General features: G+C 62.7%; 59 protein-coding genes and 1 tRNA gene (1 of these 60 only partly in view). 20 read left to right on the top strand and 40 right to left on the bottom strand.

Translation table 11 applies throughout. From position 1 onward, the window contains the following. Positions 1-158 precede the first annotated feature (158 nt). Positions 159-1268, bottom strand: a complete 1110-nt coding sequence (locus NKJ77_RS13790; RefSeq protein WP_023724378.1) for an aldo/keto reductase — start codon at positions 1266-1268, stop codon at positions 159-161. A 34-nt stretch (positions 1269-1302) separates the two neighbouring features. After that, positions 1303-1830: a nuclear transport factor 2 family protein gene (locus NKJ77_RS13795; RefSeq protein WP_023671025.1), complete on the bottom strand. Its 528-nt coding sequence runs from the start codon at positions 1828-1830 to the stop codon at positions 1303-1305. A gap of 99 nt (positions 1831-1929) precedes the next feature. On the opposite strand from NKJ77_RS13795, the gene NKJ77_RS13800 reads away from it, so the two are divergent. Then, positions 1930-2856 (top strand): LysR family transcriptional regulator, encoded by a 927-nt coding sequence (locus NKJ77_RS13800; RefSeq protein ID WP_023832082.1) that lies wholly within the window; start codon positions 1930-1932, stop codon positions 2854-2856. A 34-nt stretch (positions 2857-2890) separates the two neighbouring features. On the opposite strand, the gene tsf is transcribed toward NKJ77_RS13800, so the two are convergent. The 5 genes from tsf to NKJ77_RS13825 form a co-directional block, all read right to left on the bottom strand. Next, positions 2891-3811, bottom strand: coding sequence for a translation elongation factor Ts (gene tsf, locus NKJ77_RS13805; protein WP_023724376.1), 921 nt, complete (start codon positions 3809-3811; stop codon positions 2891-2893). Between the two features lie 108 nt (positions 3812-3919). Beyond that, complete coding sequence (gene rpsB / locus NKJ77_RS13810) at positions 3920-4708, bottom strand: 30S ribosomal protein S2 (RefSeq protein ID WP_023671022.1); 789 nt, start codon at positions 4706-4708, stop codon at positions 3920-3922. Positions 4709-4885: 177 nt separating this feature from the next. Then, positions 4886-5497 carry a LysE family translocator gene (locus tag NKJ77_RS13815; RefSeq protein ID WP_023832081.1) on the bottom strand — a complete coding sequence of 204 codons (612 nt, stop codon included), beginning with the start codon at positions 5495-5497 and terminating at the stop codon, positions 4886-4888. Further along, positions 5494-5772 (bottom strand): DUF4031 domain-containing protein, encoded by a 279-nt coding sequence (locus tag NKJ77_RS13820; RefSeq protein ID WP_023671020.1) that lies wholly within the window; start codon positions 5770-5772, stop codon positions 5494-5496. The genes NKJ77_RS13815 and NKJ77_RS13820 overlap by 4 nt, the downstream gene beginning before the upstream one ends. Before the next feature lie 44 nt (positions 5773-5816). Then, positions 5817-6647, bottom strand: a complete 831-nt coding sequence (locus NKJ77_RS13825; RefSeq protein WP_023671019.1) for a cell envelope integrity EipB family protein — start codon at positions 6645-6647, stop codon at positions 5817-5819. Positions 6648-6785: 138 nt separating this feature from the next. Here NKJ77_RS13825 and NKJ77_RS13830 point away from each other — a divergent pair, with 138 nt between their 5' ends. The 5 genes from NKJ77_RS13830 to NKJ77_RS13850 all read left to right on the top strand — a co-directional run bounded on the left by NKJ77_RS13830 (position 6786) and on the right by NKJ77_RS13850 (position 11030). After that, positions 6786-7250, top strand: coding sequence for a RidA family protein (locus NKJ77_RS13830; protein WP_023832080.1), 465 nt, complete (start codon positions 6786-6788; stop codon positions 7248-7250). Between the two features lie 14 nt (positions 7251-7264). Further along, positions 7265-7993, top strand: a complete 729-nt coding sequence (locus NKJ77_RS13835; RefSeq protein WP_352535345.1) for a glycerophosphodiester phosphodiesterase — start codon at positions 7265-7267, stop codon at positions 7991-7993. Positions 7994-8048: 55 nt separating this feature from the next. After that, positions 8049-9263, top strand: coding sequence for a GNAT family N-acetyltransferase (locus NKJ77_RS13840; RefSeq protein WP_023693439.1), 1215 nt, complete (start codon positions 8049-8051; stop codon positions 9261-9263). Between the two features lie 122 nt (positions 9264-9385). After that, positions 9386-9814 carry an HIT family protein gene (locus NKJ77_RS13845; RefSeq protein ID WP_023684683.1) on the top strand — a complete coding sequence of 143 codons (429 nt, stop codon included), beginning with the start codon at positions 9386-9388 and terminating at the stop codon, positions 9812-9814. 1 nt (position 9815) lies between these two features. Then, positions 9816-11030 carry a phosphatase PAP2 family protein gene (locus tag NKJ77_RS13850; RefSeq protein ID WP_352535346.1) on the top strand — a complete coding sequence of 405 codons (1215 nt, stop codon included), beginning with the start codon at positions 9816-9818 and terminating at the stop codon, positions 11028-11030. A gap of 103 nt (positions 11031-11133) precedes the next feature. On the opposite strand, the gene clpA is transcribed toward NKJ77_RS13850, so the two are convergent. The 4 genes from clpA to NKJ77_RS13870 form a co-directional block, all read right to left on the bottom strand. Continuing rightward, on the bottom strand, positions 11134-13623 hold the full coding sequence (gene clpA / locus NKJ77_RS13855; RefSeq protein WP_023671013.1) for an ATP-dependent Clp protease ATP-binding subunit ClpA: 2490 nt from the start codon (positions 13621-13623) through the stop codon (positions 11134-11136). A 6-nt stretch (positions 13624-13629) separates the two neighbouring features. Next, positions 13630-13956 carry an ATP-dependent Clp protease adapter ClpS gene (clpS, locus tag NKJ77_RS13860; protein ID WP_023671012.1) on the bottom strand — a complete coding sequence of 109 codons (327 nt, stop codon included), beginning with the start codon at positions 13954-13956 and terminating at the stop codon, positions 13630-13632. Positions 13957-14233: 277 nt separating this feature from the next. After that, positions 14234-14563, bottom strand: coding sequence for a phasin family protein (locus NKJ77_RS13865; protein ID WP_023671011.1), 330 nt, complete (start codon positions 14561-14563; stop codon positions 14234-14236). Next, complete coding sequence (locus NKJ77_RS13870) at positions 14560-14835, bottom strand: hypothetical protein (RefSeq protein ID WP_023726657.1); 276 nt, start codon at positions 14833-14835, stop codon at positions 14560-14562. The genes NKJ77_RS13865 and NKJ77_RS13870 overlap by 4 nt, the downstream gene beginning before the upstream one ends. A 68-nt stretch (positions 14836-14903) precedes the next feature. Between NKJ77_RS13870 and NKJ77_RS13875 the strand changes: the two genes are divergently transcribed. Further along, positions 14904-16298 (top strand): SPOR domain-containing protein, encoded by a 1395-nt coding sequence (locus tag NKJ77_RS13875; RefSeq protein ID WP_373420149.1) that lies wholly within the window; start codon positions 14904-14906, stop codon positions 16296-16298. Positions 16299-16343: 45 nt separating this feature from the next. Here the strand turns inward: NKJ77_RS13875 and NKJ77_RS13880 are convergent, their stop codons facing one another. From NKJ77_RS13880 to NKJ77_RS13895, 4 genes are all read right to left on the bottom strand, one after another. Then, the gene (locus tag NKJ77_RS13880) at positions 16344-17042 is read right to left on the bottom strand and encodes a DnaJ domain-containing protein (protein WP_023700739.1); all 699 of its coding nucleotides are present in this window, start codon (positions 17040-17042) and stop codon (positions 16344-16346) included. After that, the gene (locus NKJ77_RS13885; RefSeq protein WP_023832078.1) at positions 17042-17773 is read right to left on the bottom strand and encodes a hypothetical protein; all 732 of its coding nucleotides are present in this window, start codon (positions 17771-17773) and stop codon (positions 17042-17044) included. The genes NKJ77_RS13880 and NKJ77_RS13885 overlap by 1 nt, the downstream gene beginning before the upstream one ends. 103 nt (positions 17774-17876) lie before the next feature. Next, entirely contained in the window at positions 17877-18314 is a 438-nt protein-coding gene (locus tag NKJ77_RS13890) for a DUF1489 family protein (protein ID WP_352535347.1), read from the bottom strand. 78 nt (positions 18315-18392) lie between these two features. Continuing rightward, positions 18393-19796, bottom strand: a complete 1404-nt coding sequence (locus tag NKJ77_RS13895; protein ID WP_352535348.1) for an L-serine ammonia-lyase — start codon at positions 19794-19796, stop codon at positions 18393-18395. A 272-nt stretch (positions 19797-20068) separates the two neighbouring features. Here NKJ77_RS13895 and NKJ77_RS13900 point away from each other — a divergent pair, with 272 nt between their 5' ends. Next, complete coding sequence (locus NKJ77_RS13900; protein ID WP_023671004.1) at positions 20069-20812, top strand: DUF599 domain-containing protein; 744 nt, start codon at positions 20069-20071, stop codon at positions 20810-20812. Here NKJ77_RS13900 and NKJ77_RS13905 read toward each other — a convergent pair. The 7 genes from NKJ77_RS13905 to NKJ77_RS13935 all read right to left on the bottom strand — a co-directional run bounded on the left by NKJ77_RS13905 (position 20761) and on the right by NKJ77_RS13935 (position 25692). Then, positions 20761-21558 carry a YdcF family protein gene (locus NKJ77_RS13905; protein WP_023742451.1) on the bottom strand — a complete coding sequence of 266 codons (798 nt, stop codon included), beginning with the start codon at positions 21556-21558 and terminating at the stop codon, positions 20761-20763. The two genes, NKJ77_RS13900 and NKJ77_RS13905, sit on opposite strands and share 52 nt — an antisense overlap. A gap of 7 nt (positions 21559-21565) precedes the next feature. Further along, positions 21566-22096: a hypothetical protein gene (locus NKJ77_RS13910; RefSeq protein ID WP_023742452.1), complete on the bottom strand. Its 531-nt coding sequence runs from the start codon at positions 22094-22096 to the stop codon at positions 21566-21568. 1 nt (position 22097) lies between these two features. Continuing rightward, positions 22098-23663: an amidase gene (locus tag NKJ77_RS13915; protein WP_352535349.1), complete on the bottom strand. Its 1566-nt coding sequence runs from the start codon at positions 23661-23663 to the stop codon at positions 22098-22100. Then, positions 23663-24118, bottom strand: a complete 456-nt coding sequence (locus NKJ77_RS13920) for a GNAT family N-acetyltransferase (protein ID WP_352535350.1) — start codon at positions 24116-24118, stop codon at positions 23663-23665. Before NKJ77_RS13920 ends, NKJ77_RS13915 begins: the two co-directional genes overlap by 1 nt. A 7-nt stretch (positions 24119-24125) precedes the next feature. Beyond that, positions 24126-24413, bottom strand: coding sequence for an Asp-tRNA(Asn)/Glu-tRNA(Gln) amidotransferase subunit GatC (gatC, locus tag NKJ77_RS13925; RefSeq protein WP_352535351.1), 288 nt, complete (start codon positions 24411-24413; stop codon positions 24126-24128). A gap of 110 nt (positions 24414-24523) precedes the next feature. Further along, positions 24524-24940, bottom strand: a complete 417-nt coding sequence (locus NKJ77_RS13930) for a hypothetical protein (protein WP_023670998.1) — start codon at positions 24938-24940, stop codon at positions 24524-24526. Between the two features lie 44 nt (positions 24941-24984). Then, complete coding sequence (locus NKJ77_RS13935; RefSeq protein ID WP_023684673.1) at positions 24985-25692, bottom strand: metal-dependent hydrolase; 708 nt, start codon at positions 25690-25692, stop codon at positions 24985-24987. 181 nt (positions 25693-25873) lie between these two features. On the opposite strand from NKJ77_RS13935, the gene ruvX reads away from it, so the two are divergent. Continuing rightward, complete coding sequence (gene ruvX / locus NKJ77_RS13940; protein WP_023742455.1) at positions 25874-26380, top strand: Holliday junction resolvase RuvX; 507 nt, start codon at positions 25874-25876, stop codon at positions 26378-26380. On the opposite strand, the gene NKJ77_RS13945 is transcribed toward ruvX, so the two are convergent. From NKJ77_RS13945 to NKJ77_RS13955, 3 genes are all read right to left on the bottom strand, one after another. Continuing rightward, on the bottom strand, positions 26298-26639 hold the full coding sequence (locus NKJ77_RS13945; protein ID WP_023670995.1) for a DUF6105 family protein: 342 nt from the start codon (positions 26637-26639) through the stop codon (positions 26298-26300). The two genes, ruvX and NKJ77_RS13945, sit on opposite strands and share 83 nt — an antisense overlap. Beyond that, on the bottom strand, positions 26639-27226 hold the full coding sequence (locus tag NKJ77_RS13950; RefSeq protein ID WP_023742456.1) for a hypothetical protein: 588 nt from the start codon (positions 27224-27226) through the stop codon (positions 26639-26641). The genes NKJ77_RS13945 and NKJ77_RS13950 overlap by 1 nt, the downstream gene beginning before the upstream one ends. Before the next feature lie 124 nt (positions 27227-27350). Continuing rightward, the gene (locus NKJ77_RS13955) at positions 27351-28979 is read right to left on the bottom strand and encodes a DNA alkylation response protein (protein WP_023670993.1); all 1629 of its coding nucleotides are present in this window, start codon (positions 28977-28979) and stop codon (positions 27351-27353) included. A 195-nt stretch (positions 28980-29174) separates the two neighbouring features. Between NKJ77_RS13955 and NKJ77_RS13960 the strand changes: the two genes are divergently transcribed. Genes NKJ77_RS13960 through dprA form a run of 4 tightly spaced genes read left to right on the top strand, consistent with a single transcriptional unit; the run spans position 29175 to position 33209 of the window. After that, a complete protein-coding gene (locus NKJ77_RS13960; RefSeq protein ID WP_023806087.1) occupies positions 29175-30140 on the top strand; it encodes an aspartate carbamoyltransferase catalytic subunit in 966 nt (321 codons plus the stop codon). Continuing rightward, on the top strand, positions 30137-31423 hold the full coding sequence (locus tag NKJ77_RS13965; RefSeq protein WP_023706213.1) for a dihydroorotase: 1287 nt from the start codon (positions 30137-30139) through the stop codon (positions 31421-31423). The genes NKJ77_RS13960 and NKJ77_RS13965 overlap by 4 nt, the downstream gene beginning before the upstream one ends. Positions 31424-31479: 56 nt before the next feature. Beyond that, complete coding sequence (gene plsY / locus NKJ77_RS13970) at positions 31480-32085, top strand: glycerol-3-phosphate 1-O-acyltransferase PlsY (RefSeq protein WP_023696534.1); 606 nt, start codon at positions 31480-31482, stop codon at positions 32083-32085. Then, complete coding sequence (gene dprA / locus NKJ77_RS13975) at positions 32082-33209, top strand: DNA-processing protein DprA (protein WP_352535352.1); 1128 nt, start codon at positions 32082-32084, stop codon at positions 33207-33209. The genes plsY and dprA overlap by 4 nt, the downstream gene beginning before the upstream one ends. Positions 33210-33426: 217 nt before the next feature. Here the strand turns inward: dprA and NKJ77_RS13980 are convergent, their stop codons facing one another. Next, entirely contained in the window at positions 33427-34569 is a 1143-nt protein-coding gene (locus NKJ77_RS13980) for a hypothetical protein (RefSeq protein ID WP_023832075.1), read from the bottom strand. A 260-nt stretch (positions 34570-34829) separates the two neighbouring features. Between NKJ77_RS13980 and NKJ77_RS13985 the strand changes: the two genes are divergently transcribed. The 6 genes from NKJ77_RS13985 (at position 34830) to NKJ77_RS14010 (ending at position 40662) form a co-directional block, all read left to right on the top strand. Further along, entirely contained in the window at positions 34830-35714 is an 885-nt protein-coding gene (locus NKJ77_RS13985; RefSeq protein WP_023832074.1) for a dihydrodipicolinate synthase family protein, read from the top strand. 23 nt (positions 35715-35737) lie between these two features. Continuing rightward, the gene (locus NKJ77_RS13990; RefSeq protein ID WP_023693416.1) at positions 35738-36397 is read left to right on the top strand and encodes a GntR family transcriptional regulator; all 660 of its coding nucleotides are present in this window, start codon (positions 35738-35740) and stop codon (positions 36395-36397) included. 66 nt (positions 36398-36463) lie between these two features. Further along, the gene (locus NKJ77_RS13995; RefSeq protein WP_023715831.1) at positions 36464-37801 is read left to right on the top strand and encodes an ABC transporter substrate-binding protein; all 1338 of its coding nucleotides are present in this window, start codon (positions 36464-36466) and stop codon (positions 37799-37801) included. Further along, a complete protein-coding gene (locus NKJ77_RS14000) occupies positions 37801-38739 on the top strand; it encodes a carbohydrate ABC transporter permease (protein WP_023693414.1) in 939 nt (312 codons plus the stop codon). Before NKJ77_RS13995 ends, NKJ77_RS14000 begins: the two co-directional genes overlap by 1 nt. Beyond that, positions 38740-39561, top strand: a complete 822-nt coding sequence (locus tag NKJ77_RS14005; RefSeq protein WP_023700756.1) for a carbohydrate ABC transporter permease — start codon at positions 38740-38742, stop codon at positions 39559-39561. Positions 39562-39600: 39 nt separating this feature from the next. Then, positions 39601-40662 (top strand): ABC transporter ATP-binding protein, encoded by a 1062-nt coding sequence (locus tag NKJ77_RS14010; protein WP_352535353.1) that lies wholly within the window; start codon positions 39601-39603, stop codon positions 40660-40662. 49 nt (positions 40663-40711) lie between these two features. Here NKJ77_RS14010 and NKJ77_RS14015 read toward each other — a convergent pair. Continuing rightward, positions 40712-40787 (bottom strand) — tRNA-Lys (locus NKJ77_RS14015). A 322-nt stretch (positions 40788-41109) separates the two neighbouring features. On the opposite strand from NKJ77_RS14015, the gene NKJ77_RS14020 reads away from it, so the two are divergent. After that, positions 41110-41601 (top strand): BA14K family protein, encoded by a 492-nt coding sequence (locus NKJ77_RS14020; protein ID WP_023734331.1) that lies wholly within the window; start codon positions 41110-41112, stop codon positions 41599-41601. Between the two features lie 90 nt (positions 41602-41691). On the opposite strand, the gene NKJ77_RS14025 is transcribed toward NKJ77_RS14020, so the two are convergent. The 13 genes from NKJ77_RS14025 to NKJ77_RS14085 form a co-directional block, all read right to left on the bottom strand. Continuing rightward, on the bottom strand, positions 41692-42168 hold the full coding sequence (locus tag NKJ77_RS14025) for a DUF6882 domain-containing protein (RefSeq protein ID WP_023684656.1): 477 nt from the start codon (positions 42166-42168) through the stop codon (positions 41692-41694). Between the two features lie 22 nt (positions 42169-42190). Further along, a complete protein-coding gene (gene glpK / locus NKJ77_RS14030) occupies positions 42191-43684 on the bottom strand; it encodes a glycerol kinase GlpK (protein ID WP_352535354.1) in 1494 nt (497 codons plus the stop codon). Between the two features lie 89 nt (positions 43685-43773). Then, entirely contained in the window at positions 43774-45501 is a 1728-nt protein-coding gene (locus NKJ77_RS14035; protein WP_023670978.1) for an ABC transporter substrate-binding protein, read from the bottom strand. Positions 45502-45578: 77 nt separating this feature from the next. Further along, on the bottom strand, positions 45579-45866 hold the full coding sequence (locus NKJ77_RS14040; RefSeq protein ID WP_023670977.1) for a DUF2160 domain-containing protein: 288 nt from the start codon (positions 45864-45866) through the stop codon (positions 45579-45581). Positions 45867-45933: 67 nt separating this feature from the next. After that, positions 45934-46848 carry a carbohydrate ABC transporter permease gene (locus tag NKJ77_RS14045; RefSeq protein WP_023670976.1) on the bottom strand — a complete coding sequence of 305 codons (915 nt, stop codon included), beginning with the start codon at positions 46846-46848 and terminating at the stop codon, positions 45934-45936. A 1-nt stretch (position 46849) separates the two neighbouring features. Next, a complete protein-coding gene (locus tag NKJ77_RS14050; protein ID WP_023670975.1) occupies positions 46850-47716 on the bottom strand; it encodes a carbohydrate ABC transporter permease in 867 nt (288 codons plus the stop codon). After that, positions 47717-48808, bottom strand: coding sequence for an ABC transporter ATP-binding protein (locus tag NKJ77_RS14055; protein ID WP_023700777.1), 1092 nt, complete (start codon positions 48806-48808; stop codon positions 47717-47719). A 10-nt stretch (positions 48809-48818) separates the two neighbouring features. After that, the gene (locus NKJ77_RS14060; protein ID WP_023700778.1) at positions 48819-49898 is read right to left on the bottom strand and encodes an ABC transporter ATP-binding protein; all 1080 of its coding nucleotides are present in this window, start codon (positions 49896-49898) and stop codon (positions 48819-48821) included. A gap of 38 nt (positions 49899-49936) precedes the next feature. Then, on the bottom strand, positions 49937-51457 hold the full coding sequence (gene glpD / locus NKJ77_RS14065) for a glycerol-3-phosphate dehydrogenase (RefSeq protein ID WP_023712375.1): 1521 nt from the start codon (positions 51455-51457) through the stop codon (positions 49937-49939). Between the two features lie 117 nt (positions 51458-51574). Further along, on the bottom strand, positions 51575-52342 hold the full coding sequence (locus NKJ77_RS14070) for a DeoR/GlpR family DNA-binding transcription regulator (protein ID WP_023670971.1): 768 nt from the start codon (positions 52340-52342) through the stop codon (positions 51575-51577). 115 nt (positions 52343-52457) lie between these two features. Next, entirely contained in the window at positions 52458-52904 is a 447-nt protein-coding gene (locus NKJ77_RS14075) for a hypothetical protein (protein WP_023693406.1), read from the bottom strand. Between the two features lie 14 nt (positions 52905-52918). Next, entirely contained in the window at positions 52919-54334 is a 1416-nt protein-coding gene (locus tag NKJ77_RS14080) for a pyridoxal phosphate-dependent decarboxylase family protein (protein ID WP_352535355.1), read from the bottom strand. A 90-nt stretch (positions 54335-54424) separates the two neighbouring features. Beyond that, positions 54425-54957, bottom strand: partial view of a proteasome-type protease gene (locus NKJ77_RS14085; protein ID WP_023684646.1) — the 3' portion only. 199 nt of this gene lie beyond the right edge of the window; 533 of the gene's 732 nt are visible here — the last part of the coding sequence; the start codon falls outside the window, past its right edge; the stop codon is at positions 54425-54427.

Genomic DNA, 54957 nt, shown 5'->3' on the forward strand with positions numbered 1-54957 from the left:
CCGACTTGGGCCCCGCTTATTTGTGGGGGGGGGCCCGCTGGGCCCGCCCCCCCGGGGGGGGGCCCGCGCGCGGGGGTTTGCCCGTGCCCCAAAACCCCCGGGGCGCGGTTTGGCCCCGCGCCCCCCCTCGCCGAATTCCGCCTTCCCGTCGCGGCCCGTCAGTTGCTGGTGATGCTGACGGCGTCGCCCTCGACCAGCAGCGGCGGCGCATAACCCAACGGTTTGTCGCCGGTCACGGCGCCGCCGGTAACCCGGGCTTGTATGTCGGACCCGAAATAGGCGTACGGGAATGGCGGCGGTGTCTTGCTGACCGTATCCAGCCGCGCGCGAAGCTCGGCGGGTAAAGTGAAATCCAACGCCGCCAGATTGTCCTGCAACTGTGCCAGCTTGGTGGCGCCAAGAATCACGGTGGCGATGCCCGGTTGCGTTGCCACCCAGTTGAGCGCGACCTGCGCCATGCTGTGTCCGAGTTCGGCGGCCACTTTTTCGAGTTCCGCCACGATCGCCCAGTTGCGCTCGGTGAACTTCTGGAACCCCGGATGAGTGGTGTTGCGAAAGCCGTCGAGCCGGCCGACATGGCCGTCCTGCGTCGGCCGGTACTTGCCGCTGAGCAGCCCGCTGGCCAGCGGGCTCCACACCATGATTCCTGCGCCATGGCGGGTGCCGAAGGGCACGAACTCATTTTCGATCGAACGCTCCGCCAGCGAATATTCAAGCTGCAGGGCCGACACCGGCTCGTAGCCGCGCCACTCGGCGATCGTCTGCGCGCGGGCAGCATACCAGGCCGGCACATCGGACAGGCCGACATGGCGAATTTTGCCCGCACGCACGAGATCATCCGTCGTGCGCATGACCTCCTCGGCCGGCGTCAGCCCGTCCCAGACATGGAGGAGGTAGAGGTCGATATAGTCAGTGCCCAACCGCTTCAGCGAGGCGTCCACGGCGCGCAAGATGTTCTTGCGGCCATTGCCGCCGGCGTTCGGATTGCCGGGCTCCGCGTTGAAGGTGAATTTCGTGGCGATCACCGCTTTGTCGCGCAAGCCCCGCTCGGCGATGAATTCGCCGAGCCAGGTTTCGGCTGTGCCGCCGGTGTAGAGGTCGGCGGTGTCGAAGAAATTGCCGCCGGCCTCGACATAGGCGTCGACCATGGCGCGCGCGGTTTCCCTGTCCGCGCCCCAGCCCCATTCGGTGCCAAAGGTCATGGTGCCCAGTGCCAGCCGGCTGACGCGCAGGCCGCTGTTGCCCAGTGTGTAATAGCTCATGGTCATGGTGTTTTTCCTATCCTGATTTCTTGACGCCGGCTCACTGGCCAGGCGTCATCTTGACCCAGGGATTGCCGCGCTCATGCGTGGCGCGGAAAACGAAGCCGTCGACTTTCCAGCCGGTCCCGGAGCGAACCAGATGGTGCTCGTAGGTGCCCCAGACTTCCCACAGCGGGTCGCCATTGCCTTCCATCCGGTTCCAGGCATAGCCGTTCGAAGAGACGGTCGCCGCGTCCGCCTCAAAGATCACCTGGTGATTGGTGCGCAGATGCAGGCTGGTCTTGCTGCCCCTGAGGTTGCCGGCCCAGGTACCGATCAGATTGTCGGAGGGGATGGTGGCGGCAGGCTGTCCTGACAGGCTGCTGAAGTCGACGGTGACACGGTCGGCGAAATAGGAGCGGGCAAGCTTCCAGTCCTGCGCATCGACGGCACGGTCGATGGCATCGGCGATGCGGATGACGGCGCGTTCGTCGGCGAGCGCGCGCCAACCGGACGGCTCGGCGCCGCCGGCATCGACCGGCGCTAGGGCAAGGCCTGCGGCGAAGGTAGCGTGTTTCAAGGCATCCATCTCTCTTCTCCTTTGTGCATCGGTGATGGCAATATGGGTCAGCCTGTCGGCATCGAGAAGATTGAAGTGTTCGCAAGGACTATGCGATATCATGCATGAATGGACCGGGATCTGCTCAGTCATTTGCCTGTCATCGTCGCCGTTGCCCGACGCGGCGGCTTTGCGCTAGCTGCGGCCGAACTGGGCATGTCCCCATCCGCCGTCAGCCATGCGGTGCGCCTCGTGGAGGAGCGGATCGGCCAGCCGCTGTTTGCGCGCACCACGCGCAGCGTCTCGCTGACGGAAGCCGGCAAGGCGCTGGTGGAGACGGCAGCCCCTGCTCTCCAGGATATCGCCGACCGGATGGACCGTATCCGCGCCATCAAGGGCCGGCCCTCCGGCTTGCTCAGGTTGAACGTTCCCAACATCGCCGTTCCACTTGCCGTCACTCCCGTGGTCGCCGCGATGGCTGAACGCTATCCTGATGTGACCATCGAATTGCTCACCGATCAGGGGCTGGTGGACATTGTCGGCGAGGGTTTCGATGCCGGCATCCGGCTGGGCGAGATGATCGCACAGGACATGGTCACGGTCCGGCTGACGCCGCCATTCAACGCCGTGATCGTCGCCTCCCCCGCCTATGTCGGCCGGCATGGCCGTCCGCGCGGTGTGGCGGATCTTTCGGACCACAATTGCATCGACTACCGGCTTGTGCGCTCCGGCGCACTCTATCGCTGGGACCTGACCGAGGACGGCCAGGATGTCGTGGCCGAGACGAAGGGTACGGTCATCGTCACCGATTCGCTGGCCGCGATCGACCTTGCGCTTGCCGGCGTCGGGCTGACCTATGTGTTCGAGCCGCTGGTGCGCGCGGAATTGGCAGCCGGCCGCCTCGTTCAGATCCTGCCGCAAACGGCGATCGAGGAGCCCGGCCTCTTCCTCTACTTCCCGCGCCGGGCGTCGATGGCGCCAAAGCTCAGGGCCTTCATCGACACCGCACAAGAAATCGGCCGAGCATCCTTGCGGACACCCGGCCGAGTTGCCTGAGCTGAGAAGCCCCTTTTCAGGGGCTATTTTAAAACTACTTCTTCACCGCCGCCGCGACTTCCGCCGCGAAATCGGTCTCTTCCTTTTCGATGCCTTCGCCCAGCGCAAAGCGCAGATAGGCGGAGATCTTGGCCGGAGCGCCGATATCCTTCTCGGCATCCTTCAGCGCCTGCTCGACAGTGATGTCGGGATTGAGCACGAAGGCCTGCTTGAGGAGCACGACTTCCTCGTAGAACTTGCGCAGGCGGCCTTCGACCATCTTTTCGATGATCGCTTCCGGCTTGCCGGACTGGCGCGCCTGGTCGGCGAAGATCGCCTTCTCGCGCTCGACCGCTGCCGGATCGATCTGCTCGGCGGTCAACGCCAGCGGGTTGGTGGCGGCGACATGCATGGCGACCTTTCGGCCAAAGGCGTTCGCGGCATGCTCATTGCCCGTCGTCTCGATCGCGACCAGAACGCCGAGCTTGCCAAGACCATCGGCAACCGCATTGTGGACGTAGGTTGCGACAGCACCGTGCGGGACGGTGAGCTTGGCCGAACGGCGGAAGCTCATGTTCTCGCCAATGGTGCCAACGGCGTCCTTGATGGTGTCAGTGACCGACTTGTCCGAACCCGGATACTTTGCGGCAGAGACAGCCTCCGTCGTGCCATAAGCAAGCGCGACCTTGGCGACATTGCGAACGATCTCCTGGAACTGCTCGTTGCGGGCCACGAAATCGGTCTCGGAGTTAACCTCGACGATGGCGGCCTCGCGGACGCCGGAGTCGACGCCGATCAGGCCTTCGGCGGCAGTACGGCCAGCCTTCTTGTCGGCCTTGGAAATGCCCTTCTTGCGCAGCCAGTCGACGGCCTCTTCGATGTTGCCGTTGGTCTCGGTCAACGCCGCCTTGCAGTCCATCATGCCCGCGCCGGTCAAGTCGCGGAGTTCTTTGACCTGTGCAGCCGAAATGCTCATTGTCGCCTCTTTGTTTTAAATGCACCGACGCACCACCGGTACTCGGTGATGCGTCCGTCTAGCGTGCCAAATATGAGAATGATGAAGGCCGCAACCGGCCTTCGACTGTCAAGCTTCCGGAGCGTCCGCAGCCGGGGCCGGAGCCGGATCAAGCGCCGGTTCGACCGGAGCTTCGACCGAGGCGCCGATGTCGACGCCGAGCGCGCCCTGCTGGCGGGCGATGCCGTCGATGGCAGCCTTGGCGATCAGGTCGCAATAGAGCTGGATGGCGCGCGCCGCGTCGTCATTACCGGGGATCGGGAAGTCGATCTTGTCCGGATCGCAGTTCGAATCGATGATGGCAACGACCGGAATGCCGAGGCGCTTGGCCTCGAGAATGGCGATCGCTTCCTTGTTGGTGTCGATGACGAACATCAGGTCGGGCGTCGAGCCCATGTCCTTGATACCGCCGAGCGCCTTGTCGAGCTTCTCGCGCTCGCGGTCGAGGTTCAGGCGTTCCTTCTTGGTCAGGCCCTGGGCCTCGCCGGCCAGCATCTCGTCGAGCTTGCGCAGGCGCTGGATCGAATTCGAGATCGTCTTCCAGTTGGTCAGCATGCCGCCGAGCCAACGCGAATTGACATAATACTGGGCCGAACGCTGCGCCGCGTCGGCGACGATATCCGAAGCCTGGCGCTTGGTACCGACGAACAGCACGCGACCGCCCTTGGCAACGGTGTCGGAAACCTGCTTCAGAGCTTGGTGCAGCAAAGGCACCGTCTGCGACAGATCGATGATGTGGATGTTGTTGCGGGCGCCGTAGATGTAAGGCGCCATCTTCGGGTTCCAGCGGTGGGTCTGGTGGCCGAAGTGAATGCCAGCTTCCAAAAGCTGGCGCATGCTGAAATCAGGCAGTGCCATTCTTAGTTCCTTTTCCGGTTAGCCTCCACGGACACAGGCATTTTTGGACTTTGTCCTCGAACGCCACCGGAGGTTTCAGCCGGATTTCTCCCGGGCAGACACCAAAGTCCGTGTGTGGAATGAGCGCGCATATAGAGGGGAAGCGCTGCAAACGCAAGCGGTGAGGTGCTTCATCGCTCAGCGTGCGGCAATCAGCGCTCCGGTGCCGATCATGGCGCTGCCGGCGAACCGGTTAATCAGCCGCATGCGTTCGGGCGTCCTGAACCAGCCGGATGCCCTGCCCGCCAGCGCGGCGTAGATGCCCATGGTGAGAATATTGGCGCCGACGACGACTGCCACCACCAGCAGGCCGTCGGCAAACGTCATGGTGTCGAGGTTGAGGATCAGCGGCATGATCGAGGCGTGGAACAGGATCGCCTTCGGGTTGCCGAGCGCCACGGAGGCGCCAAGCAGGAACGACCGCGACAATCCGGTTTGGGGGATTCCTTGCGCGGCCGATTGCGCGGCCGCGGCCCGCCACATCTTGATGCCGAGGAAAATCAGGTAGGCCGCACCGGCGTATTTCAACAGGAGAAACACCCATTCGAAGGTCTGGGCCAGCGCCACCAGCCCGAGCAGTGCCAGGGTGACCAGCACGGCATCGCCGGCGGCAATGCCCATTCCGGCGACGAACGCACGCAGGAAGCCGCGTGCCACGCCGTTGGTGATCACCGTGAACATCGCCGGTCCCGGCGTGGCGGCGGCAAGTGTGATGGCAATGCAATAAGCCAGGAATGCCGTTAGCGTCACGATCGGCCCTTTCCGTTGGGTACCCGTACGCGCCTGAAGATCGCAACGATCTCCTCGCGGCTGCATTCGATGGCGCCGAGCCGCACCGCCCGGTCGCGCTCGAAGCCTGTTATGTCATAGTGCGGCGCCGATGTCCTGGGCGGCCCTTGGTAGGACGAACGCTTGACGCCAAGCTCGGCGGCGAAACGATGCAGTTCGTCCGTATCGTCGGCCATCAGGTGGCACCAGCGATGGCCGGCCCATTTCCAGATCGCCGCATCGACATAGACCGCCATCGGGAACTGCCATCAAGCCTGCCGTGGCCAGCGCCGCATTGTTGCTATTTCGAGACCGGGCAAGGCTTGGTCTGATCGAACAGCGACAGGTTGACCAGCTTTCCGGTCATCGAGAACTCGCCATAGTCCATTGTGAGGTCGCGGGTGATGCCGTTCTCGTGCAGCTTGAAGCTGATGCGGTATTCCGGCACCTCTTCGCCCGATTTGTCGGTCTCGTCGAAATAGGCGATGTCGACCGGCCAGTATTTGTCGCCTGCAAGCTTGGCCAGCGCCGGCGCTTCGGGGTCGGCCTTGTCGCCCTCGGCCTTCTTGCCGACGATGACGGTGGTGGTCATCACCTTGTTGGCATCCTCCGAACCGTCGAACAGGCTGGTTTCGTAGAAATTCTCGCCCTTCTCGGCCTTGCCGATCAGTTCGACCAGATGCTGGGTCGGGAACTGAGTGGCGGCGAGTTCCAGGCTGTTCTTCTCGGGCTTGTCGATGTCGACCTTGAGGCCCTTGGTCTCTTTCGTGGCGGTGCCCTTGACCTCCTTGTCGAGGTTCTGGTCGACGAAGGATTTGGTCACGAACGAGAAGGTCTTGCCTTCGGCGTCCTCGAACGTGGTCGTCTGCTGGTCGGTCAGCCTGGTGTTGTCGCCGGTGGCGATCTGGGTGACGAAACGGAATTTTACCGTATAGCCCTCGCAGGGCGAGCCGTTGAACTCATAGACCATGCGGCCGGAAATGCCGGTGATGCCCGAGCGGTCCGACGCCTTGTCGAGGGTAAGATCGTAGACGGCGCGATGCGCCTGCAGCGCCGGCACGGCAAAGGCTGGAGCCATCGAGAACAGCACCGGAACGAGAACGGCGTGGAAGGCAAGGCGCGTTGCGCGCATAAGGGGCTCCGATCGTCGCAGCTGATGGCAGGCCGCAGGTAAAGATGGTCCAGCTTAAAAAAAGTCGTGGCGGAAGCGAGGCAAAAATAGCAATTTCGGCCCGGCCAGCGCGGCGTCTCCAAGCAATAGGGAAATACGATGAGTGAAACAATCGAAAAGCGGCTAAGCGATCTCGGCGTGACGATACCTGCCGCCGCAGCGCCCGCCGCGAACTATGTGCCCTATTGCAGGTCCGGCAATCTTTTGTTCACCGCCGGGCAGTTGCCGCTCAAGGACGGCAAGCTGCAGGTAAGCGGCCTGCTCGGCCGCGACGTCGACACGGCAACCGGCAAGGAAGGCGCAAAGTACTGTGCAATCAACATCTTGGCGCAGGCAAAAGCAGCACTTGGCGATCTCGAAAAAATCCAGCGGCTAGTCAAGATCACCGTCTTTGTTGCATCAGTGCCGGATTTCGTCGAGCAGCATCTGGTCGCCAATGGCGCCTCCGATTTCCTGGTCGCGGCCCTTGGCGAGCGCGGCAAGCATGCCCGCTCCGCCGTAGGCACCGCCTGTCTGCCGCTTAATGCCGCAGTGGAAATCGAAGCCGTCTTCGAGGTCGCATGAGCAGGACCAAGACAATGACCGACCTTTCCTGGCTGACCGCCCGCCCGGTGGCGCATCGCGGCTTTCACGACATGAACAAGACGCGCTGGGAAAACACGCTGTCGGCCTTCGCTGCTGCCGCCGAGCGCGGCTATGCGATCGAATGCGACGTGCATTTGTCGTCCGACCGCGTCCCCATCATCATTCATGACGGCGATCTCAGGCGGTTGACCGGCCAGGACGGCTTCGTCTGGCAGCGCACGGCAGCGGAACTGGCGGCGCTCAGGATCGGCGGCACCAAGGACCATGTGCCGACACTGCAAGAAGCGCTCGACCTGGTCGACGGCCGTGTGCCGATGGTTGTCGAACTGAAGGGTGTGCCCGGTTACGACGAGGGCTTGGTGGCAAGCGTCGGCAAGATGCTGGAGCGCTACAAGGGCAAGGCGGCGATCATGTCGTTCGACCACTGGCTGGTCCGCGACTTCCCCAAGGATGCGCCTGCCATTCCGGGTGGGCTGACCGCCTACGGCAGGGACAATCAGTTGATCGAGGCGCATTTTGCCATGCTGGCACATGACCTCGCCTTCACCTCCTATGCCGCGGGCGATCTGCCGAACCCGTTCGTCAGCTTCGTGCGCGAAAGGCTTAAAATGCCTGTCATCACCTGGACGGTGCATGACCAGCCGGCGGTGGATCTCACCTTCAAATACGCCGACCAGATGACGTTCGAAGGGTTCGAACCCGATCTGGTCAATGTCGCCTGATGGAAGTGCCTGAAACGTGACTTGTAGCGGCCCCGACAGAGCTTAAATAAGCCCCATGGATCAGGGTGATGAAGGTGACGGGCAAACGGCGAATGCGGAGTTTTCCATCCGCGTTGCCGCCGGCATCAATGCCTTCACCTGCGACGAGTGGAACGGCTTTACCGGCACAACCCGCAGCGACACAGAAAATGGCTATAACCCTCTCGTTTCATATGCTTTTCTGAGCGCGCTTGAAGATTCCGGCTGCGCCGTGCGGCGTACCGGCTGGCAAGGTCATCATCTCAGACTGGAAAATGCCCAAGGCAGATTGCTGGGCGCCGTGCCCTGCTATCTCAAATCGCACAGCCAGGGCGAATATGTCTTCGACCACGGCTGGTCCGATGCGTTCGAACGCGCCGGCGGCAACTACTATCCGAAACTGCAATGCGCCGTGCCGTTCTCTCCGGTCACCGGCCCTCGCCTGCTGGTCAGCAAAGGCGAGGACAGCGCCATTGTGAAGGCCGGTCTCGCAGCGGGCCTGAAGGCGGTGACGGAAAAGCTCGGCGTGTCGTCCGCGCATGTCACCTTCGCCAGTGAAAGCGACGTTGCAACGCTGGAAGCAGCCGGCTTCCTGCACCGCACCGACCAGCAGTTCCACTTCTTCAACGAAGGCTTTTCGACCTATGACGATTTCCTCGCCACGCTGGCATCGCGCAAGCGCAAGGCGATGAAGAAGGAGCGGCGCGAGGCGCTCGCCAACGATATCTCGATCGACCGGCTGACCGGCAAGGACCTGACCGAAAGGGCCTGGGACGATTTCTTCGCCTTCTATATGGATACCGGCAGCCGCAAATGGGGCCGGCCCTATCTCAACCGCAAGTTCTTCTCGCTGATCGGCGAGCGCATGTCCCAGGATATCCTGTTGGTAATGGCCAAGCGCAATGGCCGCTATGTCGCCGGCGCCATCAACTTCATCGGCTCCGATGCGCTCTACGGCCGCAATTGGGGCTGCATCGAGGACCACCCGTTCCTGCATTTCGAAGTTTGCTACCATCAGGCCATCGACTTCGCCATCGAGCGTAAGCTGAAGGTGGTCGAGGCCGGCGCGCAGGGTGAGCACAAGCTGGCGCGCGGCTATCGTCCCGTGACCATGCATTCGGCGCACTACATCGCACATCCCGGCCTGCGCAATGCTGTGGCCGACTATCTCCGGCGGGAACGCCGCGAGGTCGAGCGGATGGGCGAAATCCTGGAAGAGCATACGCCGTTCCGCAAGGATCTTGAGGAATAGCGATCCGCCCCTGCCCTCGCCTGACCATCTTACCTGACCATCTTACCTGACCATCTTACCTGACCATCTTGCCGGTCCGGGACAGCTTCGCTACACCGGGAGCATACTCCCGGAGCGCCGCCATGACCGAGGCCTACGACCCCAGCAATATCTTCGCAAAGATCCTGCGCGGCGAAATCCCCTCGCACCGCATCTACGAGGATGATGCCGTGGTCGCCTTCATGGATGTGATGCCGCAAGGCCCCGGTCACACGCTGGTAGTGCCCAAAGCACCGTCGCGCAATCTGCTCGATGCCGATCCCGCGACGCTCGGCCGGCTGTTCACCACGGTCCAAACGGTCGCGCTGGCGGTCAAAAAGGCTTTCGGCGCTGACGGGGTCACCATCCTGCAGTTCAACGAACCGGCGTCCGGCCAGACCGTCTACCACCTACATGTCCATGTCATCCCGCGGTTCGAAGGCATCGCGCTCAAGCCGCATACGGGGCAGATGGAGAAGCCCGAAGTGCTGACGGAGAACGCGGCGAAGATCCGAGCAGCGCTGAACGGTTGAGGTGGCGCGCGCCTCAGGGAGATGCGCTCAGCCACAATCCACCACGTCGGTTAGGAAAATATCAAACCACGCCGTGATAACGTGCTCCGTACCGGGATGCGTTTGGGTTTTCAAAATCGTGGAACATTCGGTTGCGACATCAGAGCCGTTGGTAAAAGCAGCTGCCGGGCGGGCCTTTCTGCGCACCTTGGCGGACGCGTACCGGCGACACCGCCTGCTGCACGCGATGGCCATCGCTGCCCTGCTTTTGGCAGCCGCGGTCGGCCTGCGCACCGGAAACATGCCGGATTTCGGCGTGCTGGAAGACTATTCCCAATACCTTCTTTTCGCTTTCTGGATCGGTGGCTGCGCCTTCGCACTCGGCAGCTTTTTTCACCTTGCACTCATCAAGCGGGATCCTGAGCCGCTCGGCACTTTCCTGCGATCGATCGGCGGCGTCTTCGGCGACGCCGAGCGCAACGCCAACAGCCTGAATGGTCTGGCCGCGTGCATTGCGCTCATATCCGCTTTCGGTGTGTTGAAAGGCGCGGTCGCGATCCTTTCGCCATTCGCATGGGATCACGCATTGGCTCAGGCCGACCGGGTGCTGCATTTCGGCCGAGCGCCCCATGAATGGCTATGGTTTATCGTCCAGTCGCCGCTCGCCGTAAGATCGTTCAACCTGGCTTACAATTCCTGGTTCGTCGTCCTTATCGCCTCGGTCTTCATCGCTTGCATCACGCGCAGGGACACGAAGCTGCGTCACCAGTTCCTGATGAGCTTCATGCTCGTGTGGATACTGGCGGGTTTTTTCCTGGCGATGGGCCTGTCTTCGGCAGGGCCGTGCTTTTACGAGCGACTGGGGCTGGGCAGCGACTATCATTCCCTGATGCAAGCACTCGCCGCCGCCGATCGCATCTATCCGATCTGGGCGCTCAGCACGCAGGACATTGTGTGGAGCGGCTATATCGGGGCGACGCCAGGCAGTCTCGGCATATCCGCCTTCCCGTCCATGCATGTGGCGATGGCGGTGCTTTTCGCGCTTTATGCAACACGCCGCTCACGGTTGGCCGGCCTTTTGATGTGGGCATTCGCCGCAATCATCATGGTCGGCTCGGTCGTCCTTGGCTGGCATTATGCCGTGGATGGCTATGCGAGCGTTCTGATTTCGATCGCCATCTGGAAGGCGTGCGGGTACTTCCTGGGCAAGTTTGCACCCGAGGGCGTCGCCGCCTGACCTAACAACATCTGACCTGAAAAGCAGGGGCGCTGTGTCGGCAAACCGGCCAGCCAATGAAAAAAGGGCCCGTCACCGGGCCCTTTTTTCATAGGCGAACTTTTTAGCTCTTGCGCGGCAGTTGCGGCACCAGGCTGCGCTTGCCGCCATCCTTGCCCTTGGGCTCAGGCTCGTCCTTGCCCTTGGGCTGAGGCTTCTGCGCCACCGCCTTCTTGGCGACGGGCTTCTTGGCCACCGCCTTGCGGGCTTTCGGCGCCTCTTCCGGCTCCTGCTTCGGCTGCACCGGGGCTTCGTCGGCCAGTGATTCGAGCTTCAGGCCGGTTTCGCCGGTTTCCTTCTTCTCGACGGTGACGCGCACCGTGCCGCCCTTCTTGAGCTTGCCGAACAGCACCTCGTCGGCCAACGGCTTCTTGATGTGCTCCTGGATGACCCGGCCGAGCGGCCGCGCACCCATGCGCTCATCATAGCCCTTGTCGGCCAGCCAGGCGATCGCGTCGGACGACAGGTCGAAGGTGACGCCCCGCTCGGAGAGCTGGGCCTCGAGCTGCATGACGAACTTCTGCACCACCTGATGGATGACCGGCACCGGCAGCGAACCGAACGGGATGATCGCATCGAGACGGTTGCGGAACTCCGGCGTGAACAACCGGTTGATGGCCTCGACATCGTCGCCTTCGCGCTTGGTCGATCCGAAACCGATCGCCGCGCGCTGGGCATCGGATGCGCCCGCATTGGTGGTCATGATAAGGATGACATTGCGGAAGTCGATCTGCTTGCCGTTGTGGTCGGTCAGCTTGCCGTGGTCCATGACCTGCAACAGGATGTTGAACAGGTCCGGATGCGCCTTCTCGACTTCATCCAGCAAGAGCACGCAGTGCGGATGCTGGTCGACCCCGTCGGTAAGCAGACCGCCCTGGTCGAAGCCGACATAGCCGGGAGGCGCGCCGATCAACCGCGAGACGGTGTGGCGTTCCATATATTCCGACATGTCGAAGCGGATCAGCTCGACGCCGAGCGAGGCAGCCAACTGCTTGGCGACTTCGGTCTTGCCGACGCCGGTCGGGCCTGAGAACAGGTAGGAGCCGATCGGCTTTTCCGGTTCGCGCAGGCCGGCACGTGCCAGCTTGATCGCCGAGGTCAGCGCGGTGATGGCGGTGTCCTGGCCATAGACGACGCGCTTCAGCTCGATGTCGAGGCCTTGCAGCACCTTCTCGTCGTCTGCCGAAACCGTCTTCGGCGGGATGCGGGCCATCGTGGCGATGGTGGCTTCGATCTCCTTGATGCCGATCGTCTTCTTGCGCTTGGCTTCCGGCACCAGCATCTGCGAGGCGCCCGTCTCGTCGATCACGTCGATCGCCTTGTCCGGCAGCTTGCGGTCGTTGATGTAGCGGGCCGACAGTTCCACCGAAGCCTTGATCGCCTCGTTGGTGAACTTCACCTTGTGGAATTCCTCATAATAGGGCTTGAGGCCCTTCATGATCTCGATGGCATCCTCGATGGTCGGCTCGTTGACGTCGATCTTCTGGAAGCGCCGCACCAGGGCGCGGTCCTTCTCGAAGAACTGGCGGAACTCCTTGTAAGTGGTCGAGCCGATGCAGCGGATGGCACCCGAAGACAGCGCCGGCTTCAACAGGTTCGACGCATCCATCGCGCCGCCGGACGTGGCGCCGGCGCCGATGACGGTGTGGATCTCGTCGATGAACAGCACGGCGCCGGGATAATCCTCTAGCTCCTTGACAACCTGCTTCAGCCGCTCTTCGAAATCGCCACGGTAGCGGGTGCCGGCCAGAAGCGTGCCCATGTCGAGCGCGAAGATGGTGGCGTCCTGCAGCACTTCGGGCACGTCGCCTTCGACGATGCGCTTGGCCAGACCTTCGGCAATCGCCGTCTTGCCGACGCCGGGATCGCCGACATAGAGCGGGTTGTTCTTAGAGCGGCGGCACAGCACCTGGATGGTGCGGTTGATTTCGCTCTCGCGGCCGATCAGCGGATCGATCTTGCCGGCCTTGGCCTTGTTGTTGAGGTTGACGCAATAAGCCGTCAGCGCATCCTGCTGCTGCTTCTTCTTGCCGCCTTCCTCCTGCGGCTCGGCGCCGTTCTGGCCGCCCTGCTCGTCATCGGCGCCGCGCGGCGAGCGCGTCTCCGATGCGCCGGGGCGCTTGGCGATGCCGTGCGAGATGTAGTTGACCGCGTCGTAGCGGGTCATCTGCTGTTCCTGCAGGAAATAAGCGGCATGGCTCTCGCGCTCGGCAAAGATGGCGACGAGCACGTTGGCGCCGGACACTTCCTCGCGGCCGGATGACTGCACATGGATCACGGCGCGCTGGATGACGCGCTGGAAGCCGGCGGTCGGCTTGGAATCCTCATCGTAACCGGTGACCAGATTGTCGAGTTCGGTGTCGATATAGGTCAGAACGGTGTGCTTCAGCTCGTCGAGATCGACGTTGCAGGCGCGCATAACGGCGGCCGCCTCGGTGTCGTCGATGAGGGCGAGCAGCAGATGTTCTAGGGTTGCATATTCATGGTGCCGCTCATTGGCGAGCGTCAGCGCCTGGTGAAGCGCCTTTTCCAGGCCTTGGGAGAAAGCCGGCATGTTACCTCACTTCTTCTCCATCACGCATTGCAGCGGATGCTGATTCTGTCGGGCGAAATCCATGACCTGAGACACTTTGGTCTCGGCCACCTCGAATGTATAGACCCCGCACTCGCCCACCCCATGATTGTGAACATGAAGCATGATGCGTGTGGCGGCTTCGCGGTCCTTTTGAAAAAAACGCTCCAGGACGTGAACCACGAACTCCATGGGCGTGTAGTCGTCGTTGAGGATGAGGACCCTGTAAAGGCTGGGCTTCTTGGTCTTGGTCTTGGTGCGCGTAATGACGGCTGTGCCGCGACCGGCCTCATTGCCGTCGCCGTCACTTTGCATCCGCACCACGCTTGTCGTGGCAGTCAAACCTGAAGTCACGTAATCCTGCCTCTTTCGAATCCCCATGGCGAGTTCGATATGTAGGTGTTCGATGGACGATTTTAAGCCCTTCTTGTTAGCTGACAATATGGCTAGGTGGGCAAACCGAGGCGATTTTCAAAATCGTGAACCGCCAAAGCCCCGGAATTGAAACCGGCATGAAAAAACCCGGCCGCGCATCCGCGACCGGGTCTGTTTTGCAAGCCCGAAAGGCCGTGCCTGGTATTCTCGAGCGAAATTACTTCGCCTTGGCGACAATTGATTCGAAGGGCTTGTAAGCCTCCTTGGCGAGATCGGCATAGAGATCGCCGAACTTGGTCGCCTCGGCAACGAAGCTCTCATAGCTCTGCTTGGCGAAGTCGGACTGGATCTCGACCGCCTTTTCCAGCGACTTGGCGGAGAACAGCTTTTCGACCGCGGCGCTGCCGGCTTCGAAGCTCTTCTTGGTGTATTCGCCAGCTTCGGTGGCGATCGCCTGCGCGCCCTTGGAGAGCGAGGTGAAGCTCTTCAATCCGGTATCGGCAAACTCCTTGCCGTATTTCGAGAAGTCCTCGTAGGTCTGGGTCATTTGACGTTTCCCTTGGCGTTTTGAAGCGCCCTTGCCTGAGCGCGGTTGTGCAATGCACGAGAATATATTGTGCGCTGCACAAAAGTCAAGATTTCAGCGGCATCAGGCCGCGCTGCGCCGGCAACAGCTAAAATTCGAATAAAGAAAGGCTCAAGCCCGAGGAAAATGGTGAACGCGCCGGTTACCATAAACGGATTGGTAACGCTGGCCGCGATAGTTTGACGACAAGTGAGGTCGGATCCCTTTGCCGCCTCCAGGGCAATGAGTTTCAAAGGAACTATCAGTGCGTCAGGCGTTGTCGGTCTTCGGTTCAAAATCCGCATCTTCCCTCAAAACGATCATGATCCTCGCTTTGGCGATGTCATTTGTCGTTGCGGATGCCGCGTCCTCGATGGCCGCCAGGTCTTCGGCGATCGTCGTCGATGCCAAGACCGGCAAGGTGCTTTATTCGTCCGACGCCAACGGCCGGCGCTACCCGGCGTCGCTGACCAAGATGATGACGCTCTATCTGACCTTCGAGGCCATGGCGAAGGGCCGGATCAGCAGGAACACGCCCGTGCCGTTCTCGGCCAAAGCGGCGGCCGAACCGCCGACCAAGCTCGGCGTCAAGGCGGGCGGAGCGGTTTCGGTCGAGACCGCCATCCTGTCGATGGTGACCAAGTCGGCCAATGATTCGGCGACCGCGCTCGGCGAACTGCTCGGCGGCAGCGAAAGCAATTTTGCCCGCATGATGACCGCCAAGGCGCGCGCGCTCGGCATGGACGGCACCGTGTTTCGCAATGCCAACGGCCTGCCCGATCCCGGCCAGTTCACAACCGCCCACGACATGGCGATGCTCGGCATAGCGCTCAGGGAACATTATCCGCAGTATTACGGCTATTTCTCGCAGCGCTCCTTCCTTTACGGCCGCCAGCGCATCAATGGCCACAACCGTCTGCTCGGCCGCATCAAGGGCGTCGACGGCATCAAGACCGGCTATACCCGCGCCTCCGGCTTCAACCTCGTCTCGTCGGTTTCGGATGGCAACCGCCGCCTCGTCGCCGTCGTCATGGGCGGCACTTCGGGGCGCAGCCGCGACAACCAGATGGCCGGCCTGATCAACGCCTACATGCCGCGCGCATCGACCCGCGGCGGCGGCGCCCTGGTCGCCAAGGCCGGCGGCGACAATCCGGTCAAGGCGCTGGCCAAGGTCTTCCTGCCCAAGCATGACGCGCCGACGCCGGATGGCAAGCCGATCGTTGAAGACGATGCCGTAGCGTCCAATGATGATCCGACATCCGCTGACGAGCAGTCTGCTGAAGGCCAGTCTGCCGACGAACAGACGGTGGCCGCGGTCGAAGAGCCCGCCCCCGTCGTCAAGACCAGGAAGGTCAAGACCGTCATCGTGACGGCGCCGAAGGTCGAAACTGCGCAGATTGTGGCTGCCTATGCCGAACCCACGCCTGTATCCCCACAGGCGGTCGACCCGGTCAACACGGCCTCGGTGCCGGCTGGTTGGGCGGTGCAGGTGGCGTCGTCGCCCAAGCAGTCCGAAGCCCAGGCTTTCCTCGACAAGACCGCCAAGCTGGCGCCCAAAGTTCTTGGGGCTGCTTCCGGTTTCACCGTCGCCTTCGAAAAGGATGGCGAGACCTATTACCGCGCCCGGTTCGGCGGCTTCCGCTCGAAGGACGCGGCCTGGAATGCCTGCAATGCCCTGAAGAAAAAGAAAATCGCCTGCTACGCCGTCCAACAGTAGGGCGGCGTCGAACCATCTCCCGGAAATTTACTGCGTCGAAGGAGACTAGTTGTGATTGGAGAGCAAGACGTCCTTGGCTTCGTTGATCCGCGCCGCCAGGAAAGACGTGCCGCCGATGTCGGGGTGCAGGCGCTGCATCAGGCGGCGGTGCGCCTTGCGGACATCCGCCGCGGCGGCCCCCGCTTCAAGACCAAGGATCTTGTAGGCCTCCTCCTTAGTCATGGCGCCCGCACCTGGCGCAACACCCAGCCCTTCGCCACCGTTCGCCTCAGCGTCTTTGCGCCAGACGGGAAAACGGCCGTCAAGATACGTCTCTAGGAGCTGGCGGCTCTCCGGGTCGCCGGGGAGTTCGCGGTAAAGCTGCTGCAGCTCGGCCAGGCCCATCGCGCCCAGCATCTTGCCTTCATGGCGGCCGGCCAGAACCAGGCCTTCAAGCCCGCCCGTATCGTGATCAAGCTCCATTTCCAGTGCGGCGGTCCGCACCGTCGAGCGCTTGCCGGGCGCCGGCCCGACCGACGGCCGCTTCATTCGCATCGAACCGTACCAGGCAAGGGCCGCGGCCAGAATGAGGCCGGCAATGCCTTCGCGCCCGACCACCAGCACGGCGAGCCCGACCAGCGCCAGAAGCACCGGCCCGAGCGTGCGCATGCCGCTTGCCAGTTTTTGCGCATCGGCGCGGACAAAGATCGTCGCCGCGCCGAGCAGCACCAGAAACAGTGCAACAAGTGCAATGATAGCGCCCATCAATTCCCGCCGCCCCTGAGATGCTCGATCAGCAGCCGGTCTCCCGGCCTGTCCCTTGCCTCGAGCGCCTTCAATCCGCCGGTCGCATAGACGGCAACCGCCGAAAGCAGCCCGGCCAAGGTCGCGGCAGCCCGCCGATCAAATCGGAACCAAGCCCCTTTGGACAGCCGCGCAATCTCCTTGAACGCCCTTTCTGCGCCGGAATCATGACCTTCCTGGAAGACGAAGACGGGAACGCCGTGCAGGCCGAGGCTGCCGGCCTTCTGCGCCAGGTCGTCGATATCCTCTTCCATGGCGTCGCCGATATAAACCAGAGCGTTGACCTTGGCCGCCGCCGTTTCCTTTAGCGCATGCGCCAGCACCTTGCCGATCTGGGTGTGGCCGGCACGGCAGTCGATCCGCGTCATCAGCTGCTTCAGGGCATCAGTATCGGCGACAAAAGCCGACGAGCGGCACTCGCCCAACCCGCGAAAATAGGCCAGTTGGACGCTGAGAGTTCCGGCCTTGCCGACGGCGTCGAACATTTCGCCCTGCAGCTTGGTGGCGAGATCCCAGGTCGGCTGGCGGCTCATCGTGGCGTCGAGCGCAAGGATCAGCCGCCCGGAGCCGGTCGCGGACGCGGCAAGCGTCCGGGCCTGACGGATGAAGGCGTCGATCTCGCCGGCATTGGATTGAGGCTTGACCGGCGCAGGACTGGCCCTTGCGGGCACGCGCTGCTTCTTGTCGCTCATAAGAAGCAAGATGTGGCGTTGTCGGGCCCCTTGCAAGTCCAGCCTTGGACAAGATGAAGGGCCAGCGCTCGACGCTCTGGGAGAAGCGGCCGCGCCCTTGGCTCTACAGCAAGCCCAGATCGGCGAGCTCGCGCTTCAGTTTCGGCGGCATCTCGACCATTCCGGCCTTGCCCTTGCCGATATCGGCGGGCGCATCCGAAGGTCTGAGATAACGCCAGCCCTGGAAGGCGCGGCGCGGCTGCCAGTCGGTGCGCACGACGTCGAGGTCGAGCATCAGGCGGCAACGGCCGATGCCTTCGTCGTCGGTGAAGGGCCTGATATCAGTGATCAGCTGGCGGCATTGCACGCTGCCCTTGATCACCCAATAAAGCGAACCCCCATCGGTCACCTCGGCGCCGCGCGCCGGCACCATGCGGGTGGTGTGCCAGTGCTCGGCGGGTTCGCCGGCGCGGCGGCGCTCATCGACGCGAAAGGCGATCCATTCTTCGAGGTCCTCGACGCTGTCGCAACCGACGCACAGTTTTAGGAGATTGAGTGCCATCGCTTAAGGTTTAGTCCGGCGCGCGATTGCGTCAACGGCCCTGCCCGACTTCTCCACAGTGCCAGTGGCGTTGCGCGGTCAGCATTCCACGACATTGACGGCGAGCCCACCAAGGCTGGTTTCCTTGTACTTCTCGTTCATGTCGAGGCCCGTCTGGCGCATGGTTTCGATAGCGGCGTCGAGCGGCACGAAATGCACGCCGTCGCCCTTGATCGCCAGAGAGGCGGCGGTGACCGCCTTGACGGCGCCGAGCGCATTGCGCTCGATGCAAGGCACCTGGACCAGGCCGCCGACCGGATCGCAAGTCATGCCGAGATGATGTTCGAGCGCGATTTCGGCGGCGTTCTCGACCTGCTCGGGCGTGCCGCCCATGACGGCGCAGAGACCGGCGGCAGCCATCGCCGAGGCCGAACCGACCTCGCCCTGGCAGCCGACCTCGGCGCCGGAGATCGAGGCATTGGTCTTGATGATGCCGCCGACGGCGGCGGCCGTGAGCAGGAAGTCGCGGATGCTCGGCTGGTCGGCCTCGGGGTGGAAATGCAGCCAGTAACGCAGCACCGCCGGCAATGTGCCGGCCGCGCCATTGGTCGGCGCGGTGACGACGCGTCCACCGGCGGCGTTCTCTTCGTTCACCGCCATGGCGTAGATCGACAGCCAGTCATTGGCCAGCAAAGGGTTGGGCTTGTTCTGCTGCCATTGCTCATGCAGCTTGTCGTGCAGCATGCGGGCACGACGGCGCACTTTCAGCCCGCCCGGCATGATGCCGTCCTGCGACAGGCCGCGGTCGATGCAGCCCTTCATGGCGCCCCAGATCGCATCAAGGCCGCTGTCGAGCTCCTCGCGCGACATATGCGTCTCTTCATTGATGCGCTTCATGTCGGCGATAGACAGGCCGCTTTTGCCTGCCATCTTCAGCATCTCGACGGCGTTCTTGAAGGGATAGGGCACCTTCTTGCCTTCTGTGGTCACCGAGCCCTTCACCTTCATCCGCTGCAGCTCTTCCTCGGACACCACGAAGCCGCCGCCGATGGAATAGTAGATGCGCTTGAGCAGCAGCCGGCCGCCGGCATCGTAAGCGTAGAAGGCCATGCCGTTGGCGTGGCCGGTGAGCGGCGTCTTGCGGTCGAGCACCAGATCCGTCGCCGGGTCGAAGCGATAGGAGGGATGGCCGCGTGGCGATATCCGCTTCTCGGCGGCGATGCGCGTGGCGATTCCCTCGGCCTGGTCGGGATCGACCGTCTGCGGTGTCAGGCCAGCAAGTCCGAGGACAACGGCGCGATCCGAGCCATGGCCGATACCGGTATAGGCGAGCGAGCCGTGCAGGCTGGCGCCAATGCGATCGACCTTGACGCCGGCCGGGCGCGGCCAGTCATCGCCGGCGATCTCGTCGAGAAACCGCCGCGCCGCTGTCATCGGTCCCATCGTGTGCGAACTCGACGGTCCGATGCCGATCTTGAACAAGTCGAAAACCGAAAGAAACACGCTGCGCCGTCTCCGGGAATGGGATCAAGACCTACATATAGGACTTTCCATGATGTTTGTGCTGTTTTGCGGATTGCGGCGCTGCACCTGCCGACCTTGTTTGCTCCGGCAGCGACATCCCCGGCTGAAAGCGCGTCGCGCTGAAACGGGTTCATGCGACGCGCTTTAAGTTCTTGTTTTAATGCATGTGGTTGTCCCAGAACCGCAGCTCACTTCTGGGCGACATGCTTTGGAGCATCGAACTGACCGCTTTGCCTGTGGTAAAAGGGGGCATGGGCGATTCCTTCCATCTGTCGACGGCTGATCTGGCGGCGCTGGCTTTTTTCCTGCTTGCATGGTTGCTGCATACGCTGGCGTCCGACGGCAGACTGGTCAGCCGGGTGTCGTTGACGATGGCCATGAACGTGCAGCGCGAGGCCTGGATGCGCACCATGGCCGAGCGCGAAATCCGCATCGTCGACACCGCCATCATGAGCGGCCTGCAGCAAGGCACCGCCTTTTTCGCCTCCAGTTCGCTGATTGCGCTCGGTGGCTGTTTCGCGCTGCTTGGCGCCTCGGATCAGGTCCTTGCCGTGCTGAACGACCTGCCGTTGAACGCGACCTCATCGCGCTCCGCCTTCCAGATCAAGGTCTTTGGCCTGGTGCTGATCCTGGCCTTCGCCTTCTTCAAGTTCGGCTGGGCCTACCGTCTCTTCAACTACTGCACGATCCTGATCGGCGCGGTGCCGATCCCCTATGGCGAGGCGTCACGCAACCCGGTCAGCGAAACGGCGGTGTGGCGCGCGGCGCGCATGAACATGCTGGCCGGCAAGCACTTCAATTCAGGGCTGCGCGCGGTGTTCTTCTCGATCGGCTATCTCGGCTGGTTCGTCGACCCGATCGTGTTCGTGCTGTCGACGCTGCTGCTTCTGGCGGTGCTGGTGCGGCGTCAGTTCTTTTCCGCCGCAAGGCAAGCGGTGATCGGTCAGCCGCCCGGGCCGGGGAAAAGCTGGTCGATCCGGCCCGATAGCCAATAGGCGGCGAGCCCGATCCATTCGCGGATCGCCATGGTCGTGGTCTGCAGCGAATCGGGTGCGTTGTCGCGAAACAGGCCAAAGCCTTCATTGCCCGAGGTGCGATAGTCGACAGGCCACGGGACCGTCTGAAAGCCGGCCTTGTCGAACAGTGCCTTGGCGCGCGGCATGTGGAAGGCGGAGGTCACCAGCAGCCAGGTCTCGCCCGGTTTCGGCGTTACTAGTTCCTTGGTGAAGACGGCATTCTCATAGGTGTTGCGGGATTTGTTCTCGAGCATCAGGCGGTCCGCGTCGACGCCAAGCGCACCGAGCAGGCGCGGCGCGGTGGCCGCATCGCCCTCGCCATCGATGAACAGTTCACCGGTGCCGCCCGAGATAACCACTTTCGCCTCGGGAAAGTGCCGGGCAAGGATCGCCGTCTCGACCATGCGGTCGCCGCCGGAATTCAGCTCATAGCCACCGCGCGCCAGATTGATGGCGCCCTCGAAACCGCCGCCGAGCACGACGATGCCGTCGACCTTCCGCGGCAGCGGCGGCTTTGGGAAGCGCTCTTCGAGCGGATTGAGCATCATGGCGCCAAGCAAGGTCCAGGCCGACAGCGCCAGAATGAGGAAGGCGAACACACTGCCCGTCGCCGCCGATCGCCGGCGGCCGATCAGCGCCGCGAGCAAGCCGGCAAACAGCAGGAAGATCGCCAGGTTGAGTGGTTGGACGAAGAACCAGAAGATCTTGGAGAGATAGAAGAACATTGCCTGCCTATCTCCAGCTCAAATTGTGACGGCCGATGAAGTGCTCGACCGCACTCGCCACCGCTTCCGCTTCGATGCGGCTTAACTCCCTGCCGAAAACAAGGACGCCGTTCGCGTTGGTCAAGCTGATGACTTCCGACAGTTCCACTTCGTCCGTGGGATAGGTGTGGTCGAGGATTTCGACCCTAAGATGCCCTTTCAAAGGCAGTGACCACCGATTTCGCAAAGAACCCCTCACCGAGCGCACGGCTGCGGTGTCGGTCAGCCGCAGGGTTTCCCTGCCGAACACCCGCCAGATGAAATCCTTGCCCAGGAAATAGGTGAAGAGGGCAATGACCGCCACGAAGGACAGCAGGCCGAGCGTGCCGCTGGTGAGCGTTGCGGACGACATATCTGTCAATCCCATGTAGCCGGTGTAGGCGACGATCGCGGCCCCGATCAGGACAAAGACTGTCCTGAAATCCGAGGTGCGTGGCGGGTTCGTGATCAGCAGTTCGTTTCCCGTCTCGACGATGGAAATGCGAGACGGAGGCGGCATGCTACCACCACTTCTCCGGCTGGAAGGTTCCCGCCGCCTGCTCGATGACGGCGGCTGTCTGGAACAGGGTTTCCTCGTCGAAGGGACGGCCAATCAGCTGCAGGCCGAGCGGCAGGCCCTTGGCATCGAGGCCGGCAGGCACGGCAATGCCCGGCAGTCCGGCCATGTTCACGGTCACCGTGAAAATGTCGTTGAGGTACATTTTGACCGGATCGGCGGCCATGTCCTCGTCAGCGATGCCGAAGGCGGCCGACGGCGTCGCCGGCGTCAGGATGACGTCGACGCCGTCGGCAAAAACCGTCTCGAAGTCGCGCTTGATCAAATTGCGCACCTTCTGCGCCTGCAGATAGTAGGCATCGTAATAGCCTGCCGACAGCACATAGGTGCCGATCATGATGCGACGCTTGACCTCCCGACCGAACCCGGCGGCTCGGGTCTTTTCGTACATGTCGACAATGTCCTGGCCCGGCACGCGCAGGCCGTAGCGGACGCCGTCATAGCGCGCCAGATTGGATGACGCTTCGGCGGGCGCAACGATATAATAAGCCGGCAAAGCATATTTGGTGTGCGGCAGCGAAATGTCGACGATCTCGGCGCCGGCATCCCTGAGACAGGCAATGCCCTTCTGCCACAGCGCCTCGATCTCTTCCGGCATGCCGTCGACGCGGTATTCCCGGGGAATGCCGACCTTCATGCCCCTGATCGGTTTGCCGATCGCCGCCTCGTAATCCGGCACCGGCCGGTCGACGGAAGTGGTGTCCTTGGCGTCGACCGAGGCCATGGACTTCAGCATGATCGCGGCATCGCGCACGTCCCGGGCGATCGGGCCGGCCTGATCGAGCGACGAAGCGAAGGCGACGATGCCCCAGCGCGAGCAGCGACCATAGGTCGGCTTGATGCCGACGGTGCCGGTGAAGGCGGCTGGCTGGCGGATCGAGCCGCCGGTGTCGGTGGCGGTGGCGCCGGCGCACAGGAAAGCCGAGACGGCGGAAGCCGAGCCCCCCGACGAGCCCCCCGGCACCAGTTGGGCATTGTCCAGCGTGCGCGCGGTCTTGGTGCCGCCGGCCGAAACGAAACCGCCATCGCCCTGATGCGTGGTCGGCATCACCACCGTGTCGAGGCGCGAACGCCGCCACGGATTGACGACAGGGCCGTAATAGGAGGTCTCGTTGGACGAGCCCATGGCGAACTCGTCCATGTTAAGCTTGCCCAGCATGACGGCGCCGTCTGCCCACAAATTGGCGGTGACGGTCGATTCGTAGCGCGGCTTGAAGCCGTCGAGCACATGGCTGCAGGCCTGGGTGTGGACACCTTCGGTCCCGAACAGATCCTTGATGCCGAGCGGGATGCCCTCCAGCGCACCGCCCTCGCCCTTGGCGAGCCTGGCGTCGGAAGCTTTGGCCATATCGCGCGCCTTGTCGCCGGTGACGACGATGTAGGCATTGAGCACCGGATTGGCGCGCTCGATGGCACCGAGATAGGCCTCGGTGATTTCGACGGCAGAAATCTCCTTGGCGCGCAGCTTGGCGCGCGCCTGCGAAATTGTCAGATGGGTCAGTTCGCTCATCAAAGGCTCTTTTCGTAAAACACCGACCACTCGGAATCGGGATAATCCAGCACCGGCCCGCAGCGCGAGAAGCCGGCGCGTTCATAGACGGTCCAGGCGGCGGGATGGCGGTCGCCGGTTTCCAGCACCAGACGCTTCAGCCCTTCGCTGCGCGCTAGCGTTTCGACATGTTCGACGATCTTGGCGCCGATCTTCCTGCCCCGATGCGAAGGCCGCGTGTACATACGCTTGACCTCACCGACGCGGGCATCATGGCGCTTCAGCGCGCCGCAGCCGATGGCTTGCCCGTCGTCGCGGGCGATAAAGACGGTGGTGTCGTCGCCAGCCATCTGCTCGACCGTCAGATGGTAGCAATGCTCCGGCGGCGTCAGTTCGAGCAGAGCCGCGTTGAGCTCCTCGACCAAAGCGCGGACATCGTCCTGCAGCGGCGTTTCGATCGCGATCTCGATTGTCATCGGCCGCCTACTCCACGACCTTCGGCACGAGGAAGAAATTCTCGTCAGTGGCCGGCGCATTGGCGACGATATCGGCGGCCTTGTTGCCGTCGGTGACGATGTCTTGGCGCTTCTTCATCTCCATCGGCGTCACCGATGTCATCGGCTCGACGCCGGAGGCATCAATCTCGTTCAGCTGCTCGACAAAGCCCAGAATGGCGTTCAGCTCGCCGGTCATGCGCTCGGCATCCTCCTCGCTCACCGCAATGCGGGCGAGACGCGCGACGCGCTTCACAGTTTGCAGATCAACGGACATGTCTTTAGCCTTTGGGAAAACCAGATGGCGCTATAGCGGCGTGGCGCGTTCCGCGCAACATCGATCGTGCTTGGGGATAGAGCCCGTTCATGCCAGGGCGGCATTTCAGCCTAGGGCAGCGATACACCCTCGCACAGATAATAGCTGCCGCCATTGCCGGCCTGCTCGCCTTCGTCGGCGGTCGGGCGCACCGAGACGATGTCGATTTGGGTCGCGTTCATCTGCGTGATCGACAGTATATCGGGAAAGAGAAAGCCCGGCTCCTGGCAGATGGCAGTGACCGCCCAGCTCGGCGAGCGCGTCGCCTTGGTGACCTGGACGAACTCGCAATTATACTCGACGCTTTGCAGGCCGTCCGCCGACAAGATGACATTGCCGGTGTCAATCAGCGTCTGCAGCGTGTCCTTCTTGGCTTGCGCGCAAAGCTCCTGGGTCTGGAGGTAAACGCCCTTGATGAAGTCCTCGGCGGCGGATGCGGGCGACGCCGCAACCAGCATCGAAACGCAAAGAGTCTCTCTCAAACCCATGGTTTAATTCCCCTTTGCGACAAGGGATCGTTTCAACGATCGCTCTATAGTGTGATCGTTTGGCCGATGGCTGGCAAGGCTACGTCGACACCTGATCCTTCAAGGCCGGCCACGAACTTCTCCGCCGTCGCGTCGATGATCGGGAAGGTGCCGAAATGGCAGGGAACGACCGTGTCGAAGTGGAAGAAGCGCCGGCAGGCCAGGGCCGCCACCGCGCCGCCCATGGTGAAGCGGTCGCCGACCGGCACGAGGCCGATCTTCGGCTCATGCAGTTCCTCGATCAGCGCCATATCGGAGAAGATGTCGGTGTCGCCCATATGGTAGAGCGTCTTGTCCTCCGGGAAATGCAGGACCAGCCCGTTGGGATTGCCGAGGTAGACGTTCTGGCCGCCATCGAGCCCAAACGACGAGGAATGCAGTGCCTGCACGAAGGTGGTGGTGAAGGCACCGCAATCGACGGTGCCGCCATGATTGCCGGGATTGATCTTCTTGCCGTCGACGCCCTTGCCGACCAGGTACATGCAGATCTCGTAATTGGCGACCAGCTGGGCGCCGCTCTTCTTCAGCACCTCCACCGCGCCGCTGACATGGTCACTGTGGCCGTGGGTCAAAAGCACATGGGTGACGCCTTCCGCCGGCCCCTCCCAGCCGCTCGTCCATGATGGGTTGCCGACGAGATAGGGGTCGATCAGGATGGTCGCGCCTGATGTCTCGACGCGGAAGGCGGAATGTCCGTACCAGGTCAATTTCATCGATCGTGTTCCTCGATTTTGGTTGCGCCGGAAGATAGAACGCCGGCAGCAAAATTAAAGTGACATAGTGTGCTCGCGGTTCAAAAGAACGTGTCGCGGTCTTTGTTACGGCAAGTCTGGGTCACGGTAAGTCTGGGTCACGGTTAAGACTGGGTCACGGTAAAGCTGGTGGGGAAAGCCGTTGGGCATCATAGCAATCGAGGATCTGCCGTCACGCCTGGAAGGCGGCAGGACGCTGGCCGGGCTCGACCTCGGCGACAAGACGATCGGTGTCGCCGTTTCCGACCGCGGCCTGTCCTTTGCCCATCCGCGCCCGGTCATCCTGCGCAAAAAGTTTTCGCTGGATGCGGCAGCGCTGCTCGCCCAACTGCAGAAGGACAATGTCGGCGCGTTTGTGCTCGGTCTTCCGATCAACATGGATGGGTCGGAAGGTCCCCGCGCCCAGAAGTCGCGCGCCTTCGTGCGCAACATGGCAGGCATAACCGACCTGCCCTTCGTGCTGTGGGACGAGCGGCTGTCGACGGTGGCGGCGGAGCGGACGCTGATCGAGATGGATTTCTCGCGCCGAAAGCGCGCCGACAAGATCGATTCGGCGGCTGCGGCCTTTATTCTGCAGGGAGTTCTGGACCGGCTCCAGTCGCTTGACCCACGCGATCGGACGGAACCGGATTCCCCGCCTGCCGCCTGACCCAGGCCATGATGTTGCGGCGGCGGCGAAACGCCCACAATGCCATCAGCAGGAAGCCGTCGAAGATGCAGGCCCTTGCCACCATGCCCGGAATGATCGCCGGATCGATGCCCAGCATCTGCCCGTAGAGCTGGAACACGAAATCATGCAGCTGCCGGCTGAGCATGACGTAGCCGAAATTGATGTCGTTGAGCGACAGGAAGAACCAGCCCCAGAACAGAGCGAGTGGCGCGGCCCACAATGCGAACAGCGTGCGCATCAGTGACCGTCCCTGCGGCTGGAGCCGCCTCTGCGACCGCTGGGACCAATGTCCGGACGGCCGGAAATGCGCGACAGCAAGGAGCCGTGCGCGGCACCCTTGGCTATGGCATGGGCGGTGGCGCGGCTCTCTGCCTCCCGAGAAACCATGACAGCGAAGACCGACCTCCGCTCGGCCAGCATGGCGACATAGGAGGCCAGAAGTGCCGCCAATTGCACGGCGACAACCAAAAACAGGCCGTTGATGCCTCGCGCTGCGCCGCCGATCAGGATGAGCGACAACACCGCGGATGCCGAAATGAAGGCGGTCCGCGCCACACTGTCGGCTCCGTCCGGGCTCGCCGCGGCGTTAACCAGGCTCTCGACGAAGACCCAGCAAAACAGCACCGCCACGACCAGCAAGGCGATGGCCAGCGGCGCCACGACGGCAGCATTGTCGAGATCGGCCAGACGAGTGTTTTCCACGACGACGCCGAGCACGCCCAGAGCGCCCGCAACGCCGCGGTTTCCATCGACACAGATGAACGCCAGCAGGGCGAAAACCAGCGCCCAGTGCAAGGCCAGAAAGGACGTCAAAATGTGCCGCATGGCATTCCTGCTTTGGTGACAAAGACAGTGGGGTCTGCGGCCTGCGGCTGCAACGGAAACCATTCGTTAAGGTTAACGGCTGTCCACAGGCAGGCAAATTCGTTCACGGCCTGGCGGAAGGCCCTCAATTCACCGGCGGATAGAGCGTGTCGATGATCATGCGCGCATCGTGGCGCGAATCGAGCATGCCATAGGTGTTGCGCCACTGGCCGGCGAGCCGCGTCTCGACGAAGGCGTCCGCAATCCGCCCTGCCCCCAGCCGGCGCAATTCCGCAGCTGCCGCCGACAGCGCCAGCTGTTCGGTCAGCAGGCGGGCCGACCCCTCATCGGTGCCGGCGACCTGCATGGCCGCCTTGAGCACGCCAATGGTTCCGCGTCCGCCGGCGCCGAGATCGCGGTCGATGCCGGCCAGCACCTCCTCGAACAGGCCGGGCGCGCGGCCGAGCACGCGCAGCACGTCGAGCGCCATGACATTGCCTGAGCCCTCCCAGATCGCATTGACCGGGGCTTCGCGGTAGTAGCGGGCGAGCGGCGCTTCCTCGACATAGCCATTGCCGCCGAGGCACTCCATCGCCTCATAGAGCAGTGGCGGCGCGATCTTGCAGACCCAGTATTTGACCACCGGGGTCATGGCGCGGGCAAAAGCAGCCTCGCCGCGGTCGCCGGCAGCCTCGTCGAAGGAGCGCGCCAGTCGGAACGAGAGTGCCGTGGCGGCGGCGACATCGAGCGCCATGTCCGCCAGCACGCGCTGCATCAGCGGCTGTTCGATCAGCGTCGAGCCGGCCACCTGGCGGTGACGGGCGTGATGCACGGCCTCAGCCAGCCCCGCTCGCATGATTGCCGACGAGGCGACGGCGCAGTCGAGCCGGGTCAGCGTGACCATGTCCATGATTGTCTTTATGCCGGCGCCGGGCTCGCCGACCATCTCGCCGATGGCGTTGACGAACTCTACCTCCGATGAGGCGTTGGAGCGGTTGCCGAGCTTGTCCTTCAGCCGCTGAAAGCGGAAGCCGTTTCCGGAACCGTCGCCGAGGATGCGCGGGACGAGAAAACAGGAAAGCCCTTCCGGCGCCTGTCCAAGCACGAGAAAAGCGTCCGACATCGGCGCCGACATGAACCATTTGTGGCCGGTGAGGCGATAAAAGCCGCTGCCGGCGCGTTCGGCCCGTGTGGTGTTGGCGCGCACGTCGGTGCCGCCCTGCTTTTCGGTCATGCCCATGCCGAGCGTCAGCCCGGCCTTGTCAACCGGCGGCTTTTGGCTCTGGTCGTATTTGCGCGTCGTCACGCGCGGCGCCCATTCGCGAAACAGCTTTGGGCTGGCCATCAGGGCGGCCAGCGAAGCGCTGGTCATGGTGATGGGGCAGAGATGCCCGGTCTCGAGTTCGGCGGTCAGGTAGAAACGCGCGGCGCGCACCTGATGGCGACGGCCGATCTCGCTATCGCCGTTTTCCCAGATCGAGGAATGCAGGCCGCCGGCAACCGAGCGGCGCATCAGCGCATGATAGGCCGGATGGAATTCGACGAGGTCGATGCGCCGGCCCTGACGGTCATGCGTGCGGAGCTTCGGCGTCTCGACATTGGCGAGGCGCGCCAGCTCCTGCGCCTCCTGCGTCAGGACGAACCGGCCAAGCCCGTCGAGGTCCTTGCGCACCGGATCGGAAAAACGCTCGGCAAGCTGGATCAGCAACGGATCGCCCCGCCAGGCGTTGCCGCCCGTCAGCGGCGGAGGCTGGTTGGTCACGTCGTCGGTCACGCCCAATCCTTCTGAAAGTAGAAGGGCCTTCTAACGCAAGAAAGGCCTCACATCACAAGGCTTCGAATCCGAAGCAATCGGCTAGATATAGCCCAAGGCAGGCGGCGCGCGCGACGAAAATACCGGGGAGAAAGGCCGCAATCCCAAGCTGGCGCTTGCGGCAAGGAATTCTCCCCCCTATAGCAGCGCCTTGAGATGACCGACGCTTCGTCCCTGCCGCTTTATCCTCACCGCCATCTTCTGGGCATCCGCGATCTTTCCCCCGGTGACATCGAGCTTCTGCTCGACCGGGCAGATCGCGCCGTCGCCATTTCGCGGCAGTCCGAAAAGAAGACCTCGACGCTGCGCGGCCGCACCCAGATCAACCTCTTCTACGAAGCCTCGACGCGCACGCAGTCGTCGTTCGAACTGGCCGGGAAACGGCTCGGCGCCGACGTCATGAACATGTCGGTGGCGAGCTCTTCGGTGAAGAAGGGCGAGACGCTGATCGACACGGCGATGACGCTGAACGCCATGCGCCCCGACATCCTGATCATCCGCCACCAGTCTGCGGGCGCCGCCGCCCTTTTGGCGCAGAAGGTCGGCTGCTCGGTGGTCAATGCCGGCGACGGCGCGCATGAACACCCAACGCAGGCGCTGCTCGACGCGCTGACTATCCGCCGCGCCAAGGGGCCGCTGTCGAAACTGATCGTAGCGATCTGCGGCGACATCCTGCATTCTCGCGTGGCGCGTTCCAACATCATGCTGTTGAACGCGCTTGGTGCGCAGGTGCGTGTGGTGGCGCCGTCGACCCTGCTACCGTCCGGCATCGAGAAAATGGGCGTCATCGTCTCGCGCTCGATGGCAGAGGGCCTCAAGGGCGCGGACGTGGTGATGATGCTGCGCCTGCAGCGCGAGCGGATGGAAGGCGCCTTCGTGCCTTCGGTACGCGAATATTTCCGCTATTTCGGCCTCGATGCCGAAAAGCTGAAGGCCGCCAAGGACGGCGCGCTGGTGATGCATCCCGGTCCGATGAACCGCGGCGTCGAGATTGCGTCCGAAATCGCCGACGGTCCGCAAAGCGTCATCCAGGAACAGGTCGAGATGGGGGTGGCCGTGCGCATGGCGGTCATGGAAGCGCTGCTCGATCCCCGCCGCAATGCAGAGGGCCGCGGCGCATGAGCACGACGGTCTTTGAGCGCGCCCGCATCGTCGACCCGTCACGCGGCATCGACGAGGTCGGCACCGTCATCGTCGAAGGGAAAAAGATCGTTGCCGCCGGCAAGGCTGCCCTGAACCAGGGCCTGCCGGCGGGAGCCACCGTGGTCGACTGCGCCGGCAAGGCGATCATTCCCGGCCTGATCGACGCGCGCGTCTTCATCGGCGAACCGGGCGGCGAACATCGCGAGACCATCGCTTCGGCCAGCGTTGCGGCGGCGGCCGGCGGCGTCACCTCCGTCGTCATGATGCCCGACACCGACCCGGTGATCGACAATGTCGCGCTGGTCGAATTCGTGCTGCGCACCGCCCGGGACACGGCAAGCGTCAACATCTTTCCGGCGGCGGCGATCACCAAAGGCCTCGCCGGTCGCGAGATGACCGAATTCGGCCTGTTGCGCGAGGCCGGTGCGGTCGCCTTCACCGATGGGCGGCACACAATATCCAGCGCACTGGTGATGCGCCGGGCGCTGACCTATGCCCGCGATTTCGGCGGCGTCATCGCACATGAGACACAGGATGGCGACCTCGCTTCGGCGGGCGTGATGAATGAAGGCCTGTATGCCAGCTGGCTCGGCCTTGCCGGCATTCCGCGCGAGGCCGAGTCCATCCCGCTGGAGCGCGACCTGGCGCTGGCACGGCTGACGCGCGGCGCCTACCACGCGGCCAAGATCTCGACGGCGATGGCAGCGCAAGCGATGACGCGCGCGAAAGCCGACAAGGCCAATGTCACGGCGGGCGTGGCGATCCACAATCTGTCGCTGAACGAGAACGATGTCGGGGAATACCGCACCTTCTTCCGGCTGACGCCGCCTTTGCGCGCGGAGGAAGACCGGCTGGCCATGATCGAGGCGGTCAAGGACGGCACGATCGACATCATCGTCTCCTCGCACGACCCGCAGGATGTCGACACCAAGCGCCTTCCCTTCGCCGATGCAGCTGCCGGCGCGATCGGGTTGGAGACGCTGCTTGGAGCAGCGCTTCGGCTCTACCACAATGGCGACGTGCCGCTACTTCGGCTGGTCGAAACACTGTCCACCGCACCAGCAAGGCTGTTCGGCCTGCCGGGCGGCACGCTGAAGCCGGGAGCGCCGGCCGATCTTGCGCTGATCGACCTTGAAGAACCCTGGATCGTGAGTGAAAGCGGCATCCGCTCGCGCTCGAAAAACACCTGCTTCGAAGGTGCGCGGCTGCAAGGCATGGTCTTGCAAACGCTGGTGGCGGGCCGCACAGTGTTTTCGAGCTAGAGCGATCGCGCCACGTCGCAGACCGATATGTTGCTGGGGAAATGCGGGGGCAAACAATGAGTTATAACGTTATCCTGGCATTGCTGTTCGGCTATCTCCTCGGCTCGATTCCCTTCGGCCTCTTGATCACCCGCGCGGCCGGCCTCGGCGATGTGCGCAAAATCGGCTCCGGCAATATCGGCGCCACCAACGTTCTGCGCACCGGCAACAAGGGCCTCGCCGCCGCGACGCTGGTGCTCGACGCGTTGAAGGGTACGGCGGCGGTGATGATCGCGCGCCATTTTGGACACGACTACGGACTGTGGGCCGGCCTTGGACTCTGGGCGGGCCTTGGCGCCTTCCTTGGCCATCTGTTTCCGGTCTGGCTCGGTTTCAAGGGCGGCAAGGGCGTGGCGACCTATCTCGGCGTGCTGATCGCGCTCGGCTGGCATGTGGCGCTGATTTTTATCGTCGTCTGGCTGGCGATGGCTTTTCTGTTTCGCTATTCCTCGCTGGCAGCGCTGACGGCGGCGGTCATCGTGCCGATCGCGCTTTATTTCTGGAGCACACCTGAGACCGCCGGGCTGTTCCTGGTGATGAGCCTGATCGTCATCTTCAAACATCGCGCCAACATTTCGCGCCTTCTTGCCGGCACCGAAGGCAAGATCGGAGCCAAGGGTTGAGCAAGCCCGCCGCCGGGCCGCGCCTCAGCGACCGGCAGCGGCTGAGCTGGCTGCGGCTGATCCGCACACAAAATGTCGGCCCGGCCTCGTTTCGCGAATTGATCAACCGCTTTGGTTCGGCGGAGGCGGCGTTGGAGATGCTGCCCGAGCTGATGATTTCGGGCGGAGCCAAAAGGATCATGCGCATTCCTTCCGTGGAGGAAGCCGAAGCGGAACTCGACGCAGCCAGTGAAAACGGCGCCCGCTTCGTCGGCATCGGCGAGGCCGACTACCCGTCGATGCTGAAAAACATGGACAATCCGCCGCCACTGATTGCCGTGAAGGGCGAGGCAGCCGTCTTTCGCCTGCCGGCGGTGGCCATCGTCGGCGCCCGCAACGCGTCGCTCGCCGGCATCAAGATGGCGCGCATGCTGGCGGCGGATCTTGGCCGCGACGGCTACGTCATCGTTTCCGGCCTGGCGCGCGGCATCGACACGGCAGCACATCAGGGCAGTCTCTCGACTGGTACAGTGGGTGTGCTGGCCGGTGGGCTCGATGTCCCCTACCCGCCCGAAAATATCGGCTTGTGCGAAGACATTGCCGAGCGTGGCGGCGCCGTTATTTCGGAAATGCCGTTCGGCTGGCAGCCGCGGGCGCAGGATTTTCCGCGCCGCAACCGGCTTGTCGCGAGCGCCGCCCTCGGACTGGTGGTCATCGAAGCTGCGCAACGCTCCGGCTCGCTGATCAGCGCGCGCCTGGCCGGCGAGATGGGCCGGCTGGTCTTTGCCGTACCGGGTTCGCCGCTCGATCCGCGCTGCGCCGGCTCCAACGGCCTGCTCAAGGACGGCGCCACCCTGGTCACCGAGGCGGCCGATGTTTCCGGTGCGATCGCACCATTGGCGGGCACGCGAACGCGAAGCATTGCGCCGCCAGAAAAGGCACCCGATTTTTCGGCAACTCCCCCGCCCGGTGAGGACGAACGCAGCGGCGTGATCGAGGTGCTGGGCCCAACGCCGGTGGGCGTGGACGAGATCATCGGCCACACCGGCCTCAACGCCGCGCAAGTCTCCATGGTGCTGCTGGAACTCGACCTTGCAGGCCGCATCGAGCGCCATGCCGGCGGCAATGTCTCATTGGTTACGTGACGTTCCAGCCGATCCCGCCGCACGTCGGCCGCAACTCACGCGTCGAGGGTCACGCCGGCGGCGCCAACGCCGGTACAGTTGCCACCGCAGGGTATTTTCCAGGCGGCTCTCGGAAAAGCACTCCGCCATTCCAGGGCTCTCCGTTGCACTGCCGATCACGCTCGCAATGGCATATTCGACAGCTGACGAAAACCGGGCTCGACAGTCTGCGCATCAGTCAGCGGAACAGATACTTCGATACCTCCGGATTGCCACGGCGCCACATCACATTGTCCAGAAAATAATGGTGCACATTGATGAAGATGAGCACGATGAAGAAGAACAGCGATGACCCCAGCACTTGCCTGTCATACGGGATCAAGGCCGTCAGCGCGGATGGGATCAGCCAGAAGCCGAGATAGCCAAGGGCCGTGCCGCCGACGATAAAGCCGACGAGCCGAAACCTGTAGAGGGGGCCGAGAAAGGACAGGATTTTCGGCTGCGGATCGCTTTCGGCATCGGAACTGTCGCGCTCGACGTTCGTCTGGTAGCGCCAGACCACGGCGAGATACTGCAGCGAGTGGAGCGCGGGCACGATCAGCAGCCAAAGCGGGTTTACGCGCGCAATCAGGATCCAGAGATAGAGCGACGCCACATAGGCCACCAAACCGTTATAGGGCAGGCCGCCGCCGTTCTTCCGCCAACGATTGACCAGCATCAAGAGCGTGGCCGCCGTCGACGCAACGGCCGCCAGCATGGCGATGTTGGTGACCCAGGAAGGGGCCGCGAATGTGTAATAGTCCAGGCCATAATATTTGCCCTGGGTGACCGCCGTATTCGTCTGCAGCCACGCCAGGATCCACACGGCATAGGAGTTGACCAGCAGCACCTTCTTGTCGCGGTCGTCGAAGAATTTGCGCTTCAGCACCGCATCCACCATCAGCATGCCGTAGCCCTGCTTGACGTAGTGCCAACCGACAAAAAAGAACATGGCGTTGGTGGCATAGCCGAGCAGGCGCGTGTTCGCCGCCGCGGCGCCATAGGCAAAGAACCCGGCCATGACCAGGGGCACGACAATGCCCGCGAAGATATAGCGGAGCTGCAGGCTCCTGTCGTAGCCGTCGCCCGTCACCTTGCGCCCGAAATTGCGGTAGAAGAGCTGGTAGGAGTGGGCGAAGTGGGGATAGTTCACGAGATAGGCCACGAAGACCATCGTTGCGGCCACCGGACCTTCATATTCAAGCGGAACGAGAAACAGCACCGGCAGGATGAGAAAGGCGCTGCCGCCCAGCATGAGGAAATCGGCGAGCGGGCCGAAGAGGTATTTTTGAGCGGTCGCCGTCTTAGGGGCTACAGCATCCGCCGAAAGCTGAAGTGTCATGTCAGAACCTCCCCTGGGAAAGGCTGAGTTTAGCCATCGACTGGGATGGGGACAAGGTTGGAGCTGCCGCTCCGCGCCCCGAAGACTAGGCCATCTTGTTGTTTCGCCAATGGTCTCGATCCGCCATGGCTTGAACCCGTGAACCTCTCGATAAAAAAGGTGGGGGCCCTCCGCTGTTAAAAAAGCGCACCACCCCAATTTACGACTAACATGTTAGTGTGCTAGCACACAGCGTACATACCTGCTTCGGAGACCTTCCGGTGACATCACGCTTTGGCCTTTCGGCCGCTCTCGCCACGCCTTTCGATGCCCGCGGGCAGATCGCCACCGCCCCCATGATCGCTCAGGCCGAAAGTTGCCTGGCGCAGGGTTGCGGCAGCGTGACGCTTTTCGGCACGACAGGGGAAGGCGCATCGGTGGGCACGACGGAGCGGCGGTCGGTGACCGAAGCCATGCTGGCTGCTGGAATCCTGCCGCATCAACTCGTTGCCGGCGTGCTGGTCGACGCCGCCGAAGACGCCGCCGAACAGGCACAGCATGCCTTGCAGCGCGGCGCCCGAAACATTCTGCTGGCCCCGCCAAGCTACTTCAAGAATGTCGGCGACGACGGCCTTTTCGGCTGGTTCTCCGCCGTCTTTGCCGCGCTCGGCCCCCTCGCCCGTGACGTGCTGCTCTACAACATCCCTTCGGTTACCATGGTGCAGCTTTCGCTTGGCCTGATCGGCCGGTTGCGCACTGCTTTTCCCGACGTGGTCGCCGGGGTGAAGGATTCCGGTGGAAATTGGAGCTACAGCGAGGCGCTGCTTGCCGCCCATGGCGATCTGGTGATCCTGATCGGCGATGAAAGGCATCTGGCGCGTGCGGTGCGAATGGGTGCTCAAGGCGCAATCTCGGGCATGGCCAATTTCGTCCCGGGCGAAATCCGCGCCATGGCCGAGGACGGGCGCGACGATCCTCGCGTCGAGAGTTTTGTGCTCGAATTGCTCAAACATCCGGTCACCCCGGCGGTAAAGGTGATGGTGGCGCGCAAGACCGGCGACGAGCGCTGGCTGGCGGTCCGTCCGCCGCTGGAGCCGATCGCGTTGCAAGGGCAGCAGCAGCTTGCCGCAGCCTATGACAGCTTGTTTACCAGGGAACCGGCCTGACCGGCAAAGAGAAGCGCGCCGATATGGAAGACGGCAACGAACCGACCACCCTCAGGGAGAAGGCCTATGCCAGCTTCACGCGGCATTTGCTGGCGCGCGACTTCAAGCCAGGCCAGTTCGTGTCGCAGCGTGAGCTGGTTGCCTTCACCGGACTGCCGCTCGGCGCCATTCGCGAGATCGTGCCGCGTCTCGAGGCGGAAGGACTGCTGACGACCATTCCGCAGCGCGGCATGCAGATCGCCCATATAGACATCAGCCTGATCCGCGAGGCCTTTCAGTTCCGCCTGTTCATGGAGCGTGAAGCGGTGGCGCTGTTTACGGTCAGCGCCTCCGACGCCGAGCTTGCCCGCTTGCGGCGCGAGCATGAGGACATGCTTGCCCGGGCGCTGGAGCAGACCCCGACGCCGGAGATGGAGGCCAAGGCGCAGACCATCGACTGGGCCATGCACGACACGTTCATCGATGCGCTGGGCAACGAGATCATCGCCAAGGCCTATCTGGTCAATTCGGTGAAGATCCGCCTGATCCACCAGGAACGGTTCCGTATCGACGGGCGCGTCGTGCCGGTCATGCGCGAGCACCTGGCGGTGATCGATGCGATGCAGAGCCGCGACCCTGGCAAGGCGGTCGAGGCCATTAGCCAGCATATCGATAAGGCGCGCCGGCTGGCGCTGCAAATCTGAGGAAGCATGAGCCGCGCCGCGGTCGCTGCGGCGCAATCGACAACGACAACAACCGGGAGGAAGAAAATGTCGTCCAATCTGTTCAACCCAACCAGGAGGCAACTCCTCCAGGGAACCGCCGCCCTTGCCGCCGCCGGCTTTGCCGGTGTTCGCCCAAGCTTTGCCGCCGGCGTCGACTGGAAGCGCTTTGCGGGAACGACGCTTGACGTCAATCTGGTGAAAAGCCCGCGCAGCGACACGCTGATAAAATACATCGCCGAGTTCGAGGAACTGACCGGGATCAAGGTCAATGCCGAAGCGACGCCGGAACAGCAGCAGCGCCAGAAGACGGTGATCGAACTCAGCTCCGGCAAGCCGAGCTTCGATGTCGTGCATCTGAGCTACCACGTGCAGAAGCGGCAGTTCGAAAAGGGCGGCTGGCTGGCCGACATATCAGGCTATCTCGCCGACCCGACCCTGACCGATCCTACGCTGGTGGAAACCGATTTCGCCGATGCCGGCATGCTGTTTGCCAAGGACGGCCAGGGCGTGCTGCGCTCGCTGCCGTTCTCAGTCGACTACTGGATCGTCTACTGGAACAAGGAATTGTTCGAGGCCAAGGGCCTCAAATACCCTGAAACCTTCGAGCAATTGGTGGCGGCCGCCGAAGCGCTGACCGACCCGTCGACCAACACCTACGGCTTTGTCGCCCGCGGCCTCAAGAACGCCAACACGCCGGTGTGGACGTCGCTTATGCTCGGCTACGACATGACGCCGCTCGACGACAAGGGCAAGCTGCGCACGACCTCGCCCGAGGCGGTCGAGGCGGCCAGCCTCTACCAGCGGCTGATGACCAAGTCGGCGCCTCCAGGCGTCACCGGATTCAACTGGGCCGAAGCCCAGTCCGCCTTCCTGCAAGGCAAGATCGGGATGTGGTTCGATGGCGTCGGCTTTGCCCCGCCAATGGAAAATCCGGAAAAGTCACGAGTTGTCGGCAAGGTTGGCTACGGCGTCATGCCCAAGGGGCCTAAGGCGCATGCCGCCGGCACCTTTGGCGACGGCCTCGGCGTGACGGCCGCCAGCGAGAAGAAGGAGGCCGCCTACCTCTTCTGCCAGTGGGCGATTTCGCCCGCGATGGGCGCGCGCCTGCTGCAGGCGGGTGCCGGCGTGCCGTTCCGCAAGTCGGTGCTGGAAAATCCCAAGGTGCGCGAAGGCGTCACCATGCCGGCGAGTTGGCTCGATGCCGTGGTCGGCTCGGGCAATGTCAGCCGGCTGTCGCTGCCGGTCATCATTCCGGTCACCGAGTTCCGCGACATCTATGGCGTGGCGCTGACCAATCTGATCGCCGGCGCCGATCCGGCGGAGGAACTGAAGAAGGCCACCGAGCAGTTCCAGCCGGTGCTCGACCGGAGCGAGCAAGGCTGATGTCCGCCATCACCCCAGAACGCACCGGGGTGACGACGCAAGCCATCGAAGGGAGCCAGACCATCCGGCTGGCTCCCAACTACTGGCCTTTCGTCGTCCCGGCGCTCGTCGTCGTCGGCGCCGTGATCGTCTTTCCCTGGGCCTTCACACTGTGGATGAGCGTCAACCGCTGGACCCTCGGCCAGGCGCGAAGCTTTGCCGGGATGGAAAATTACCTGCGGCTGGCCGTCGACCAACGCTTCTGGGAATCGCTTTTCCATACGCTGACCTACACGGCGCTTTCGGTTGCGGCGCCGATGTTCCTCGGCACTGTCGCGGCGCTGATCTTCGACGCCAAATTTCCGCTGCGCGGCCTGTTGCGCGGCGTCTTCGTCATGCCGATGATGGCAACGCCAGTCGCCGTGGCGCTGGTCTGGACGATGATGTTCCATCCCCAGCTCGGCGTGCTCAACTATCTGTTGTCGCTGGTCGGCATCCCGGCGCAGGAATGGATCTTTAATGCCAGGACGGTCATCCCGTCCCTGGTTGCGGTCGAGACATGGCAGTGGACGCCGCTGGTGATGCTGATCGTGCTGGGCGGCTTGGCCTCCGTGCCGCGCGAGCCCTTCGAGAGCGCCGAGATCGATGGCGCCAACGCCTGGCAGCAATTCCGCTATCTCACCTTGCCGATGATCGCGCCGTTCCTGATGATCGCGATGATCATCCGCACCATCGATGCGCTGAAAAGTTTTGACATCATCTATGCCATGACCCAAGGCGGACCGGGCACGGCCTCGGAAACCATCAACATCTATCTCTACAACACCGCCTTCTCCTACTACGACATCGGCTATGGCTCGGCCATGGCCGTGGTGTTCTTCATCGTCATCGTCGCGCTGTCCTTCATCCTGCTGATGCTGCGCCAGCGCTCCCAATGGATCGGGGTGGAGGGCAAATAGATGAGTTCACGGCTGCTCAACCGGATCGGGCTGTTTTTCGCGGCTCTGGTCTTCGTCTCGCCGGCGATCCTGTTCTTCCTCTGGATGATCTCGCTGTCGCTGAAGTTCGAGATCGACAACGGTGCATACCCGCCGATCCTGATCCCGGAACATCTCGCCTGGTCGAACTATGTGAAGGTATTCGAGGAGAACAATTTCCTGCTCTATTTCTGGAATTCGGTTCTGGTGACGGGCACGGCAACGTTGCTCGCGCTGCTCATCGGCGTGCCGGCCGGCTATGGCATCGCGCGGCTCAAGGCCGAACGCTCGGCGGTGGTCATCATGATCGCCCGCATGACGCCGGGGCTTTCCTATCTCATTCCGCTGTTCCTGCTGTTCCAGTGGGTCGGCATTCTCGGCACGCTGTGGCCGCAGATCATCATCCATCTGGTGGTGACGGTGCCGATCGTGGTCTGGGTGATGATCGGCTATTTCGAGACCACGCCGATGGAGCTGGAAGAAGCGGCCAACATCGATGGCGCCAGTTCCTGGCAGGTGTTCCGGCTGGTCGCCTTGCCCATCGCCAAGCCGGGCATTGTCGTCGCCTTCATCCTGTCGATCATCTTCTCATGGAACAATTTCGTCTTCGGCATTGTGCTCGCCAGCCGCGAGACCCGCACGCTGCCGGTCGCCGTCTACAACATGCTTTCCTACGAGCAGGTGAGCTGGGGTCCGCTCGCCGCCGCAGCACTTGTGGTGACGCTGCCGGTGCTGGTGCTGACCCTGTTCGCGCAAAGGCAGATCGTCGCCGGGCTGACCGCAGGCGCCGTCAAGGGCGGCTGAGGCACGGCCCCGACATCACTCATTTCCGGGAGAAATCCGATGGCATCGGTAACAATCAAGAACGTTCAGAAGGCTTTCGGAGCCGCCAAGATCATCCACGATGTCAGCGTCGACATCGCCGATGGCGAATTCGTCATCCTGGTCGGGCCGTCGGGCTGCGGAAAGTCGACGCTGCTGCGCATGATTGCCGGACTGGAAACGATCTCGGGCGGCAGGATCGCCATTGGCGATCGCGTCGTCAACAATCTCAGGGCGCGCGACCGAAACATCGCCATGGTGTTCCAGAACTACGCGCTCTATCCGCATATGACGGTGGCCGACAATATGGGCTTTGCCCTGAAGATCAAGAAAGCCGATCCGGCCGACACCGCCGGCCGCGTCGGGAGGGCCGCCAGCATTCTCGGCCTGGACAAGCTGCTCGACCGCTATCCGCGTCAGCTTTCCGGCGGCCAGCGCCAGCGCGTCGCCATGGGCCGCGCCATCGTGCGCGACCCGCAGGTGTTCCTGTTCGACGAGCCGCTGTCCAATCTCGACGCCAAATTGCGCGTGCAGATGCGCGGCGAGATCAAGGCGCTGCACCAGCGGCTGGGAACCACCACCATCTACGTCACCCACGACCAGATCGAGGCCATGACCATGGCCGACAAGATCGTCGTGCTGCATGACGGCCTTGTCGAGCAGATCGGCGCGCCGCTCGATCTCTACGATCGCCCGGCCAACCTCTTCGTTGCCGGCTTCATCGGCTCGCCGGCGATGAATTTCATTCGCGGCCATGTCGAGGAAGGCGTTTTCCGCAGCGCCGGTGGACTGATCTTGCCGCTGCCAGAAGGCATCGACCTGACCAACATTCCCGGCGACGACCTCATCTACGGCATTCGCCCCGAACATATCCGTGCGACGACCGCCAAAGGAATCCCCGGCACGATCGTGCTTCTGGAAGCAACGGGTTCGGAAATCTTTGCCCGGGTCGACTGCGCCGGAGAAGAAATCTCCTGCCTTTTCCGCGAGCGGCTGGCACTGAAACAGGGCGAGCAGATGCGCATCGAGATCGACCGCGCCTGCGCTCATCTGTTCGACGTCAAGACTGGGCGGCGATTGTAGGCGGCGATGGGGGCTGCTGACAGCGAGCGACTTCCGCACGAAATATTTCTGGTGAGCGCGTCGGGGTTCGAACCCGAGACCTACTGATTAAAAGTCAGTTGCTCTACCGGCTGAGCTACGCGCTCCCGCGGGCTCTAAAGGCCGCCCTCGAAATTGCGCGGAACATAGGGAGAGTGCCGCGACCGGTCAACCGGAAAAAGATGGCCGTTCGACCGGGGTTTCAGCCATCGCCAGACGCGCCGCAAATTGCGTCGTCACCAGCCCGGTGAGCCGCTCCCGCAACGTGGTCGCCGCTTCGATCTGTTGGCGCGCGAAACGCGCCTTTTCTCACGCGCCAAATTCGAGAAACATTACAAATCAGCAACTTACTGTTTTGGTGGGAACCATCGCACGAGCGGGCCGTTTTCGTCTCACAAGGGACGTCAACCACCCTTCAAGGAGAAGATCATGAACAAGATCGCAACGGGTCTACTGGCGACCACCCTGTCAATTTCGTTTGCCGCGGCCGCCGCTATGCCGGCCAATGCCGCCCAGATGTTCGTGCCCCAGTCATCAGCAACTTCGTCCGACATCGTGAATGTGGGCGATTCTCGTCATGACAACTGGCGGTGGATGCGCCATGGCAACCGCAATTCCGGCAATCGCGATTTCCGCGTAGGCCGCCAGTTCTCGCGCAACAATGATGGCGGCAGCTATTGGAATGGCCATCGCGGCTATCGCGAATATCACCGCGGCTATCGCCGTCACGGCGACTACTGGTTCCCGCTGGCTGCCTTCGCCACCGGCGCCTTGATCACCGGTGCGATCGTCAACAGCGAGAACAACCGCGGCGATGCCCATGTGCAGTGGTGCTACGACCGCTATCGGTCGTACCGCGCTTCGGACAACACATTCCAGCCCAATTACGGCCCGCGTCGACAGTGCAATTCGCCCTATTGAGCTGAGTTGGTACCAAGTGTTGAGTAGAAAAGCCTGCGCCGGCAACGGCGCGGGCTTTTCCGTAGGTTGCTTGGGTACGGGCGCGGCGGATTAGCTGGCCCAATTGACGCTCTTGAAGATCAGATACAGGGCTCCGCCTTCACCACGCGGAGAACGGTATGCGCCGAGGCCGTTGCAGATTCGAACCGCAGCTGCGGTCATTTTCCAGCCGAGCACTTCCAGGTCGTTGTTCAAATCTATCGCATAGGGTTGAGCCAGCTCATCAATGGAATGCTCCTGTCCGAAAGACCGAACCAGCTCTGCGTCGGCAAGCAGGTCGCCAGGCAGGTTTGAATTTGCCCAAGCCCAGAGCCAGTTGCTGGCCTTGGCACTCGTCGATCCGGCGATTTGGATTTCGGCGACGACCTTGGTGATGCCGTTGTCCGAGAACAGAAGCTTTCCTTCTGTCAGATCATAGTCATAGCGAGGCCAACTGCCGAGTCGGAACTCCTGCTGCAAGCGTGCATTCTTTGCATCCAATTGTTCGACAGCCTCGTCGCGCCAGGCCCCATACCAGTGTGGATTCATCCCCTTCCCCCGCCATGATTTACTACCGCGCGCTCAGCGTCCGGCGCACCGCATTGCGCCAGCCCGCGAGCTTTGCCGAGCGCACCGTGGCATCCATGTCCGGCTTGAAGCGGCGCTCGAGCGCCCAGCTCTTGGCAAAATCCTTCGCCTTCGGCCACACGCCTGCTTTCGAGCCGGCAAGCCACGCCGCACCCAGCGCCGTCGTCTCCAGAATGGTCGGGCGATCGACCGGCGCATCGAGGATATCGGCCAGCCGCTGCATGGTCCAGTCGGAGGCCACCATGCCGCCGTCGACGCGAAGCACGGTTTTGGCCGACGCCCCCTTCCAGTCCTTGCGCATGGCGTCGAGGAGATCGCGCGTCTGGTAGGCGACGGATTCCAGCGCCGCGCGGGCAAACTCCGCCGGGCCTGAGTTGCGCGTCAGCCCGAAGATCGCGCCACGCGCCTCGGCGTCCCAATGCGGCGCGCCGAGACCGACGAAAGCCGGCACCAGATAGACGTTCTGCGTGGGGTCGGCGGTTGCCGCCAAAACGCCGCTATGCTCGGCCTTGCCGATCACCTTGATGCCGTCGCGCAGCCATTGCACGGCGGCACCGGCGATGAAGATCGAGCCTTCCAAGGCATAGGTAGTCTTGCCGTTCAGCCGATAGGCGATGGTGGTCAACAGCCGGTTCTTCGAGCGCACCAGATCGGCGCCGGTGTTGAGCAGCGCAAAGCAGCCGGTGCCATAGGTCGATTTCATCATGCCTGGCTCGAAACAGGCCTGGCCGATGGTCGCTGCGTGCTGATCGCCGGCCACGCCAAGGATTTTGATTTCGGCGCCAAACAGGCCTTTTTCCGTCACACCGTAGTCGTCGGCACAATCCTTGACCTCAGGCAGCATCGCCACCGGGATGCGCAGGATGGAGAGCAGCTCGTCGTCCCAGACATTTTTCTCGATGTTGTAGACCAGCGTGCGCGAGGCGTTGGTGGCATCCGTCGCATGCACCTTGCCGCCGGTCAGCCGCCAGATCAAAAAACTGTCGATGGTGCCGGCGAGCAGTTCGCCCTTTTCGGCGCGCTTTCTCGCACCTTTTACCTTGTCCAGCATCCAGGCGATCTTGGTGCCGGAGAAATAGGGATCGAGCAGAAGGCCGGTCTTTTTGGTGAACTTTTTCTCCAGGCCGTGTTTTTTCAGCTTCTGGCACAGCGGCGCGGTGCGGCGGTCCTGCCAGACGATGGCATTGTGGATCGGCTTGCCGGTCGCCTTGTCCCAGATGACGACGGTTTCGCGCTGGTTGGTGATGCCGATCGCCGCCACATCCGAGGCCTCGCGGCCGGCGGCCTTCAGCGCGCCTTTGACCGTCGCGACGACGCTTGCCCAGATCTCTTCCGGATCATGCTCGACCCAGCCGGAGGCAGGATAATGCTGCGTGAATTCCTGCTGCTTGCTGCCGGCGACCTTCATCGCGCCGTCGAACAGGATCGCCCTGGTCGATGTCGTACCCTGGTCGATTGCAAGGATGTATCCGGTCATTAGTCCTCCCGGTAGCTCGCCTATACAAACAGGGGAGACGGCAAGATGCCGCCTCCCCGTTCACTATGATCCTGGCGGGTACGCCAAGATTACTTCTGCCAGCTCTTCACCAGTTCGTCGTAGTTGATGGTGATCGGCTTTTCCTTCTCGTTCTCGATCTTCAGCTGAGGCGCGAGATTGCCATTCTTGACCGCGTCGGCGTTCCAGTAGGCGAGGTCATGCTCTTCGGCCATCTTCGGGCCGATATCGCCCTGGACGCCCGACTTCTCGATGCGGGTCATGACTTTTTCCTGCTCGGCGCAGAGCGAGTCCATGGCTTCCTGCGCCGTCTTGGCGCCGGACGAGGCATCGCCGATCGCCTGCCACCAGAGCTGTGCCAGCTTCGGATAATCGGGCACGTTGGTGCCGGTCGGCGACCACTGAACGCGGGCCGGCGAGCGGTAGAACTCGATCAGACCACCGAGCTTCGGCGCACGTTCGGTGAAGCTCTTGTCGTGGATCGTGCTTTCGCGGATGAAGGTCAAGCCGACATGGCTCTTCTTCACGTCGACCGTCTTCGAGGTCACGAACTGCGCGTAGAGCCAGGCGGCCTTGGCGCGGTCGGTCGGCGTCGACTTCATCAGCGTCCAGGAACCCACGTCCTGATAGCCGAGCTTCATGCCGTCCTTCCAGTAGACGCCATGCGGCGACGGGGCCATGCGCCACTTCGGCGTACCGTCGTCGTTCAGCACCGCCTTGGCGCCGGCGTCGACCATCGAAGCGGTGAAGGCGGTGTACCAGAATATCTGCTGCGCGACCGCACCCTGTGCCGGCACCGGGCCGGATTCGGAGAAGGTCATGCCCTGGGCTTCGGCCGGAGCGTAGGCCTTCAGCCAGTCGAGGTATTTCTGGATCGAGTAGACGGCAGCCGGGCCGTTGGTGTCGCCGCCGCGCGCCGTGCAGGAGCCGACCGGCTGTGATTTCTCGTTGACCTTGATGCCCCATTCGTCGACCGGCAGGCCGTTCGGCAGGCCCTTGTCGCCGTTGCCGGCCATCGACAGCCAGGCATCAGTGAACCGCCAGCCGAGCGACGGGTCCTTCTTGCCGTAGTCCATGTGGCCATAGACCTTCTTGCCGTCGATCTCGCGGCCGGTGAAGAACTCGGCGATGTCCTCATAGGCCGACCAGTTGACGGGAACGCCGAGGTCGTAGCCGTATTTCGCCTTGAAGTCGGCCTTGTTCTTCTCGTCGTTGAACCAGTCGTAACGGAACCAGTAGAGGTTGGCGAACTGCTGGTCGGGCAGCTGATAGAGCTTCTTGTCCGGCGCGGTGGTGAAGGAGGTGCCGATAAAATCCTTCAGGTCGAGGTTCGGATTGGTAACGTCCTTGCCCTCGCCCGCCATCCAGTCGGTCAGGTTGCGGACCTGCTGGTAGCGCCAGTGGGTGCCGATCAGGTCGGAATCGTTGACCCAGCCGTCATAGAGGTTCTGGCCGGTCTGCATCTGGGTCTGGATCTTCTCGACGACGTCGCCTTCCTGGATGACGTCATGCGTGATCTTGATGCCGGTGATGGCGGTAAAGGCCGGCGCCAGAACCTGCGATTCATACTGGTGGGTGGCGATGGTTTCGGACACGACCTTGATGTCCATGCCGGCGAAAGGCTTCGCGGCATCGATGAACCACTGCATTTCTGCTTCCTGGCCGGCGCGGTCGAGCGTCGACAGCGGGCCGATTTCCTTGTCCAGAAACGCCTTGGCCTCATCCATTCCGGCGTAGGCGTTGCCTACCCCGAGCAACAGGACAAGGGCAGTTGTTGATGTTAAAAATTGCCGTCGCATAGGTTTCCTCCACATTTAGGTTTCAAGTGTGATCTGGAACGGCCGCCGGCACGCGGTCGCTCCAACAGTTTCCCCCTCTATACGTAGCGGAACACGCCGACGGCGTAGACCACGGAGAGAGCGAGAGCCCACCACAGGTTGGATCCGACAAGACCCAGCCAAGCGAGATGGATAAAGGCGCTGCCAAGCAGCGACAGAAAAAGACGGTCGCCGCGCGTCGTCTCGAAGCGCAGGATGCCGACGCGCGGATTGCCGCCCGGCGAGGCAAATTCCCAAAACGCCATGCCGCACAGCAGCAGGAGAATGGTGCCGAAGAACGCCGCCGTCGGCCACGTCCACGCCATCCAGGTGAGGTCGAGATTCATGGTGACACCCTCCCCAGGGCAAAGCCCTTGGCGGTGGTGGTGAGGATGAACCCGTGCGTTTGTTTCATCACACCCTCCCCAGGGCGAAGCCCTTGGCGATGTAGTTGCGGACAAACCAGATGACGAGCGCGCCGGGGATCAGCGTCAGCACGCCGGCGGCGGCAAGCAGGCCCCAGTCCATGCCGGCGGCCGAGACGGTGCGGGTCATGGTGGCGGCGATGGGCTTGGCATCGGTGGTCGTCAGCGTGCGAGCGATCAAAAGCTCGACCCATGAGAACATGAAGCAGAAGAAGCACGCGACACCGATGCCGCTGGCGATCAGCGGCATGAAAATCCTGACGAAGAAGCGCGGGAAGGAGTAGCCGTCGATATAGGCTGTTTCGTCGATCTCTTTGGGCACGCCCGACATGAAGCCTTCGAGGATCCACACCGCCAGCGGCACATTGAACAGGCAGTGCGCCAGCGCCACGGCGATGTGGGTGTCGATCAGGCCGAAAGCCGAATAGAGCTGGAAGAACGGCAGCGCGAACACTGCCGGCGGCGCCATGCGGTTGGTCAACAGCCAGAAGAACAGATGCTTGTCGCCGAGGAAGCGGTAACGCGAAAAGGCGTAGGCCGCCGGCAGCGCGGCGGCCACCGAGATCACCATGTTCATCACCACATAGGTGATCGAGTTGATGTAGCCCGAGTACCAGGAGGCGTCGGTAAAGATGGTGACGTAGTTGGCGATCGTAGGCTGATGCGGATAGAGCGTCAGCGAGGAGACGATCTCGGCATTGGTCTTGAAGCTCATGTTGATGAGCCAGTAGATCGGCAGCAGAAGCACGATGATGTAGATCGTCGGCACGATCCACCACCAGCGCGATTCCTCGCCGCGCTTGCGCATCAGCCGGGCGACCTGATCCTGCGAAAGCGTGCTCGCCAATTTTCCCGAAGCGGTGGTTTCGCTCACTCTGTCGGCTCTTTCGTTGGCGCCGCTCATCTCAGCGCTCCGCGTCGTAGTTGGTCATCACGGTGTAGAACACCCACGACAACAACAGGATGATCAGGAAGTAGACCAGCGACATGGCGGCCGCCGGACCGAGGTCGAACTGGCCGAGCGCGGTCTTGACGAGGTCGATCGACAGGAAGGTGGTCGAGTTGCCGGGGCCGCCGCCGGTGACGACGAAGGGCTCGGTGTAGATCATGAAGCTATCCATGAAGCGCAACAGCACGGCGATCAAAAGCACACGCTGCATCTTCGGCAGCTGGATATAACGGAACACCGCCCAGCGCGAGGCGCCGTCGATCTTGGCCGCCTGGTAGAAGGCATCCGGGATCGAAACCAGGCCGGCATAGCAGAGCAGCACGACAAGGCTGGTCCAGTGCCAGACGTCCATGATGATGATGGTGACCCAGGCGTCGAACGGATCCTGCACGTAATTGTAGTCGATGCCGAGCGCGTTGACGTAGTAGCCGAGCAGGCCGATGTCGTTGCGGCCGAAGACCTGCCAGATGGTGCCGACGACGTTCCACGGAATGAGCAGCGGCAACGACATAAGCACCAGGCAGACCGGCACGCCCCAACCCTTCTTCGGCATGTTGAGCGCGATGAAGATGCCGAGCGGCACTTCGATGGCCAGGATGATGAAGGAGAAGATCAGGTTGCGCACCATGGCTTCCCAGAAGCGGCTGGACGACAGCAGTTCCTCGAACCACTGGGTGCCTGCCCAGAAGAAGACGTTGTTGCCGAAGGTGTCCTGCACCGAATAGTTGACGACCGTCATCAGCGGAATGACGGCCGAGAACGCCACCAGCACCAGCACCGGCAGCACCAGGAACCAGGCCTTGTTGTTCCAGGTCTTTTCCATCTATGCCCCCATCTCGACACGCCCCATCTCAACCAGCCAGGAATCGGCATAGATGTTGATGCCGGCCGGATCGAAGCGAACCTTTGGGTCGGCCGGCACGCTCTCGTCCTCGCCGATGACGGCAGCGATCTCGCGGCCTTCGAGGCTGGCGCGCACCACCTTGTGGCGGCCGAGATCCTCGACCTTGCTTATTTTAACCGCCATGCCCTCGCGGCCGAGCCTGACATACTCGGGGCGGATGCCGAGTTCGATGGCGCCGGAGCTCCCAGCGGCGGTCTTTGGCGCGCCGGGCAACTCGATGCGCTGACTGCCAATGGTCGCAGTCTTGCCGTCGATCGCCACCGGCATGACGTTCATGCCGGGCGAGCCGATGAAGTAACCGACGAATGTGTGGCGCGGGCGCTCAAACAATTCAGCCGGCGTGCCGATCTGGACGATGCCGCCATCATACATGACGACGACCTGGTCGGCGAAGGTCAGCGCCTCGGTCTGGTCATGGGTGACATAGACCATGGTGTAGCCGAAGCGGCGGTGCAGTTGCTTCAACTGCGATCGCAGCACCCATTTCATGTGCGGATCGATAACCGTCAGCGGTTCGTCGAACAGGATGGCATTGACATCCGAGCGCACCAGGCCGCGGCCGAGCGAGATCTTCTGCTTCTGGTCGGCGGTCAGGCCCCTCGCCTTCTTCTTCGCCCACGACGCCAGGTCGATCATCTCCAGCGTCTCGCGCACCTTGCGGTCGACATCGGCCTCCGGCACGCCGCGATTGCGCAGCGGGAAGGCAAGATTGTCGTAAACGGTCATGGTGTCGTAGATGACCGGGAATTGGAACACCTGCGCGATGTTGCGCTCCTGCGTCGACAGATTGGTGACGTCCTTGCCGTTGAACAACAACTCACCGTGCGAGGGGTGCAGAAGTCCCGAAATGATGTTGAGCAGCGTGGTCTTGCCGCAACCCGAGGGCCCAAGCAGCGCATAGGCGCCGCCATCCTCGAATGTGTGGTGCACTTCCCGCAGCGCAAAATCGGCATCCTTCTGCGGATTGGGCAGGTAGGAGTGCCTGACATGGTTGACGTCGATGCGCGCCATCTCTTCCCCCTCAGGCCGCAAGCTTCGGCGCGGCGACGGCGCTGCCGTTGCTGTCGAAGACCATGATGTGGCGCGGATCGATAAACACCTCGATCTCGGCGTCCGGCTCGAAATCGCGGATGCCGTGGGCCAGCATGACCCAGCGCGCATCGGCAAAATCGAGGTGGATGAAGCTTTCCGAGCCGGTGATCTCGGTGATCGTCACCTTGGCGCGCACCGGCACCGCGGCAGCGTTGGGCCGCTCCAGCGACAGATGATGCGGCTGAAAGCCGATCGTGTAATTGGCGTCGGCAATGCCGGCGAGTTCGGCCGGCACCGGCAGCTTGACGCCGCCCTCGAGCAGGAAATCCGGGCCCTTCTTGGCCAGCACGATGGTGTTGAGCGGCGGATCGGCAAAGGTTTTCGCCGTCACCAGGTCGATCGGCTTGCGGAAGACGTCGATGGTCGGCCCGAATTGGGTGATCCGCCCCTCGGACAGCGTCGCCGTATTGCCGCCGAGCAGCAAGGCTTCATGCGGCTCAGTCGTGGCGTAGACGAAAATGGTGCCGGCGGCGGCAAATATCTTGGGCAGTTCGGCGCGCAGCTCCTCGCGCAATTTGTAGTCGAGATTGGCGAGCGGCTCGTCGAGCAGCACCAGGCTGGCATTCTTGACGATGGCGCGGGCCAGCGCCGTACGCTGCTGCTGTCCGCCGGACAGGCTGAGCGGCGTGCGGTCGAGATAGGGTGTGAGCTTCAGAAGCCCTGCCGCGTTGCGGACTTCCTTGTCGATCTTGGCCTGGTCGGTGCCGGCGACGCGCAACGGCGAGGCGATGTTCTCGTAGACGGTCATCGCGGGGTAGTTGATGAACTGCTGATAGACCATGGCGATCTTGCGCTGCTGCACCGGCATGCCGGTGACATTCTGGCCGTCGAACCAGACTGAACCGGTGGTCGGCACGTCGAGCCCGGCCATCAGCCGCATCAGACTTGTCTTGCCCGACAGTGTCGGCCCGAGCAAAACGTTGAGCGAGCCGTGCTGAAGCGTCAGCGACACGTCGCGGATATGCTCCACCGCGCCGACCATCTTCGTCACGTTTCTCAGTTCCAGCATGATGCCTCCTCCCAGGCTTTGTGCATCAATCGCCTTCCCTATTCCGCTGCCGCGACATGGCGCCGGCTGATGCCGCGCATGAATTCGTCAAGCGCCGAGGCCTGTTCGCGGCTGAGATGCAGACCGCGCTTGGTGCGACGCCACAATACATCTTCGGCGGTCAGCGCCCATTCATTTTCGCTGAGGTAGCGTACCTCGGCCTCATAGAGATCGGCGCCGAAATTGCGGCCGAGATCGGCGTTCGACTTGGCAAGGCCGAGCAGCACTTGCGCGCGCGTGCCGTAAAGCCTGGTCAACCGACGCGCCAGGCGCTGGTCGAGGAAAGGATAGGCGCTCTTCAGCTTCGCCACCTGGACGTCGAAACCGGTGGCCGGGAAATCGCCGCCCGGCAAGGGCGCGTTCGCCGTCCACGGCTTGCCGCGCTTGCCGAGAAAACCTTCGACCTTTTCCAGCATCGATTCCGACAACCGGCGGTAGGTGGTGATCTTGCCGCCGAAAGCGTTGACGATCGGCGCCTTGCCCCCGCCGCCATCGGCTTTCAGCACATAGTCGCGGGTCGCTTCCTGCGCCTTCGAAGCGCCGTCGTCATAGAGCGGGCGCACGGCAGAATAGGTCCAGACGATATCGGGACGCGTCACGGCTTCAGCAAAATATTCGCTCGCCGCCGCGCAGAGATAGTCGATCTCGGTGTCGCTGATCTTCACGTCATGCGGATCGCCGGGATAGTCGCGATCGGTGGTGCCGATCAGCGTAAATTCTTCCTCGTAAGGGATGGCGAAGATGATGCGCCCGTCCTTGTTCTGGAAGAAGTAGGCGCGCGGATCATCGAACTTCTTTTTGATGACGATATGACTGCCCTGCACCAGGCGCACATTGTGCACGTCGTTCTGGCCCACGGTGGTCGACAGGACGTGGTCGACCCACGGACCGGCGGCATTGACCAGCAGCCGGGCCTTGACCTCCTCTGCCTCTCCCGTCTGCACGTCTTCCACGCGGATCGCCCACAGATCGCCTTCGCGCCGCGCCCCGACGACTTTCGTGCGGGTGCGGATGGTGGCGCCGCGGTCGGCGGCGTCACGCGCGTTCAATGCCACCAGCCGGGCATCGTTGACCCAGCCGTCCGAGTACTCGAAAGCCTTGTGAAACAGCGGCTTCAGCGGCTTGCCCGCCGGATCCTTGGACATGTCCAGTGTCCGGGTCGCCGGCAGCAATTTGCGGCCACCAATATGATCGTAGAGGAACAGGCCGAGCCGGATCAGCCAGGCCGGGCGCAGGCCCTTGGCGTAGGGCAGCACGAAGCGCATCGGCCAGATGATGTGCGGCGCGTTCTTCCACAGAACCTCGCGCTCCATCAGCGCCTCGCGCACCAGCCGGAACTCGTAGAATTCGAGGTAGCGCAGACCGCCGTGGATCAGCTTGGTCGAGCCGGAGGAGGTTCCGCTGGCAAGATCGTTCATCTCGGCCAGAAATACCGAAAAGCCCCGCCCAACGGCGTCGCGGGCGATGCCGCAGCCATTGATGCCGCCACCGATGACGAAGATGTCACGGACTGCGTCCACAAAGCCCTCCCGCGATTTCGCATTGCAGCATTTTTAGGTTTTTACGAAACCGTAGCGGGATTATTTCGAAATAAGAACGAATGTCAAACGAAATGTAACGGGACCGTGATCGATAGCTTAGCCGAGCGACGTTTCGATCAATTGAACCTCCGCTTCCTCGCAGATCTTGCGCACCGACGGGATGTCGCAACGGTCGGTGATGAAGGTGTTGACTTGCGAGAGATGGCCGATGCGAACCGGCGCGGTGCGTTCGAACTTGGTCTGGTCGGAGACCAGGATGACATGCCTGGCATTGGCGATAATGGCTTGCGCCACTTTCACTTCGCGAAAGTCGAAATCGAGCAACGCGCCGTCATGGTCGATGGCCGAGGCGCCGATCACCGCATAGTCGACCTTGAACTGCCTGATGAAATCGACCGCGGCCTCGCCGACAACGCCGCCGTCGGAGCCACGCACGACGCCGCCGGCGATTACCACCTCGATCGAAGGATAGATGCGCATCCTGTTGGCAACATTGATATTATTGGTGATGACCATCAGCCCGGTATGGTCGAGCAGCGCCTTGCTGACCGACTCGGTCGTGGTGCCGATGTTGATGAACAGGGAGGCGTTGTCGGGTATCAGCCTGGCCGCCGCGCGGCCGATGGCCTCCTTCTCGTCGGCGGCAATCTTGCGGCGCGCCTCATACTCCATGTTCTCGATGCCGGACGGGAACAGGGCCCCGCCATGGATGCGCGTCAGCAGCCGCTGGTCGCAGAGATCGTTGAGGTCCTTGCGGATGGTCTGTGGCGTCACGTTGAAATGCGTGGCGAGGTCATCGACCAGCACACGGCCATGGTCCTTCGCCATCTGGATGATCTCGGCATGGCGCGGCGACAAATACACTGAGAACCTCCCGTTTTCGTTTTTCTTGTTTGTAGCTGAAAACGAAAGCAATGAAAAGGGAGACGCCGGCTAATGAAATATCGATGATTGCAAAGGCGAACCGGGCAGATACGGCTCAGACCCGCTCCGCCACCTTGCGGGTGACAGCCGCGACTTTACCTGGCGAGCGGATCATCAGGAAATTGCCGGACCAGTATCCCGGGATCCGCCAAGTGCCTTTGATCTCGGTTGCATCACCGTTGATGATGCCGCTGTAGTGAATCGGGTGCGCCTTCAATTCGGCCTTGTCGTATGTCTTGGTAAAGGAGACGGCGTTGCCCTCTCGCTGCCCCTGCAGGCTTGCGTATCTTGCCGTGCTGGTCGCCGCCGGTTCGTGGGTCATCCCCGTCAAGCTGGTTGCCGTCTCGATCAGCGTTGCAACGAAGGAAACCGGCGGCAGTTCGCGCGGATAGAAATAGCGCCCGCTCCAGACGCCCGTCAGATTCTGGCTAACCCCTTCAGCCCTTCCGGCCATATGCTTGCTCGCAAGTCCTTGCTGGCTTGCCCCGGCGGCGGCAACCACCCGGGCAATCCCTGTCAGTCCTTCGGGGATCTTGCACACTCGCAGATGACAGTGAAGGCGGTATCGACATCGGCCGCGGTTGTCTCGAACTGGCCTGCCTGGAAGCGGATGGCGACCCGCCCATCGACACGCGTCTGCGTCAGGTAGATACGGCCGTCATCGTTGATGGCGTCGACCAGACGCAGATTGTGCTCGTCGCAGTCAGCGCCGGATGTGGCGCGATGCCGGAACGAGAACAGCGACAGCATCGGCTGGCTGGCGAGCTCGAAATCCTCCTCCTCGGCCAGGCGCGCTGCTATGCCTTCGCTCCAGGCGACGTGATTGCGGATCATGGTGCGCAGCGCCTCGAGGCCATGGGCGCGCAGCAGGAACCACAGCTTCAGCGCCCGGAAGCGACGGCCGAGAGGCACCGACCATTCGGAGTAGTTGATGATGCCGTCATGGCCGCGAGTTTTCAGATAATCCGGCTTGATCGCCAGCGTGCGCACGAGATCCTCCGGCTGGCGGACGAACTGGATCGAGCAGTCGAATTGCGCGCCCAGCCATTTGTGCGGGTTGAAGACGATCGAGTCCGCGCGCTCGACACCGGTCCAGAAATGCCGGTATTCCGGACAGATCATCGCCGATCCGGCCCAGGCGGCGTCGATATGCAGATAGAGCCCCTGGCGTTTGGCCACCGCGGCCACTTCAGCGATGTCGTCGGTGCCGCCGGTGCTGGTGCCGCCGACGCACGCGATGATGCCGGCCGGCAACAGGCCGGCCGCGCGGTCGGCAACAATCGCCGCTTCCAAAGCCGCGGTATCCATGGCGCGGTAGGTGCCGGCGACGGGAATGCGGACGAGGTTTTCCTCGCCAATGCCGGCGACCCAGATGGCGCGGTCGATCGAGGTGTGCACCTGGTCGGAGGAATAGACGCGCAGCCTGCCCTGCCCGGAAAGACCCTTCTTGTTGCCCTGCCAGTCGAGCGTGCGCTCGCGCATGGTCAACACGGCGGCCAGCGTCGCCGATGATGCGGAGTCCTGGATCACGCCGGAAAAGCCTTCGGGCAGGCCGAGCGCCTGGCGCATCCAGTCGACGATGCGTGTCTCAAGCTCTGTCGCCGCCGGCGAAGTCTGCCACAGCATGCACTGCGCGGCCATCGCAGAGACCAGATATTCGGCCACCACCGAGACGGGTGCTGCATTGGCCGGGAAATAAGCAAAGAAACGCGGATGCTGCCAATGCGTCATGCCGGGCACGATCTTGGCTTCGAAATCGGCGAAGATCGTCTCCATCGATTCCGCGGCCTCCGGCGGAGAAGCTTCGATGCTCCTGAAGATCTCGCCCGGCGCTACGGCAGGTCGCACGGGCCGATCGCGAAGGCCGGCGCGGTAATCAGCGCCCCAGTCGGCGGCGCGCCTCGACCAGTCGCGGAATTGCTCGTTGTCCATGGATCCTCCCGACGCGCCGATCAGCCCAGCCGTTTGAATTTTGATTAACATGTTAAATAGAGACAGGCAACCGCGACGAAGGTTCCCGCGCTACCCCGGAAAATCCGGCAGGCTGGCAAAGGCTGTCTTCAACGCGTTCGACCAGCCTTCGGAAATAGCACGATAATATCGATCGTCCTGGCCGATGCGCTTTTTCAAACCCACCGTGAACGTGTCCTCCTCCAGGAACAGAAGGTCGAGAGGCAGGCCGACGGACAGGTTCGATTTCAGCGTCGAATCGAACGATACCAGCAAGAGCTTGACCGTTTCAGCCAGGCTCATCGTCCTTTCATAGGCACGGATGATGATCGGCTTGCCGTATTTGGTCTCGCCGATCTGGAAGAACGGCGTGTCGTCAGTGGATTCGATGAAATTTCCCTCGGGATAGATCATGAACAGCCGTGGCGGGCTGCCCTTGATCTGGCCGCCGAGGATGAAGGAGGCGTTGAAATAGGAATCTGCTTTTTCGCCGGCAGGCGACGAACTGGCGATGACTTCCTTGACGGTGTCGCCGACCAGCCGCACCGTCTGGTACATGGATGGGGTCTCGAGCAACGTCGCGTGGCGTTCCGCCACCGCCTTGG

This window comes from Mesorhizobium sp. M0052, assembly GCF_040323255.1.
Lineage (GTDB): Bacteria > Pseudomonadota > Alphaproteobacteria > Rhizobiales > Rhizobiaceae > Mesorhizobium.

Bases quoted from the DNA above. Each gene is read 5' to 3' on its own strand.
- NKJ77_RS13965 (WP_023706213.1), top strand. From the start codon at position 30,137: ATGAGCACGACGGTCTTTGAGCGCGCCCGCATCGTCGACCCGTCACGC.
- NKJ77_RS13995 (WP_023715831.1), top strand. From the start codon at position 36,464: ATGTCGTCCAATCTGTTCAACCCAACCAGGAGGCAACTCCTCCAGGGA.
- glpK (WP_352535354.1), bottom strand. From the start codon at position 43,684: ATGACCGGATACATCCTTGCAATCGACCAGGGTACGACATCGACCAGG.
- NKJ77_RS13900 (WP_023671004.1), top strand. From the start codon at position 20,069: ATGGGCGATTCCTTCCATCTGTCGACGGCTGATCTGGCGGCGCTGGCT.
- plsY (WP_023696534.1), top strand. From the start codon at position 31,480: ATGAGTTATAACGTTATCCTGGCATTGCTGTTCGGCTATCTCCTCGGC.
- NKJ77_RS13950 (WP_023742456.1), bottom strand. From the start codon at position 27,226: ATGCGGCACATTTTGACGTCCTTTCTGGCCTTGCACTGGGCGCTGGTT.
- NKJ77_RS14020 (WP_023734331.1), top strand. From the start codon at position 41,110: ATGAACAAGATCGCAACGGGTCTACTGGCGACCACCCTGTCAATTTCG.
- NKJ77_RS13865 (WP_023671011.1), bottom strand. From the start codon at position 14,563: ATGACCCAGACCTACGAGGACTTCTCGAAATACGGCAAGGAGTTTGCC.
- NKJ77_RS13795 (WP_023671025.1), bottom strand. From the start codon at position 1,830: ATGGATGCCTTGAAACACGCTACCTTCGCCGCAGGCCTTGCCCTAGCG.
- NKJ77_RS13915 (WP_352535349.1), bottom strand. From the start codon at position 23,663: ATGAGCGAACTGACCCATCTGACAATTTCGCAGGCGCGCGCCAAGCTG.
- NKJ77_RS13905 (WP_023742451.1), bottom strand. From the start codon at position 21,558: ATGTTCTTCTATCTCTCCAAGATCTTCTGGTTCTTCGTCCAACCACTC.
- NKJ77_RS13840 (WP_023693439.1), top strand. From the start codon at position 8,049: ATGGATCAGGGTGATGAAGGTGACGGGCAAACGGCGAATGCGGAGTTT.
- NKJ77_RS14025 (WP_023684656.1), bottom strand. From the start codon at position 42,168: ATGAATCCACACTGGTATGGGGCCTGGCGCGACGAGGCTGTCGAACAA.
- NKJ77_RS14080 (WP_352535355.1), bottom strand. From the start codon at position 54,334: ATGGACAACGAGCAATTCCGCGACTGGTCGAGGCGCGCCGCCGACTGG.
- NKJ77_RS13930 (WP_023670998.1), bottom strand. From the start codon at position 24,940: ATGGGTTTGAGAGAGACTCTTTGCGTTTCGATGCTGGTTGCGGCGTCG.
- rpsB (WP_023671022.1), bottom strand. From the start codon at position 4,708: ATGGCACTGCCTGATTTCAGCATGCGCCAGCTTTTGGAAGCTGGCATT.
- NKJ77_RS13885 (WP_023832078.1), bottom strand. From the start codon at position 17,773: ATGAGCGACAAGAAGCAGCGCGTGCCCGCAAGGGCCAGTCCTGCGCCG.
- clpS (WP_023671012.1), bottom strand. From the start codon at position 13,956: ATGCAAAGTGACGGCGACGGCAATGAGGCCGGTCGCGGCACAGCCGTC.
- NKJ77_RS13880 (WP_023700739.1), bottom strand. From the start codon at position 17,042: ATGGGCGCTATCATTGCACTTGTTGCACTGTTTCTGGTGCTGCTCGGC.
- clpA (WP_023671013.1), bottom strand. From the start codon at position 13,623: ATGCCGGCTTTCTCCCAAGGCCTGGAAAAGGCGCTTCACCAGGCGCTG.
- NKJ77_RS14045 (WP_023670976.1), bottom strand. From the start codon at position 46,848: ATGAGCGGCGCCAACGAAAGAGCCGACAGAGTGAGCGAAACCACCGCT.
- NKJ77_RS13990 (WP_023693416.1), top strand. From the start codon at position 35,738: ATGGAAGACGGCAACGAACCGACCACCCTCAGGGAGAAGGCCTATGCC.
- NKJ77_RS13910 (WP_023742452.1), bottom strand. From the start codon at position 22,096: ATGCCGCCTCCGTCTCGCATTTCCATCGTCGAGACGGGAAACGAACTG.
- tsf (WP_023724376.1), bottom strand. From the start codon at position 3,811: ATGAGCATTTCGGCTGCACAGGTCAAAGAACTCCGCGACTTGACCGGC.
- NKJ77_RS13825 (WP_023671019.1), bottom strand. From the start codon at position 6,647: ATGCGCGCAACGCGCCTTGCCTTCCACGCCGTTCTCGTTCCGGTGCTG.
- NKJ77_RS14040 (WP_023670977.1), bottom strand. From the start codon at position 45,866: ATGAATCTCGACCTCACCTGGATGGCGTGGACGTGGCCGACGGCGGCG.
- NKJ77_RS14005 (WP_023700756.1), top strand. From the start codon at position 38,740: ATGAGTTCACGGCTGCTCAACCGGATCGGGCTGTTTTTCGCGGCTCTG.
- NKJ77_RS13935 (WP_023684673.1), bottom strand. From the start codon at position 25,692: ATGAAATTGACCTGGTACGGACATTCCGCCTTCCGCGTCGAGACATCA.
- NKJ77_RS13830 (WP_023832080.1), top strand. From the start codon at position 6,786: ATGAGTGAAACAATCGAAAAGCGGCTAAGCGATCTCGGCGTGACGATA.
- NKJ77_RS13835 (WP_352535345.1), top strand. From the start codon at position 7,265: ATGACCGACCTTTCCTGGCTGACCGCCCGCCCGGTGGCGCATCGCGGC.
- NKJ77_RS14060 (WP_023700778.1), bottom strand. From the start codon at position 49,898: ATGCTGGAACTGAGAAACGTGACGAAGATGGTCGGCGCGGTGGAGCAT.
- NKJ77_RS13920 (WP_352535350.1), bottom strand. From the start codon at position 24,118: ATGACAATCGAGATCGCGATCGAAACGCCGCTGCAGGACGATGTCCGC.
- NKJ77_RS13875 (WP_373420149.1), top strand. From the start codon at position 14,904: ATGATCCTCGCTTTGGCGATGTCATTTGTCGTTGCGGATGCCGCGTCC.
- NKJ77_RS13790 (WP_023724378.1), bottom strand. From the start codon at position 1,268: ATGACCATGAGCTATTACACACTGGGCAACAGCGGCCTGCGCGTCAGC.
- NKJ77_RS14010 (WP_352535353.1), top strand. From the start codon at position 39,601: ATGGCATCGGTAACAATCAAGAACGTTCAGAAGGCTTTCGGAGCCGCC.
- NKJ77_RS13945 (WP_023670995.1), bottom strand. From the start codon at position 26,639: ATGCGCACGCTGTTCGCATTGTGGGCCGCGCCACTCGCTCTGTTCTGG.
- NKJ77_RS13980 (WP_023832075.1), bottom strand. From the start codon at position 34,569: ATGACACTTCAGCTTTCGGCGGATGCTGTAGCCCCTAAGACGGCGACC.
- NKJ77_RS14055 (WP_023700777.1), bottom strand. From the start codon at position 48,808: ATGGCGCGCATCGACGTCAACCATGTCAGGCACTCCTACCTGCCCAAT.
- NKJ77_RS14035 (WP_023670978.1), bottom strand. From the start codon at position 45,501: ATGCGACGGCAATTTTTAACATCAACAACTGCCCTTGTCCTGTTGCTC.
- gatC (WP_352535351.1), bottom strand. From the start codon at position 24,413: ATGTCCGTTGATCTGCAAACTGTGAAGCGCGTCGCGCGTCTCGCCCGC.
- NKJ77_RS13890 (WP_352535347.1), bottom strand. From the start codon at position 18,314: ATGGCACTCAATCTCCTAAAACTGTGCGTCGGTTGCGACAGCGTCGAG.
- NKJ77_RS13960 (WP_023806087.1), top strand. From the start codon at position 29,175: ATGACCGACGCTTCGTCCCTGCCGCTTTATCCTCACCGCCATCTTCTG.
- NKJ77_RS14050 (WP_023670975.1), bottom strand. From the start codon at position 47,716: ATGGAAAAGACCTGGAACAACAAGGCCTGGTTCCTGGTGCTGCCGGTG.
- NKJ77_RS13800 (WP_023832082.1), top strand. From the start codon at position 1,930: ATGGACCGGGATCTGCTCAGTCATTTGCCTGTCATCGTCGCCGTTGCC.
- NKJ77_RS14000 (WP_023693414.1), top strand. From the start codon at position 37,801: ATGTCCGCCATCACCCCAGAACGCACCGGGGTGACGACGCAAGCCATC.
- NKJ77_RS13845 (WP_023684683.1), top strand. From the start codon at position 9,386: ATGACCGAGGCCTACGACCCCAGCAATATCTTCGCAAAGATCCTGCGC.
- NKJ77_RS13820 (WP_023671020.1), bottom strand. From the start codon at position 5,772: ATGGCGGTCTATGTCGATGCGGCGATCTGGAAATGGGCCGGCCATCGC.